Below are 57671 nucleotides of genomic sequence, written 5' to 3'. Positions count from 1 at the left end.
GGTGGTGACGGAGGGCAACTACCTGCTGCTGGACACGGGGGCGTGGGCGCGGGTGCGGTCCGCGCTCGACGAGGTGTGGTTCTGCGAGGTGGACGAGGACGAGCGGGTGCGCCGCCTCGTCGCGCGGCACGAGGAGTTCGGCAAGGGCCACGAGGAGGCGGTGGCCTGGGTGCGGGGCACGGACCAGCGCAACGCCGGCCTCGTCGCGTCGACCCGGGAACGGGCGGATCTGGTGGTGCGGGGCGTCGTGGGGTGGCCGCCCGGGTCCGGACAGCGCCGTGCGGTGCCTGGACCGGGGAGAGCCGGAGCGGACGCCGCCGGCTGAGCGGGAGGAGTCGCTGTACGAGCCGGCCGCCCGGACGACGCGGACGCCGACTCCGCGGAGGCCCACGCCGCCGGTGACGGTCAGTCGGTGAGTGGCCCCCGCAGGGTCAGTTCCGGGTCGCCGTGGACGTCGTCGGCGCCCAGGACGGCCGTGAAGGCGGGCGTGCGCACGGCCAGGCCGGCGTCGGTGTGCGCGACGGACACGGTGAACGGGTCGTGTGAGCCGTAGCGGACGGCGAAGACGTGCAGGTCGTCGGGGGCGTCCGGGACGGGGCCCGCCTCGAGGGCCGTGGAGCTGACCAGGTGGCGCCAGCCCTCGTCGGGGTTGCCGTAGCCGCGCGGGTCGGCGGCGAGGGCGAAGGCGGCCTGCTCCTGGGTGGTGTGCGCGCGGGCGTCGAAGTGGTCGGCGCCCCGCCCCTCGGGGTGCGTCAGGCGCAGGGTTCCGGCGGAGGCCACCGCTCCCTCGGCCGTGCGCCGCACCCGGTCGCCGTCATCCTCGGCGTAGGGCAGTCCGGCGAGCAGGTAGGGCGTTCCGTCGAGGCGTTCGACGGCCACCGTCGTCCACAGGCTCGTGCCGTCGGTGACGTACAGGGAGCGCACGGACCGCAGGACGTGGTCGCGGCCGACGACCGGCTTGGTGACCAGTTTGGCGGTGAGCCCGCCGGCGCGGACGTCGCGGACGCGGACCTCGCCCATGGGGCGGCACAGCAGGAAGCCGTCGGTGACGGGGCCGAAGCCGTGCTGGCGGCCCACGGCGGCGGGCAGGTAGTAGGTGCCGCCCGCCTCGACCAGGGAAGGCGTCATCCGGTCGTCGAAGGCCACCGAGACCGTGCCGGCGCGCAGTTGGTGCCGCGTGGAGGACGTGGACGGTGTGCGCTGCCAGCGCGTGGTGTCCTGGATCTGCCAGACCAGCATCCACGCGAAGTGGCCGTCGAGCCCGCCGTCCGCCTTCACCGCGTGCCGGCCCCAGCGGGTGTCGCCCCGGTAGCGGCCCAGGTCGGAGCCGATGCGGCGGCTGAAGTAGCGCAGGCCGAGGACCGACTCGAAGCCGGAGTGCTGTTCGCTGTAGCGGGGGCCGCCGTGGTCGAAGCCGCCGCCCGTCAGGCGGGCGTCGATGTAGCGGGCGAGCGCGTCTCCGTCCTCGGCGAACACCTCCTCGCGGCTGATCCGGTGCGCCTGGGCGAGGAAGGACAGGGAGATCGGGCCGTAGTTGTTGTCGTAGGCGCCGCCGTGCTCGGGCGGCAGCAGGGCACCGCGGTCGCGGACCCGGTGGGCGCGGATCTCGTCGCGGTACAGGGCGAGGGCCTTCGCCCGCACCGGCCGGCCCTCGGCGGGCGGCAGGTGGCGGGCCAGCATCAGGCCGCCGACCACACAGCCGATCGCCTGGTTGCCCGCCTCCTGCGGGTTGAAGAACGTCGCCTCGGTCAGCCAGCACCAGTAGCCGCGCGCCACCTCCAGCAGTTCCGCGCGCTGCTCGTCGGCGACCAGGCCGTCGGCCGCGTCGAGCAGGTTCACCGCCTGGAGCAGCGCCCACACCGTGCTCGGCCAGTCGCCGATGGGGTGGGCGCCGGCCTCCAGGACGTAGCGGGCGTACGGCAGGCCGGAGTTGCGGACCCTGAGGTTGGGGTAGCCGGGGTTGTCCTGCCGGTAGACCCGCTCGCGCAGATGGAAGCCGAGGCTGCGGCGCACGGCCCCCGGCAGGCGCGGGTCCTTGGTGCGCTGCCAGGCGAGGGCCAGCAGGGAGGTGACGCCGAGGGAGGTGTCGCCGATGTCGTCGACGCAGTCGGGGTGTTCGAGGCTGCCTTCGGGCGTCAGCCGGGCGAGGGCCTGTTCGACGACGTCGGCGAGGACGGCGTCGTAGGCCTCCGGGGTGTCCGGCAGGTCGTGCAGGGGGGCGCGCTGGTGGAGGAGGTGCACCGGGGATCAGCCCTTCATGCCGGAGGTCGCCAGGCCCTCGACCAGCCTCTTCTGGAAGATGAGGAAGCAGATGAGCGTCGGCAGGAGGGCGAGGGTCGACATGGCGAACATGGCGCCGTAGGAGGAGCCGCTGGTCTTGTCCAGGAACAGGGTGAGGCCGAGGGGCACGGTGAAGCGGTCGTTCTGCTGGAGGTAGACCAGCTGGCTGAGGAAGTCGTCGTAGGTCCAGATGAAGGAGAAGATCGTCGTGGTGATCAGGGCGGGCCGCATCAGCGGCAGGATGATCTTCCAGTAGATCTGCCACGGGTTGGCGCCGTCCATCATGGCCGCCTGGTCCAGCTCGCGCGGGATGGAGCGGATGAACTGGACCATCAGGAAGATGAAGAAGGCGTCCGTGGCCAGGAACTTCGGCACGATCAGCGGCAGGAACGTGTTGATCCAGGTCAGGTTGTAGAAGATCGTGTACTGCGGGATGAGGGTGGCCTGCATCGGCAGCATCAGCGTGCCGAGCATGATGCCGAACCAGATCTTCTTGCCTCGGAACTCGAAGCGCGCGAAGGCGTAGGCGGCCAGCGAGCAGGAGATGACGTTGCCGACGACCGCGCCGATCGAGACGATCAGCGAGTTGGTGATGTAGAGGGAGAAGGAGTTGCCGGAGCCGCTCCAGCCCTCGGAGTAGTTCTCCGGGCGCAGCGCGTTCGGGATGAGCCCGGGGTGGGTGAAGATCTCGGTGTCGGGCTTGACGGAGCTGCTGAGCATCCACAGCAGTGGGTAGAGCATGACGACCGCGACGCCGACGAGCAGCGTGTGGACGAGGATGCGCCGGGGGCCGGTGAGCGAGCGCAGCTTCCGCAGCGGCGACGGCGACGGGGTGATGGCGGACATGGTGAAGGACTCCTCGCTCAGTCGTCGTAGTGGACCCAGTAGCGGCTGGCGACGAAGTTGACCGCCGTGAAGCCCGCGATGACCAGGAACAGCACCCAGGCCAGCGCCGAGGCGTATCCCATCTGGAGGTCGGTGAAGCCCTTCTTGTACAGGTAGAGGGAGTAGAGCATGGTCGAGTTGAGCGGTCCGCCGGTGCCGTTGCTGACGACGAAGGCGGGAGTGAAGGTCTTGAACGCGTCGATGATCTGCAGGACGACGTTGAAGAAGACGATCGGGGTGAGCAGCGGCAGCGTGATCTTGAAGAACCGGGTGGCGGGGCCGGCGCCGTCGATGGAGGCCGCCTCGTAGACGTCCCTCGGCAGTTGCTTGAGGCCGGCGAGGAAGATGACCATCGGGGTGCCGAACTGCCAGACGGCCAGCAGCACGAGCGTGTAGATGGCGGTGTCGGGGCTGGAGATCCAGTCCTGGCCCTTGATGCCGAACCAGCTCAGGAAGTCGTTGAACAGGCCGTCGCCGCCGAAGACCTGCCGCCACACGATCGCCACGGCCACCGCGCCGCCGAGCAGCGAGGGCAGGTAGAAGGCGGCCCGGTACAGGCCGATGCCCTTCAGGTCGCGGTTGAGCAACATCGCCACGCCGAGCGCGAGCCCGAGCTTCAGCGGCACGGACACCAGGACATACAGGAGGGTGGCGTGCACCGAGTCCCAGAAGACCGGGTCGTCGGTGAACATCCGGTCGTAGTTGGCGCCGCCGACCCACTCCGGGGGTGTCAGCAGGTCGAACTTGGTGAACGACAGGTACAGCGAGTCGAGCATCGGATAGACCGTCAGCCCGAGGAGTCCGACGAACCAGGGGGCCAGGAAGACGTACGGCCACCACCCGCCGCCCCGCCGTCTGGCGAGGCGGCGGCGCATGCGATCGCGCTCCCGCTGGTCGGACGGGGTCGCCGGAGCCGGCGGCTCCTTCACGACCTCGTCGGTCTTGGCGGTGGTCATACTCATCTCCCTGGACCTCTCCCGGTGGTCGGACGGACGGTGCGTGTTACTCGGCGAGAGTCCCGGCGGCCTGGTCGAAGAACTTGCCGAGCTGCCCCTTGATCGTCGCCTTGCCGAAGGCGATGGCCAGGTTCGACTGGAACAGCAGGTCCCAGATCCGGTCGGCGCCCTGCGGCGGGGGCACGGGGGCGGGCAGGGCGTTGGTGGCCTTGCCGACCCGCTGGGAGATGTAGTCGGCGTTCGCCATGTTCAGCTTGTCCGTCTCGGTCAGGCTGGGGGCGATCAGGTTGCGGGCCTTCTCGGTCGGCGGGATGCCGCGGTAGAGCTGCATGTCCTTGATCGCCGTGTCGTTCTGCGCGAAGAACGACATGATCTTGACCGAGTCGGCGACCTTCTTGCTCGCCTTGGTGGCGCTCAGCAGCACACCGCCGTTGACGAAGTTGCCCTCACGGGCGCCGGACCAGTCGCCCTGCGGGGTGGGCAGGAAGTCCAGTTGCGCGGAGGTGATGTCGCCGCCCGCGCCGTAGACGCCGGAGTCGAAGGTGAACAGCGCCTTGCCGATGACGACCGCGTTCTTGGTGAGGTCGTTGTGGGCGGCGGAGGTGATGGCCGGCGGCGGGCAGGCGTTGGTCTTGCGCATCTCGGCCCAGTACTCCCACCACTCCTGGAGGGTGTCGGGGGTGAAGCCGAGCTTCTTGCCGTCGTCGGAGAAGAAGGTCTGGCCCTTCTCCCGGGCGAAGATCTCGAAGCACTGGAGGGTGGAGCCGCCGCCGTCGTCGACGCCGTGGGTCTTGCCGCCGCTCTTCTTGTAGACGTCCTGCGCGACCTTCTTCAGGTCGGTCCAGGTCCACTCGCGGTCCGGCAGCTTCAGACCGAGCTTCTCCAGGCCGCTGCGGTTGACGGTGAGCTGGTTGACGCCGATGCCGGACGGGACGCCGTAGAGCTTGCCGTCGACGGTGCCGGCGGCCAGGAGCGTCTTGGAGAAGCCGGTCAGGTCGAGGGTCTTGCCGACATAGGAGTCGAGCGGGGCGAGGACGCCCTTGCGGGCGTACTGGGCGACCAGCGCGGTGTCCATCTGGAGCAGGTCGGGGGCGCTGCCGCCGGCGACGTTGGTGTTGAACTTGTCGAAGTACCCGTCGTACCCGGAGTAGGTCTCCTGGATCTTGATCTTCGGGTTGTCCTTCTGGAAGGTGGCAAGCGCTTTCTTGTATGCCGCGTGGCGCTGGTCGCTGCCCCACCAGATCATCGTCAGCTTGTCGGTGGTGGTGCCGGCGCCGGTGCCGCCGGCACAGGCGCTGAGCGAGGTGCCGAGCGCGCCGGCGACGGCGAGACCGCTCGCGGTGCGGAAGAGGGTTCTGCGCGAGATCTGGTGACCCACCGGGTCCTCCCTGGAGGTGCGTGACGAATTTCCCGGCCGGTCGCTGGCGGCACGGGGTGATGTGATGCGGAAGGCGCCTTCCGGGGGCGCGGCCTCGCCCGGCCTCGCCCATCCTGACGGGTGCGGATCCCCGGCCGCCATGGCCGTCGTCACGCGAGCACGCCCTCGCGTGGCTGCCGTACCTCACGTACGGTCGGGACGCCCACCCCAAGCCGGTGTCCCGACCGACTTAGAAAGCGCTTGTCCGGACATTGGCAGACCGAGTCGGAGGCCGTCAATCCTTCGTCCGCGCCGCATCGGTCACGGTTTGGACTCCCCGGGCCACCGCCAGCCGGGCGGCGCCCACGACCGTGCCGAGATCGCCGACCGTACTGCTGACCACCTCGGTGGGCCAGCTCAGCCGCTCCAGCTCGGCCCGCACGCCCGCCAGCAGCCGCGGGTCCGCCCCCGTGCTGCCGCCCAGCACGATCAGCCCCGGATCCAGGACGGCGGTCACGGCGGCGGCGAGCCGCCCCACGTCCACGGCGTGACGGTCGACGACGGCGCGGGCCGCGGCCCGGCCCTCCCCGGCGAGGGCGAACAGCCGCTCGGTGGTGCGCGGGCACGGTCCGTCGGCGTCCTGCCAGGCCTGCGCGGCCCGCCGCAGCAGGGAGCGCGCGCCGATATACTCCTCCAGTGCCTCGTGGCGGGGAACCCGGCCGTCGGCCCAGGGGTAGGGCAGCCGGGCCAGCTCTCCGGCGGCGCCGTTGGCCCCGCGCAGCACCCGCCCGCCGACGACGATGCCGAGGCCGATGCCCACGCCGATCCGCAGATAGCCGAAGGTGTGCCGGCCCCGCGCCGCACCCTCGTGCAGTTCGGCGAGGGCGGCGCAGTTGACGTTGTTCTCGAGGTGGACGGGCACACCCGGGGGCAGTGCGACGGCCACGGCGTCGAAGACCGGCCCGGCCTTGGCGGTCGCCGGGCGCATACCGGTGTCCCCCGGCGCGGTGACGTCGCCGACCGCGACGACGATCGTGCGCAGCGGGGCGGGTGAGGGCAGTGCGTCGAGCGCCTCGCGCACGACGTCGGCGGCCTGCGCCCGGGAGCCGGTGGCCTCGGCGAGCAGGGTGCCGTCCAGGGCGCAGCCGCGCACCCGGGTGAGGGCGGGACCGAGGTCGACGGCGAGTACGGTCCCGGCGTCCGGCCCGAGCCGGTAGACGGCGGCGGAGCGGCCCGTGCCGCTGGAGGCGGTGCCGGAGTGGGCGGCGAGCCGGACGCCCTCCAGCTCCGCCACGGCGGAGGACACCGTCGGCTTGGACAGGCCCGCCAGGGTCGCGAGCTGCGGCCGGGTCGCCCGGCCCGCCTCGGCCAGCACGGCGAACACCGCACTCGCGCTCTCGGTCAGGCGGGGGGCTCTTGCCACGTCGGGTTCCACAGTTCCCCCACTCAGGTCACGGACCGCGCTTCCCAGGCGTTCGGCTCTGCGGAATGCGGCGACGGATGCACGGGCGTCACGCGTTCCCGCCCCGCGACGGCCCGGGCGGGCCGCCCCGGCGGCCGGGTGCGGGACTGAACTCTTGACGCACTGTACTTCGTTAGTTAACTTCCTAACGAACATCACGGTACTCGCCTGCCGTGCTCCGCCGGAAGCCCGTCCCGGGGCTTCCCCGACTCTCCGACCCGCTTCTCCGAAGGCACGGTTCGCCCACCGTCGCAGCCCAGCGCAACGACGAAAGAGGAGCCGTGCAGGACTCTCCCCCGTGCCCCCTCGTGGTCGGCATCGACGTGGGCGGCACCAAGACCCACCTCCGCGCGCTCGCGGGGGACGCCATCGTGGCCGACCTCGTCCGCGGCAGCGCCGGCTGGCGGCCGCACGACCCGGTCGACGCCGCCCACCGGCTGGCCGCGCTGGTCCGTGAGGCGCTGCCCCCGGGCGTCGGCCCGGCCGCGCTCGCCGTGGGGGCGCACGCGTGTGAGACCCCGCGCCAGTGCGAGCGGATCCGGACCGCGCTGCACGGCCTCCTCGACGTGCCCGCGCTGATCGTCGGCGACGCCGAACTCCTCGCGCCCGCCGCCGGACTGGACAAGGGCGTCGGCCTGGTCGCCGGCACCGGTTCGGTCGCGGTGGGCCGACGGCCCGACGGCACCGCCGTACAGGTGGGCGGCTGGGGCGCGGTCCTCGGCGACGAGGGCGGGGCCGCCGGACTGGTCCGCGAGGCGGCCCGGGCCGTGTGGGCCGCCCACGACCGCGGCGAGGAACCCGACGCGCTCGCGCGCGGGCTCGTCGCCGCGTTCGGCGTACCCGAGGTGCCGGCGCTCGGAGCGGCCCTGGAAGGGGCGGCGGACGTCTCCGCCGAGTGGGGCCGGCACGCCCCCGTCGTCTTCGCGGCCGCCGCCGACGGCTCGTCGCTCGCCCGCAATGTGATCGCCGAGGCCGGCGAGGCGCTCGCCGCGCTCGTCGTCCGGCTCGCCGGCCGCGGTGTACCGGTGGACGACGTCGTCGTCGCGGGCGGCACGGTGCTCGCCCAGCCGGCGCTGTACGAGGCGTTCGCCGCCGCGCTCGCCGAGGCCGCACCCGGGGCGCGCGCCCAGCCGTTGCGCGTCGCGCCCGTGCAGGGGGCGCTGGCCCTGGCGCGGACGCTGCTGTGAGGGCGCGCCCGCGCGAGGGCGCCGCACGGGGGCGCCGCACCGCGATCGACGCGGACCCCCGTTCACCCGCAGGACATGCCACGGCCGCCGCAGACGCCCCGACGGGTCACCGCCCGGCCGTAGATCTTCGCTCGTACGCACAGGTCCGGCTCACGGAACACCACGGTCCGTCACCGTCGCACCGGATCGCACGTCCCTCCCCCGGCCGCACGGCCGAAGAACTCGAGAGAGGCACATCCATGCCGTCACCCGCCGGGCAGCGCACCCCCTCGGCCGTGAACAGACGAGGCTTCCTGAAGGTCTCCCTGGGCGGTTCGGCCGCGCTGGTCGCCGCCCCGACCCTCGTCACCTGGCTCGGCGCCGCCGACGCCAAGGCCGCGACGGCCGCCGCCGCGTTCGTCGACGACTACAGGACCAACGTCCTGACGAACCTCACGCCCGAGACCAACGCCGTGGTGCGGATCCTCGGCGGCATGGCCGAGGTCTGGAAGACCGGCTCGGCCTGGAACACCGGCACGCCGCTGCGGCCCGAGGTGCTGCGCGCCAACATGCGCTACTGCGCCCGCGTCACCGGCGCCCGCACCGAGGCGCAGGCCAAGGAGGCCTTCCTCTACGACCGCCAGCACCAGAGCTACGCGATGATCGGCGGCCTCGGACCGCTCGCCGACCTGTACCGGGCGGGCGCGCGGGCGGTCACGTCGATCACCACCGCGCCGGACACCACGCCGCCGACCACGATCAGCGACACCCTGCCCGCCGACGCGCCGGCCGGCTCGGCGATCGGCGCCGGTTCGTACACCTCCGACCTCGGCCAGGTCGCCCGGCTCGTGGACACCGTGCGCGGCCCGTTCGCCTCCGGCAACCCGGGCAAGTACGCCTTCCAGTACCCGCGCCCGTGGCGCATGAACGAGCACAGCGAGGTCGTCGACACCGGGAGGACCGACGCGCTCGGCTATCCCGTCTACGACTCGAACGTGATCGTCGCCCCCCAGCTGCTGCGCCAGCGCAGCACCTCCCCCGCCGACGACGGCGGCTTCCCCAGCGGGCACACCAACGCCTTCCACCTGGCGGCCCTGGCCTTCGCGTACGCGGTGCCCGAGCGGTTCCAGGAGCTGGTGACCCGGGCGTTCGAGCTGAGCCACACCCGGATCGTCGCCGGCATGCACTCCACGGTCGACGTCATCGGCGGCCGCGTCATGGCCACCGCCCTCGCCGCGGCCGCTCTGGCCGACCCCGCCAACGCCTCCCTCAAGGCGGCCGCCCGCGCGCAGGCGCTCGCCTACTTCACCCAGCGGACGGGCACCACCCCCGACACCCTGTTCGCCCACGCCCACTCCGACACCGGCGACCGCTACGCCGACCGGCGGGCAAACCGGCGGGTGGTCGAGCCGAAGCTGACCTATGTGCTCACCCGGGAGGGCCGTGACCGGGACCTGACCGTGCCCAAGGGCGCCGAGGTGCTGCTGGAGACGCGGCTGCCGTACCTGGACGCCGCCCAGCGCCGCGAGGTGCTGCGCACGACCGCGCTGCGCGCCGGCTATGTGCTCCTCGACGGCTTCGAGCAGTGGGGCCGGCTCGACCTGTTCACCGCGGCGGACGGCTACGGCGCCTTCGACTCCGACGTGACGGTCACCCTGGACGCGGCCGCGGGCGGCTTCCACGCGGCGGACACCTGGCGCAACGACATCGACGGCCGGGGCGGTCTGACCAAGCGCGGTTCCGGCACGCTCACGCTGACCGGCGCCAACCACTACACGGGCGGCACGGTCGTGGAGGCGGGCGCCCTGGTCGCCGGTTCCGCGAAGGCTCTCGGGCACGGCGAGGTCCGCCTCGCGGGCGGCACGCTGCGGGCGGCCGGTCCGGTGCGGGTGCGGACGCTGTACGCCCAGGAGTCGGGCGCGGTGCTGGACCTCACCCTGCGCAGGAACCACGGCGCGGTCCTGGCCGTGGCCGGGCGGGTCCTTCTCGCCCGGGGCAGCGTGCTCGGGCTGCGGCTGGACGCCGAGCGCCCGCCGGTCGCCGGGGCGGTCGTCCCGGTGATCGACGCGAGGGCGCTGCGGGGGCGGTTCGACCGGGTCGAGCTGGACTCCGACACGCTGCGGGCCGTTCCCCTGTACACGGCGGACGGGCTGTCGGTGCGGATCGTGAAGCGGTAGGGGTCTCCGGGCGGGCCGTTCCCGGGACGGCGGCTGATCCGGGCGGGGGCCAAGGCGGGGGCCAAGGCGGGGGCCAAGGCGGGGGCCAAGGCGGGGGCCAAGGCGGGGGCCAAGGCGGGGGCCAAGGCGGGGGCCAAGGCGGGGGCGGGGCGCGCGGAGCGCCGCCCCCGCCTTTCGCTCCGCCGGCAGCCGGCCCTCCCACCGTCGGCGGCCTGCGGGCTCGACGGGGAGGGTCGGGCGCGCACTCCCCCGCGCCCCGAGCGGGTCAGCTCGGCCCCGACGACACGGCGAACCCCGGCCGGGGCTCCTCTCCGGCCCTCGGACGCCCGCGGGCTCGACGGGGAGGGTCGGGCGCGCACTCCCCCGCGCCCCCGAGCGGGTCACCTCGGCCCCGACGACACGGCGAACCCCGGCCGGAGGGGAGAGTCGTTCCCTCTCGCGGCCGTCCAGTTCTCGCCCCGTCCGCGGGGCTCCGCGGGCCGGGGTCCGCGCGGGCCCGTGAGCTATGTTGAGCTTCGTGGGAGACAAAGGAGGAGGACCGGTGCCATCGCCTCAGCAGGCACGCGCACAGGCGACCACGATCACCTCGGGCAAGACCGCTCCGGAGGCGGAGGTGTCCCCCACCTCCCGGCTGAGGGCCCTGTTCGACGGGCCCCATCTGTCACCGGGCCAGCGGCGCATCGCCCAGTACCTGATCGAGAACATCACCGAGGCGGCGTTCCTGTCGATCACCGACCTCGCCGAGCGGGTCGGGGTCAGCCAGCCCTCGGTGACCCGGTTCGCGGCCGCCGTGGGCTTCAGTGGTTACCCCGCGCTGCGGGAGAAACTCCAGTCGATCGCGCTCGGCGCCCTGGCCGGCGGGCCCGCCGCCGCCGAGGTGAACCGCAGCAACGAGCTCCAGGCGGCGGTCGACGCGGAGCTCGAGAACCTGGAGAACCTGCGCCGCGACTTCGCCGACCCGGACCGGGTCATCGACGTCGGCCGGCAGCTGTCGGCGTCGACGCCGCTGACCATCCTGGGCCTGCGCATCTCGGCCTCGCTCGCCGAGTACTTCGCCTACGCCGCCCGCCGCATCCACCCGGACGTACGGCTGGTGACACGCGGCGGGAGCGTGGCGTACGACGCGCTGCTGCAGTCACGGGAGGCGGGCGGCACCTGGGTGCTGGCGTTCTCCATGCCTCGGCACGCGCAGGAGACGCTCACCGCGGTGCGGGTCGCGCGCAGCGCCGGTCTGAAGGTCGCGCTCGTCACCGACCTGGCGCTGGGACCGGTGGCCGACGAGGCCGACGTCACCTTCGCCACCGGGACCGGATCCCGGCTGGTCTTCGACTCCTACGCCGCCCCCGGCGTCATGGCCGCCGCGCTCCTGCAGGCCATGACGGACGCGGGCCCGGAGCGCACCCAGGCGCGGCTGGAGGAGTACGAACAGATCGCGGAGCAGCACCAGTTCTTCCTGCGGGACTGACCGACGGACCCGCCCCCACCCACCCCCTCCACAAAAACGTCACAGAGGGATATTTCTGCGCATTTCGCGCATGAATGTTTTCATACTCCTTGCAAAGGCGACGGCATATATAAATACTGCTCACGGTCGCACCCAGCCCCCGAGGGCACCCGAACGAGCACCCGAAGCCGTCGTCCCCTACCCACGTCGGCGCCCACGGTGCTCGGGGTCTCGCTCACGCGAGCGCCCGTGGCGGCCCCGGTCATCCCCTGGACCGGGGCCGCCCCACAACGTCGGACCACCCGTCACGACGCCACACACCCGGAAGCGATGATCATGACCCTGACGACGACGCGCATCAGCCCGGACTGGCCGTGCCAGGTCAAGACGCCCGGAAGCTACGACTGGGAGCGCTCCGCGGCCAAGTGGCTGCGCGAGCTGGTACCCGCGCGCTACGCGAGCTACCCGGCGCTGCTGCGCCACCCGGTACTGCTCGCCCGCCATGCGCAGATCCAGGTCCAGCACGAGATCCGGGTCGCCCGCACCGCCCTGCAGACCGCCCGCGCCGACCTTCCGCGCCTGGGGATGCCCGAGTCGGTCATCGAGCACACGATCAAGCTGTACGCCGCCGAGGTCCTGCAACTGCAGCACATCGCCCGCAGCGTCCGCGCCGTCTCCGAGGCCCTCGTCGACAGCGGTTCCAGCCGCTGAGCGGCGGGCATCCTCGCTGGCCGGGGCGTTGACGCAAGACAGTGATCGAGGCCGCCACGGTGTGCCATGCTCGTGGCGTGACGAGCGAACCCGCCAGGCCTGCCGAGCCCGGCGCCGTGCCCGACATGGCCGCCCTGACCCGGGTCGTGGCCCGCCAGCGCGCGGAGATGGACCGGTTGCAGGACCGGGCGGCCACGTCTGCGGTGCTGGAGCGCGCCAAGGGCGCCGTGATGGCGCAGACGGGGTGCTCCCCGGAGGCCGCTCAGGACGAGCTCCAGCACCGGGCGGAGACCGGGCAGCGCACGCTGCTCGAGGAGTGCTGGCTCACCCTGGGTTCCCTCGCCCCGTCGGGCGGTGCGGCTGCCCGTGCGGTGTCGGCCGCCGCGGAGGCGGACCTCCCGCCGGACGCGCCCGGGAGGGCCGCGGACGCCGATGCCCTCGCCCGGCTCGCCGAGTCCCTCGTGCGCGTCGGCGGTCCGCAGGACCTCGCCCGATGCCTGCTGGAGCGTCTCGGTCCGGGTGTGGGCGCAGACGCCGTCATGATCTTCGCGCGGGTCCCGGCCGGCGGCCTCGAACTCGTCGGGCACGCCGGTGTCGACGACACGCTCGTCGGCCAGTGGCGCCGGGTGCCGCCGCTCGGCGGGCTGGCCGCGCTGGACGCCCTCGACGCCGGTGAGCCCCGGTGGCTGGAGGACCCGGCGCGGGACCGCAAGCGGGACCTGCTGATCGGGGACCCGCCCGACATGTGGCCGAGCCGTGCCTGGCTGCCGGTGACGACCGGCCAACCGGCCGATGTGGCCCTCGGGATACTGCGCCGCCGCGCAGGCCCGTTCACCGCGCGGGAACGCGCGCTCCTGCTGGCCGTCGCCCGGTTGTGCGCGGGCCCGTTGCGCACGTACGGCCCCCGGCAGGACCCCGTGGTCGGCGGGGCCACCGACGCCGTGCAGACGGTGTTCGACCGGCTCCCCGTCGCCGCCGTCCTGCTCACCCCGGTGCGCGGCGCGACCGGGCAGGTCGAGGACTTCGTCATCGACGCCGCGACCTCCGGCGCCTCCGACGCGGTCGGCCGCAGCGGTCGTGAACTGGTCGGCCTGCGCTATCTGGAGTGCTGGCCGGCCGTGGCGGACGAACCCCTGTGGCAGGGCTGTCTGGCCACCCTGGTCGGCGGACTCCCCTACGAGAGCGAGCCGTTCGCCCGCCGGCACACGGTGGCCGGGGTCAGCGAGCTGTGCACCTACTCGGCGCGGGCGGCGCGCCTCGGCGACGGACTCGTCGTCAGCTGGATCCGCCACGACCCCTCGGACCGGCAGGAACAGCGGCTGGCGGACGTACAGCGGCTCGGCAATCTCGGCTGGGCCAACTGGAACCTGGTCACGGGCGAGGTGAACTGGTCCTCCCAGGTCTTCACCATCCTGGACCGCGACCCCGCGCAGGGGGCCGTGCCCCTGCCCCGGCTGCCGGCGCTGGCGCTGCCCGACGACATGCCCGCCCTGGCCCGGGCCCTGGGCGAACTGGTGCGGCGCGGACAGCCCTGCGACGTGCCGTTCCGCATCGACACGCGGCAGGGCGTCCGGCATCTGCGGGCGGTCGCCGAGGCCGTGCCGGACGCCCAGGGCACCCCCACCGAGGTGCACGGCTTCGTGCAGGACCTCACCGCCCAGCGCAGCGCCGAACTCGCCCTCGTCGCCAGCGAACGGGCCATCCTCACCCAGCACGGCGTGCTCCAGGCCGAGCGGACCGTGGCCACCCGGCTCCAGGAGGCGCTGCTGCCCCTGCCAAGGCAACCGGTCAGGCTGGCCGGGCTGCGCGTCGACATCGCCTATCTGCCCGCCCAGTCGGGCCTCAACGTCGGCGGCGACTGGTTCAGCGCCATCGAACTGCCCGAGGGTGACGCCCTGTTCGTGGTGGGCGACGTGGCCGGGCACGGCATGGACGCCGTCGCCGCCATGGCCCTGCTGCGCTTCACCGCCAAGGGCATGGTCATCACCGGCTCGTCGCTGACCGGCGCGCTCGGCCGGCTCAACGCGCTGCTGCTGCACTCGCGCGACCCGCACGGCACCGCCACCCTGGTCCTCGCCCGCTACGACCCCGGCGAACGGCGGCTGTTGTGGGCGCAGGCGGGCCACCCCCCGCCGCTGCTGGTGCGCGGCGGGGAGGCCCGCTACCTCGCGCGGCCGCGCGGGATGCTGCTCGGCGCGAGCGACACCCCCCTCTACGAGGAGGCCGAGTGCCGCCTGGAGCCCGGCGACCGGCTGGTGCTGTACACCGACGGCCTGGTGGAGCGGCCCTCGGAGAGCATCGACCGGGGGCTGGAACGGCTCGCCCGGGCCGCCTCCCTGCCCGGCGCCCCCGGCACGACCCCGCTGGACCAGCTGCTCGGCGCGCTGCTGGACCCCGAGCGGCGGGACGACGTGTGCGTTCTGGACATCCGGGTGCCCGGCGACGACGGGGCGGGCGCGTAGCGGCGCACGGGTCAGCCCGTGCGGGACTCCAGGTCGCGGCGAGTGTCGTCGCCGTAGACGCCGGTCTCGTCGCCGCGGATGCCGTACCAGAGCTGGAAGCGGGCCACGGCCGCGGTGACGACGGGGTCGTAGCGGCCGTCGGTGGGGCCATCGTCGTAGATGTTCGGGACCCGGCGCAGCCGCTGCTGCAGGTCGGTGACCTCGGGGCCGGTGTCGCCCTCGCGGAGCGTGCCGGCGCCTGCGCCGTCGGGGTCGGCGTCGGGGCCGGGGCCGGGGCCGGCCGTGGTCTCCGGATGCGTCGCCCCGGGATTCGTCGCCTCCGGATTCGTCGCCTCCGGATTCGTCGCCTCGGGGGTCGCCGCCTCGGGGGTCGCCGCCGGGGCCGTGGCGGCCGGGGGTGTGCGGGCGGTCGCCGCGTCGCCGCGGCCCGGCAGCAGCAGCGCGCAGGCGAAGCCGGCGATGGCCGCCGTGAGGACGGCGATCGCCGCGACGGCGACCCGGTGCGGTCCGCCGGCCGGCTCGCGCGGCGGGCCCGTCGGCGGTTGGTGCCGTCCGGCCGACGGCAGCCGCTCGGTCCCGGCCTCCGCGCCGGGCCGGCGGGCCGGCACCCGGACGGCTTCACAGGAGCCGCTGTCCTCGGTCATCTCGCGGAACAGTTCCGCGAGGGCGTCGGTGTTGCGCGGCCTGAGGACCCGGATGGGTTCCAGGACCCGGCGGTCGTGCGGCTGCCCCGGTTCGGGCGGTGTCGGCACCGTGTTCTCCCTCTGTCCGTGGTTCCCGCCAAGAGATACGGGCTCGAGAGCGGTGGGGTTCAGTCGGCGAGGAAGCGGTGCAAGGAGCGGGTCAGGGCCGCGACGAAGGAGTCCCGTCCGGCGTCGTCGAGAGCGTCCAGGGACAGGTAGGGGTTGAGGTCCTCCAGCTCCACCAGCAGCAGTGCACCGTCCGGGGTGCGGCAGGCGTCGACGCGCTGGACGCCGTGCGCGAGGCCGTTCCACTGCACGAAACGGCGGGCGAACTCCAGGTCCGCCGCTGTGGCCTCGTACCGGTGGAGCTCCCAGCGGCGGTCGGGGTGCGGAGCGTACAGGGCGTACTGGAAGGCGTCGTCGACGAAGTAGAAGGAGACCTCGTAGGCGAAGTCGACGCACGGCTGGATCAGGGTGGTGCCGTCGGCGAGGGCGGGCAGGGCGTCGGGGGCGACGATCCGCAGGCCCAGCGAGTCGGCACCCAGCCGCGGCTTGACCACGTAGCGGTCGGCCGCGGGCAGGCGGTGCAGGTCCTCGACGCGGTCGACGGTGGGGATGACCGGCAGGCCCTCGGTGCTCAGGTCGAGCAGGTACTGCTTGCCGGCCATGTCGGCCCGGCCGGTGAGCGGGTTGTACACACGCGTTCCGGTGCGCAGCGCCCGCTCGCGGAAGACGTCGTACTCCTCGCGGTAGCCGAGGACGGGACCGCTGTTGCGGACGACGACGCCGTCGAAGGCGTCCATCAGGGCGGCCGCGTCCCGGGGGTGGCACAGCGCCAGGTCGAAGTCGGCGCGCAGCCGGGCGGTCAGCACGATGTCCTCGTCGCAGTAGCGGCGCCCGCGGGCCGGGTAGGCGAGATCGGTGACGTAGAGCAGTCGGGGGCGGGCAGCGCTCACGGGTGGCTCCTGGGACGGGCGGGCGGTGCGCGGAAGCGTACGTCGGGCAGGAGAGCGGCTCCCGCGCCGGGGCCTGCGAACGCTGTCGGGCGAGCAGCCGTCCCCGGCCGGAGCCCCCCGGCGGACAGGTGCCGCCGCAGCCCTGAGCCGCCGCCCGGGGGCAGGTGCCGTCCGGGCCCGGAGAACACCCCTGGCAGGCAGGTGCCGTCCCCGGGCCGGAGATCGCCCGCCGGCTGCCGGGACGTACCATGACAGGACCGTCTCTCTTCTCCCGAAGGGCTCGTGCACCCCCGTGACCACCGCGACACTCCTCGACGGCAAGGCCGCAGCGGCCGACATCAAGAACGAACTCGCCCTCCGCGTCAAGGCGCTGAAGGAGCGCGGCGTCACCCCCGGACTCGGCACGATCCTGGTCGGCGACGACCCCGGCAGCCGCTCGTACGTGGGCGGCAAGCACCGGGACTGTGCCCAGGTCGGCATCGCCTCGATCCGGGTGGAACTGCCCGCCGACGCCTCCCAGGCCGACGTGGAGGCCGCGGTGCTGCGGCTGAACGCCGACCCGGCGTGCACCGGCTTCATCGTGCAGCTGCCGCTGCCCGCCCACATCGACACGCACGCCGTGCTGGAGCTGATCGACCCGGTCAAGGACGCCGACGGCCTGCACCCCACGAATCTGGGCCGTCTGGTGCTCGGCATACCGGGGCCGCTGCCGTGCACCCCGCGCGGCATCATCGACCTGCTGCGCCGCCACCACGTGCCGATCACCGGCCAGCAGTTCTGCGTCATCGGCTGCGGGGTCACGGTGGGCCGTCCGCTGGGCCTGATCCTGACCCGCGCCACCGAACACGCCACGGTGACGCTGTGCCACGAGGCCACCCAGGACGTCGCCGCGCACGCCCGGGAGGCGGACGTGGTGGTGGCGGCGGCCGGTGTCGCGCACCTGGTGACCCCGGACTGGATCAAGCCGGGCGCGACCGTGCTGTCCGTCGGCCTGACCCGCACGGTGGAGGGCATCCTCGGGGACGTCCACCCGGACGTCAGCGATGTCGCCGGCTCCTTCGCGCCGCCGATCGGCGGGGTCGGCCCCATGACGCGGGCGATGCTGCTGACCAACGTGGTCGAGGCCGCCGAGCGGCTCTGACGCCGCCCGCCCCAAGACGCAGGGCACTCGGTTCCCCGCAGCGAGGGAACTGAGTGCCATCACCGGTGTCCCGGTGCTACGTTCCCTGCCATGAGCTCCAGCGATCACTCCGCGACCGCCAAGCCGCCCATGCGGGACGCCCTGGTCGCGGCGGCCTTCCGGTTGTTCCTGGAGCGGGGCTACGAGCAGACCACCGTCGACGACATCGTGGCGCTCGCGGGAGTGGGCCGGCGGTCCTTCTTCCGCTACTTCCCCTCCAAGGAGGACGTGGTCTTCCCCGACCACGAACGCTGCCTCGCCGACATGACCGCCTATCTCGCCGCGAGCGATCCGGCCCACGAGCCGGTGCGCCGGGTGTGCGACGCGGCCCGGCTGGTGCTGCGGATGTACGCCGAGAACCCCGCCTTCTCCGTGCAGCGCTACCGGCTCACCAAGCAGGTGCCCGGACTGCGCGCGTACGAGCTGTCCGTGGTGTGGCGCTACGAGCGCGCGCTCGCCGAGTACCTGCGGGGGCGCTTCGCCGGTCGGCCCGACGGGAGCCTGCGGGCCGACGTGATCGCCGCCGCCGTGGTCGCCGCCCACAACAACGCCCTGCGGTCCTGGCTGCGTTCGGACGGGCGGGGGGACGCGAGCGCGACGGTGGACCACGCACTGGGGTACGTGCAGTCGGCGTTCGGCGCACCGCCCCCGGTCGCCCCCGTCGCGTGGACCGAGGAGCGGCCCGACGACGTGGTCGTGGTGGTCGCGCGGCGCGAGACACCCCTGTGGCAGCTGGTGCGGGAGGTCGAGACCGCCCTCGGCCGCGGCTAGGAGGTGTTTCGAAACACCCCCCAGTCCGCACGGTTCCCCGAATGATCGGGGTACGCAGTGCCTTTACGCGTGGCACTGAGTGCCATACGCTGTCGGCGTGCACGGTGGCACGGTGAACCGCGCACCTGCGTGCCCGGGTGACCCGCGCACGCTCGATTCCGGCCGAGCGCAGGGAGTTGACCAGCGTGTACCACCACTCAGGAAACGCCGTTCAGCAGATGGCCGGCTCCTCGGCGGGCGTCCTCGACCGCCAGGGCCCGGAGACCGAGACGATCCTCTTCCAGCGCTGCACCTGGTGCGGCACCGCGATGTACCACCGGCTGCTGTGTCCGGTGTGCCAGGGCAGCGACCTGCGCACCGAGCGCAGCGCCGGCACGGGGACGGTCCGCCACTCCACGGTGGTGCATCGCAACTCGCCCTCGGCGCGCAACGTGTCGCTGATCGAGATGGCCGAGGGCTTCGTGGTGCGGGGCCGCGTCATGGGCCCGCCCATCGGCATCCACAGCGGCGACCGCGTGCGGCTGTCCACGGCCAAGGATCCGGTACGCGGCGAACCGGTCTTCCAGCTCGTCGACGAGCCGTACCGGGCCTGGCACTGACGACCGCGCTCAGGCGGTCGGCTCCCCCAGTGCGGGCACCACGTCCGTGATCCGCACGGGCGCCCCGGTCTCGAAGCACCGGTTGGCGGCGAGCCCGACGGCGAGGGCGAGCGCGCCGTCGCGTTCGGTCGCCGTGGGCCGGCCGTCCGGCCCCGCCGGGCCGAACAACGCGTCGAGCATCCGGGTGTCTCCCCCGCCGTGCGCCTCGTGCGCGACGGCGACGGGGATCTCCACCGGTGGCCGCCACAACGGCCGCAGCGTCAGCCGCACTTCACCTGCGTGCCCGGCGGCCGTGTCACCGTGCGGCGCGCCGCGGTCGGAGGCGGTCCGGGTCCGCGGCCGCTGCCAGCGGCTCTCCTCGACCTCCAGTTCCAGCCGGCCGGCACTGCCGTTGACCATCACCCGGTAGCCCTCCCACGGCGCGTACGCGGTGAGGTGGTACGTCATCGTCGCGCCGCGCGCGTAGCGGACCAGGACGGCCATGTCGTCCTCGATGGTGACCGGCCCGCCGAAGACGTTACGGTCGCGGTGGTAGCCGTCGTCGCCCTCGGCGTCCAGGTAGAGGGCGCGCAGGGTGTCGTCGGCCGCGAGGTCCAGGGCGAACGGGTCGTCGGCGGCCGCCTCGGCGCCGTGGGCGCGCTCGTACTCCCGGCGCAGACCGTGGCGGGTGCCCGCCTCCGGGCCGTAGAAGGCGAGCCTGCCGTAGCCGAAGACCTCCCGCGGTTCGTCGGCCAGCCACCAGTTGACCAGGTCGACGTGGTGGCTCGCCTTGTGCACCATCAGGCCGCCGCTGTGCCGCTTCTCCCGGTGCCAGCGGCGGAAGTAGTCGGCGCCGTGCCGGGTGTCGAGCAGCCACTCGAAGTGGACGGAGAGGATCTCGCCGACCGCGCCCTCGGCGAGCAGCGCGCGCACCTGCTCGTGGACCGGGTTGAAGCGGTAGTTGAAGGCGACGGTGAGGGAGTTGCCGGTCTCGCGGACGGCGTCCAGGATGCGGGCGCAGCGTGGCGCGTCGACGGTCATCGGCTTCTCCGTGACCACGCGGCAGCCGGCCCGCAGGGCGGGGACGACATAGCGGTCGTGGGCGGAGTCGACGGTCGTGACGACGACCTCGTCGATGCCCTCCGCGCTGAGCAGGTCGGTGAATTGCTCCGGGTCCCACACCGCGGCGGGCGGCTCGCCGGCCTCGGCCAGCAGCCGGTTGTGGAAGGCCATGCGGGTCGGGCTGGGGTCGCACAGGGCGGCGACGCGGTGGCCGGGGCGCGCGGCGAGGTCCCGGGTGAAGGTCTGGGCGCGGTGCCCGGTGCCGACGACCGCCGCGCGCAGAGGGGGAGTTCGGCTCATGGGGGTGGCCTTTCCCGCGGCCCGCGCGGCCAGTCGCTCTGACCGGATCTTTGCGCTGCGCCGACCGATTCCGTGAGCACAGGCAACCCACAGGCTCCGTTTCGCTTCCTCCGGGACGCGAGGGGCTCCCGGTGCCGAAGGGGGCTCCCGCGCTCCAAGTGGTGAGGAGTGGACCTTGATCCGTGCCCGGCGAACAGGTGTCACCGCCGTGGCCGCGCTCGCGGCCCTGGCGGGGACACCGGGACTGGCACAAGCCCAACTACCGTCCGAGACCAGACCGTCGAGCGCCTCCGCCGACGGCGCGCTGCCGCCCGGCTGGCGCGTCAGCGGGCCGGACGGCGCCCGCGAACTGGTCTGGCGGTCCGAGACGCCCGTGCCCATGGGCGACGCACGCGTGGAGTTCCACGCGGCGCACGGACTGCTCGGCATACCCAGACCGGCCGACGACGGCCGCACCTTCCGGCTGGCCCTCGACGACGCCCACGCCGCGTCCCTGACGGACCTTCAGGTCCTGGCGGGGGGACGGCGCCTGGACGCGCCCGCCGCCGACCCGGGGAGGTCCGCGCGCACGTCACGGCCCTCGGCGCGGCCGTCGGACCCGCTGCCGGCCAACCCCGTCGACCCCGGCAAGCCGGGGGCGTACCGCACGGTCACCGGTGAGTACGACCTCCCCCCGGTGAAACTGCCCGGGTTCGCCGCGCCGGTCGAGATGAAGGCCGTCGTGGTCTCACCCCGCGCGGCCCTCGGCAAGCGCCCCGTCGCGCTGTTCCTGCACGGCCGGCACTCGACCTGCTACACGCCCGGCGACGAGGACGACGCCAGCGGCGCGTGGCCCTGCCCCGCCGGCACCAAGCCGATCCCCAGCCACAAGGGCTATCTGCAGGACCAGAAGCTGCTCGCCTCGCAAGGCTATGTGACGGTGTCGATCTCCGCGAACGGCATCAACGGCCAGGACTTCGCGGCCCCCGACGGCGGCGCCCAGGCCCGCTCCTCGCTGGTGCGCCTGCACCTCGCCCGCTGGGCCGACTGGGCGGCCCGTCCGGCCACCGCGCCCGCCGTGGTGCGCACCACGCCCAAGGCCGACCTCTCCCGCGTCCTGCTCGTCGGCCACTCGCGCGGCGGCGAGGGCGTCAACCGGGCCGCCATGGACAGCCTCTACCCGGCGCCCGCCGCCCAGGACGGCTACAAGGGACCGGTGCGCTGGAAGATCCGCGGCACCGTCCTCATCGGACCGACGATCTTCGGCCAGAATCCGGTCGCCGATGTGCCGTCGACGACGATCCTGCCGGGCTGCGACGGCGACGTCTCCGACCTCCAGGGCGAGGTGTACGTCGACGGGACGCGCGGCATCAGCAAGGGCACCGCCCTGCACAGCGCCGTCTACATGGTCGGCGCCAACCACAACTTCTTCAACAGCGAGTGGACGCCCGGCCGGTCCGAGGCCCCCTCCTGGGACGACTTCTGGGAGGACGAGGAGCAGCGCGACCCGGTGTGCTCGACCGGGACCGCGACCCGCCTCACCCCCGACCAGCAGCACCGGGCGGGCGCGAGCTACATCGCCGCGGCGGCCAGGCTGTTCGTCGCCGGCGACGACCGGGTGCGTCCGCTGCTGGACGGCTCCGGCAGGCGCGCCCCGTCCGCCGACCCCGCCCGGGTGCTGACCCACGCCGTGGGCGCGCGCCGCACCGGCGGTCTGCTGCCCGACGGCCCGGTGAAGGTGACCGGGGCGCGGCTGTGCTCGGCGGTCGACCCGGATCCGGCCGCGTCCTGCCTCGACCGCGAATCCGGCGGATCGTCCCCGCACTTCGCCTGGTGGGAGACCGAACGGGAGAGCGGCCGCCGCGCGGTCGCCCTGAAGTGGTCGGCGCCCGGTACGGCGGCGCGTGTGACGCCCGCCGCCCCCCTGTCCCTCGCCGGCGCCCAGGAGCTGGCGCTGCGGGTGATCGTGCCGCCGAACACCACCGGCACCCAGCTCGACGTCACCGTCACCGACACCGCCGGACGCCGCGCGAAGCTCGGCGGGGTCCGGGTGGACGGCCTGCCCGGCAGTGAGCGCACCGCCTCCCACTGGGCCCGCGAGGTCCGTGTGCCGCTGACCTTGGCCACCCGCGCCCGGCTCGACCTGAAGCACGTCAAGTCCCTGGAGCTGACCCCGCGTTCGCGGTCCGGGCAGGCCTGGCTGATGGACGCCTGGGGCTGGGCGCCCGGCACGCCCGCCGTGCAGGCGGCCGTGCTGCCGCGCGTGGACGTCGGCCGCACCGTCGTCAAGGAGGGTGACTCCGGCACCCGCACCTACCGGATCCCGGTCGGCGTCACCGGGCGGGGCACCGGCCAGGTCCGGGTCTACGTCCTGGACGAGCTGACCGGCCGGGGCACGGACAGACTGGTCACCGTGCGGCCCGGCGGCAACACCATCGACGTACCGGTCCGGGTGACGGGCGACACGCGGTTCGGCTACGACGTGAGCCACGACATCGCCGTGAAGGCGGTGCGGGGCGCCGTCGTCGGCGCGCACCGGGGCGGGGTGACCGCGGAGAACGACGACCCCATGCCGACGGTCACGGTGACGCCGGTCGCGGACCGGGTGACGGAGGGGCAGTCGCTGACCTGGCGGGTGTCGCTGTCCGAGGCGGCCGGAGTGGACCTGTGGTTCCCCACGGCGATCCGGGCCGTCACCGAGGGCGCTGAGCTGTCCACCAAGGACGTCGACCCGCGCTGGCTGGAGGAGGTCTCCGGGCACGAACCCGACCCGGAGCGGACGCTGTCCTCGCTCGACGCCTGGCTGTCGGTGGACATCCCGGCCGGCAGCACCGGCTTCGATCTGACGGTGCCGACGGTCACGGACCGGGTGGCCGAGCCGGTCGAGTCGCTCCGGTTGCAGCTGGTCGACCCCGAGGGGCGGCCGGAGCCCGGCATGCCGATCATGACGGGCACGGTGCTGGACGCGTCGTGACCTCGCGGTGAGGACGGGGCAGGGCCGGTCGGTCCGTGCCCCGTTCTCGTGCCCCCGGTCCCCGGTCACAGGGTGACGCGGATACCGACCGTCCCGTCCGTGCCGCGGCGCAGCCGACTGCCCAGGAGGGAGAGCCGCCCGGTGATGCCGTACTTGCGGGCGATCAGCGTGCGGTAACGGGCGGACGTGGCGGCGTCGCAGATCTCCGCGGTGGCCGGGACCTGCTTGCCCGTCGGCCTGCCCCGCAGGTCGCAGGGGCCGACGAGGACGTCCGCGCGGGCACGGATCCGCCTCACCTTCCAGGAGTCGGCGGCCGTCCACACGCCGAGTGCCTGCCCGTCGCGCACCACCCACACCGGGGTGGCGACCGGGGTGCCGTCCTTGCGGTAGCTGGTGATCAGCAGGTACTTGCCCGCCGCCAGCGCGTCCAGTGCCGTGTCGTCCATGTCCGGAAGTCTAGGCAGGGGCGTGTCTCACCACCTCGGCAGCCGCCGCGTGCAGTCCGGCTGGACGCGCCGCGTGGCCGGTGCCGTCGCGGCGGCGCATCCCGGAGTCGAGGCAGCGGCGGTGCAGCCGCTCGAGGGCGTCCGTGTCGAGCTCCACGCCGAGGCCCGGTCCGGTCGGGCCTTCACCTCCCCGTCCTTCGGGTCGCGGCGTCCGGTGCGTGCGATCGCAAGGCGCCGGACGCTCGTAGCGGAGCTACCAGGGGCTTCCGGCAACGCGGCGAGCGTGGGTGCCGGGTGGCGCGAGCCGGGCCCCCTTCTGTTCGGAGCTCCCAGAGCTCCGTGCCGCTGTCATCGGCCATGGCCGCCGCCGTCCCGGCGCACGGCCCCAGGATTCTCCGGCGGCCTCGCGGGATCAGGTTCACCGGGCGTTCCGTGCGGGATCCTGGTCGTGGGCACGAGATTGGGGGCTGTGGTGTGACCTGGGAGCATGTGAACGGGACATCCGTCGCGGACGCGGCCGGCATCCTTGACGTGGCCTGCGACGAGTCGGGGTCGGACGGGGAGAACCTCACCGGCGGGAACACGGATGTGTTCGCCCACGCCAGTGTGCGGCTGCCCGTGGAGACGGCCGCCGCGCACGTCCAGGAGATCCGCGACCGGATCCGTTCGCCCGCCGAGGAGTACAAGGCGAACCACTTGCTGCGGGAGAAGCACCGGGCGGTTCTGGAATGGCTGCTCTCGCCCGCCGGGCCGCTGTACGGCCGGGCACATGTGCATCTCGTCGACAAGGCCTTCTTCGTCGTGGACCGGGCCGTCGACCTGCTGCTCGACGATCCCGCGCCGGCGGTCGGGCTCTTCCGCGACGCACGCGGACGCTTCCGGGAGACGGACTGGCGGGAGTTCCTGGAGGCCGCCAACCACCTGCTGCGCGTGCGGACGAACGACCCCTCCGAAACACCGGTCGGGGAGTTCTTCCGCACGGTCGACCGGCTGCGGCGGACGTATTCCGGCACCGAGGCGGCACACGTGCTGGCGCGACTCGCCCCCACCCGGACGCGGGCCCTCGCCTATCGGGCGGACATCCGGGAGGGGCCTTTCGTGCTGACTCCGTTGCTCAACCCGCTGCTGCCGTCCGTGCTGTCCACGGCCGCGCACTGGAGCACCGGCGGCCGTCCGGTGCTGCTCACCCACGACCGGCAGAACATGCTCACCCCCGACCGCATCGCCTGGATCGAGGCCACCGCGCACCGGCGGGGCATCGCGCTCGCGGGGCTGCGGCTCGTGCAGGCGCGGTGCGACGCCCGGGTGCAGCTCGCCGACTTCCTCGCGGGGATCGCCCGGAAGATCGCCTCCGACGAGCTGAACGGTCGCGGCGATCCGGCCCTGACCGCGCTGCTGCGCCCGTACACCGGTGAGCGGGCGGTCTGGGCCGACGAGCGCAGCTGGGCGCGGCTCGGTCCGGCGGGGGAAAGCGGGGGACCTCGCACGGCGGTCAACTCGGCCGTCTAGATTGCTCCTTGACGAACGCTCGAACACGTTCGACGAGCGTGTTCGGCTGCCTCGGTCCCGCGTCCGAGGCCTCCCCCACCAGGCAGCACAGGAGCTGATCCGTGACCGAGAACCCGCCGGCCGTGGACGCCGCGGCGCAGTCGCTGCGCGACCGCATCAACACCGCCCAGCCGCACACCGCCCGCATCTGGAACTACTGGCTGGGCGGCAAGGACAACTACGAGGTCGACCGCGCGGCCGGCGACCAGATCCGCCAACTGCACCCGGGCATAGGCGAGTACGCGCGCGCCGACCGGCTCTTCCTCGGGCGGGCCGTGCGCCACCTGGTGGCGGACGCCGGGATACGCCAGTTCCTCGACATCGGCACCGGCCTGCCGACCGCCGACAACACGCACGAGGTCGCCCAGCGCGAGGCCCCGGACGCGCGGATCGTCTACGTCGACAACGACCCGCTGGTCCTCGCCCACGCCCGCGCCCTGCTCACCAGCACGCCCGAGGGCCGCACCGACTACCTGGACGAGGACCTGCGCAACGTCGACGCGATCCTCGAACACGCCGCGAAGACCCTGGACTTCAGCAAGCCGGTCGCGCTGATCCTGCTCGGCGTGGTCATCTTCATCGGTGACGACGAGGACCCGTACGCCCTGGTGCGGCGGCTGGTCGACGAACTGCCGCCGGGCAGCCACCTGGTGCTGTCGCACACCGTCACCTCCCCGTCGATGCCGGACGTGGACGAGGCGGTGAAGTTCTGGAACGAGCACGGCACGCCGAAGCTCACCCAGCGCACGCCGGAGGCGGTCGCCCGGTTCTTCGACGGTCTGGAGCTGCTGGAGCCCGGCGTGGTGTCGTGCTCGCGCTGGCGGCCGGAGCCGACCGGGGGCGAACAGCCGGAGGAGGTCGCCATGTTCGGCGGGGTGGCCCGCAAGCTCTGAGACGATCACGCGCGGCTGAACACCGACGGCTTTCCGCACGTATGGAGATGAGGGCGCTCAAGGACCGGAGGGCCCCGCGGTGTCGTACCGCGCGTTCGGGGTTTCGGGAGCCATGCATGAGGCACGTACGACGACGGACCGTCCGGCGAGTGACGCGGCTGGCGGCAGTCGGCGGACTCCTCCTGGGAGGGGCCATGGTCGCGCGGGCGGCCGTGGCGAGCGAGACGCCCGCCCCGCCGACGGTGGCGGGCGCTCCGGCGAAGTCCGTGGCGAGCACAGGGACGGCCCTGGTCGCGCAGCTCGGCGCCTCCCGCACGGCGGGCACCTGGATCGGCGGCGACGGCCGTCCGGTCGTCGCGGTCACCGACGAGGACTCGGCGGCGACGGTCCGCAAGGCGGGCGCCGAGGCGAAGGTCGTCGGGCACAGCATGAACGAGCTGAAGGCGGCGACGGCGGCGCTGCGTTCGGCGCCCCGGGTCGCCGGGACCGCGTGGGTGATGGACTACAAGTCCAACCAGGTCGTGGTGCGGGGCGACTCCACCGTGTCGGCGTCCGACTGGGCCGACCTGACGAAGGTCGCGTCGGGCATCGGCAGTCACGTCCGCATGGAGCGCACCTCCGGCACCTTCACCACCCGCCTCAACGGCGCCCAGCCCATCATCTCGGCGGGCGGGCGCTGTTCGGCGGGGTTCAACGTGACCAACGGCAGCAACGACTTCATCCTGACCGCCGGGCACTGCGGCCCCACGGGATCCACCTGGTTCGCCGACAGCCAGGGCACCCGGCAGGTGGGCCGCACGGTCAACTCCAACTTCCCGGGCGGTGACTTCGCCCTCGTGCAGTACGCGGGCGGGGACGCCGGCGAGGGCGCCGACATCGTGGCCATCGGCGACGGCAACGGGGTGCGGATCACGGGCGTCGGCGACGCCGCCGTCGGGCAGCGGGTGTTCCGCAGCGGCAGCACGACCGGGCTGCGCGACGGCGAGGTCACCGGCCTGGACGCGACGGTCAACTACCCGGAGGGCACGGTCTCCGGGCTGATCGAGACGGACGTGTGCGCGGAGTCCGGCGACAGCGGCGGCCCGATGTTCTCCGAGGGCATCGCGCTCGGCATCACCTCGGGCGGCAGCGGCGACTGCACGGCGGGCGGGACGACCTTCTTCCAGCCGGTGACGAAGGCCCTGGCCCAGCTCGGCGTACAGCTGATCGTGGCCGCGCCGTCGGACGTCGCGGCCGGCGGCGGCTCGCCCGCACCGACGCAGGGCGAACCGGAGCCGTCCGCCTCCTCGACGGCGGCGGCGGTCGACCCGGGCGCGGCCTCGCCGGGTTCGGCGGCCCCGGCGACGGCCGGTTCGGTCGGCACCTCGCTGGCCGCCCGGCTCACCGACCCGCGCAACATCGGACCCGGCCTGCTGGTGATCGCCGGGAGCCTGGTCGCGCTCGTCGCCACCCGCTACATCCGCGCCGAACAGGACCGCAAGGCCTACCAGCGGTACTACTCGACGACGTGGGGATGAGCGGGCGTCGGGCCGGGGCGGCGGCCGACCGCGATGAGCGCGGTGGCCGCCCGGGCAAGAAGAAGGCCGCCGGTCTGCCCGAGGAGGGTGACGGCGGCTGAGTGGATGCGGCGGGACGGCAGTCCGCCGAAGAAGACGACGAGGGGGGTGGAACGGCCCCGCGGTCGGGCGGCTGTCAGGCCGCCTCGTCCGGCTGCGGGGCCGCGGCGGCCCACTCCAGGACGAGCCGCCGGTACTCCTCGCGCTGCTCGACGCTCAGTGTCCCGCCCGACCGGAGCCACAGGGCCCGGATCTCCTCGTTGACCTCTTCGGCCGATCGCTCGGAGAGGGGTTCAACAGTGGTGGACATGGTGTGAATCTTACGGTGTCGGAGGTGAAGGCGCCGTGAGTAATACCTAGTTAAACGGACAAAACGGACGTGTTGCTGATCACGTCCGTCTGCCCGCCCCCGCCGTCCGTCAGGTGCCCGGCTTGCGGCCGTACACGAAGACGTCGTCGCCCTTCTTCAGCAGCGACCAGTACTTCTTCGCGGCGGTCGGGGTCATGTTGACGCAGCCGTGCGAGCCCGGCGGGTTCCACATGCTCACCCCGACGGAGTGGAAGGCCTGGCCGCCGTCGAAGAACTGGCTGTAGGGCATCGGCACGTGGTAGATGCTCGACACGTGGTCGATGTTGCGCCAGTAGACCTTCTTCAGGCCGGTGCGGGTCTCGTACCCGTTGCGGCCGGTGCGCACCGGGACGGGCCCGTAGACGAGCTTGCCGCCGTCCTGGATCCAGCTGAGCTGGAGGCTGAGGTTGACGCAGGCGATGCGGCCCTTGTTGGTCGGGCACTTGCCGTCCTTGTTCGGCTTGTTGCCCACGGCCTTCTGCTTGTTCATGAGGTCCATCACACCCCAGGTGACGGGCCCCGCGTAGCCGATGTTCGGCGTGATGCCGTGCTTGTTCTGGAAGGCCCGGATGGCCTTGCAGTCGGCGGTCGACTGCTTGCCGTCGACGGGCCGTCCGAGGAACTTCTCCACCTGCTTCTGGTACGGCCCGGCCTGCGTGGTACAGCTCGCGGCCTGCGCCGGCGCCGCGCCCAGCACGAGCGTCAACGGCGCCACCAGTGCGGTGACCCCGAGCGCTACGGCTCCTCGTCTGCGTATGTCCCCCATGGCTGCTCTCTCCCTGGCGTGGTGTGCGGCGGTCTCGTTCGCCTGCACCACTAGACCCGTGGGTGGGAGCGTTGGTTGTGGTCACGCCCGAGCTGTGACGAAACGGTGAACTTGCCCCGGGCGGGCGGTGCGCACCGGGCTGCGCCGAGGCGTCGTGGAGGAGTCGGTCACGCCGGAGTGTCGGCTCCCCCGCCGCAGGGCCGAGGCGGGAGGCGTCCCCACCCGGGGTGAGGGGACCGCCGCTGGAGGCGTCCGCACCCCGCGTGCGGACGCCGGCCGGCCCCTCACGGGATACCGGTGAGGGGCCGGCCGCCCCTCACCGGTATCCCGTGGTGTCCGCCGGCTTGCCCGCGTCCGCTACCTCGACCAGGTAGCGCCAGGCGTCGGGGCGACTGCCGTCGAGGTCGGTGAAGCCGTACACCGGGGCCAGGCCGCCGCTGGAGAGGGACTGTCCGTTGAAGCGGGCCACCTCGGGGTCGGCGGCGAGGGCGGCGACCGCGCGGCCGACGTACCGGGGCGTCTCGGAGATGGCGAAGTGGGGCACGCGGTCGAGGGCGTCGCGCCAGTTGTCCTCGCCCACACCGAACTCTTCGAGCATGATCTCCGAGCGCAGCCAGCCGGGGGTGAGCGCGAGGGCGGTGGCGCCGCGCGGGCCGAGTTCGTGGGCGAGGGCGAAGGCCATGCGCAGCACGGACGCCTTGGCGAGGTCGTAGAAGAGGTTCACCCGGTAGGTGTCACGGTTGTACTCGGCGGTGCCGTCGGTGACCTCGACGACCAGGCCCCCGGGGTGGCGCAGCAGCAGCGGCAGCGCGTGGTGGCTGGTGATGGCGTGCGTCTCGACGGCGAGCCGCAGCAGCCTCAGGCCGTTGTCGAGGTCGTGCTCCCAGACGGGGGTGTCCGGCTGGAAGAGGTTCTCGCCGCCCCAGATGTCGTTGACCAGGACGTCGAGGCGGCCCTGTTCGTCCGCGATCCGCCCGACGAGCGTGCGGACCTGGGCGGGGTCGAGGTGGTCGGTGGGGACGGCGATCCCCCGGCCGCCGGCCTCGGTGACGAGGTCGGCGGTGTCCTCGAGAGTCTCGGGACGGTCGTACTCGGAGCGGCGTGCGCGGGTGGAGCGCCCGGTGACGTAGACGGTCGCCCCGGCCGCCCCGAGTTCCACGGCGATGCCGCGCCCCGCACCTCGGGTCGCCCCCGCGACCAGCGCGACCTTGCCTTCCAGCGGACCGGACATGTCCGACCTCCTGAGTGTGTTCCGTCGATGGCGTCATCGAGGATCGCGCGGAACCCGGACATCTCCTGTCGCCTTTTCAAAAGGAGTCACCCGACCGGCGGCGGTCGGTGTCACCCGGCGGCTCAGAGCTGCGAACAAGAGGGGAGGCCGTTCAGCTCGCGGCATCCGGTACGTGCCATCACAAGGCGCCGGAAGCTCCTCGCAGCGGAGCTGCCAGGGGCTTTCGGCAACGCGGCGAGCGTGCGTGCCGGGCATCGCGAGCCGGGCTCCCTTTTGTTCGGAGCTCTCAGGGGTCCTTGCACTACGAGCGCCCGATCAGGCCGCGTGGCTCAGGCGGGCACAGCGCACCTCAATGGCCCCGGACGATCCACTCCTGAAGGTGGGGTGCCTCCTCGCCGATCGTGGTGGGATCACCGTGGCCGGTGAGGACCTTCGTGGCGGGCGGGAGGGTCAGGAGCCGGTCGCGGATGGAGTCGATGATCGTCGGGAAGTGGGAGTAGGAGCGGCCGGTGGCGCCGGGGCCGCCCTGGAAGAGGGTGTCGCCGGTGAAGAGGACGCCGAGCCCGGGGTCGTACAGGCAGACCGCGCCGGGCGCGTGCCCGGGGGTGTGCAGGACCGTGAGGTCGGCGCCGGCGGCCTCGATGACCTGGCCGTCGGCGAGGTGGGCGTCGGGTTCGCGGTGGGGGTGGGTCAGCTTCCACAGCGGCAGGTCGTCGGGGTGCAGCCAGATCGTCGCGCCCGTGCGGTCCGCGAGGGCGGGCGCGGCGCCGATGTGGTCGTTGTGGGCGTGGGTGCAGACGATCGCCGTGAGGCGGCGGTCGCCGACGGCGGCGAGGATGGCGTCGGCGTCGTGGGCGGCGTCGATGACGACGGCCTCGTGGTCGTCGCCCACGATCCAGACGTTGTTGTCGACGTCCCAGGTGCCGCCGTCGAGGGTGAACTGCCCGGAGGTGACGAGGCGTTCGATGCGCGCGGCCATCACAGCACCACCACCGAGCGCAGCACGTCGCCGTGGTGCATCCGCTCGAACGCCTTCTCCACCTCGTCGAGCCGGATCGTCTCGGTCACGAAGGCCTCCAGGTCCAGGCGGCCCTGCAGGTGCAGGTCGATCAGCATCGGGAAGTCCCGGGAGGGCAGACAGTCGCCGTACCAGGAGGACTTCAGCGCGCCGCCCCGCCCGAACACGTCGAGGAGGGGCAGTTCCAGCTTCATCTCCGGGGTGGGCACACCCACCAGGACCACCGTTCCGGCGAGGTCGCGGGCGTAGAACGCCTGCCGGTAGGTCTCCGGGCGGCCGACGGCCTCGATGACCACGTCCGCGCCGAAGCCGCCGGTGAGTTCGCGGATCGCCTCGACCGGGTCCGTCTCGCGGGAGTTGACCGTGTGGGTGGCGCCCATCGTGCGGGCGGTGGCGAGCTTGCGGTCATCGATGTCCACGGCGATGATCCTCGCCGCGCCGGCCAGGCCGGCCCCGGCGATCGCCGCGTCACCGACCCCGCCGCAGCCGATCACGGCCACGCTGTCGCCCCGGGTGACGCCCCCGGTGTTGATCGCCGCTCCGATGCCGGCCATCACCCCGCAGCCCAGCAGCCCGGCCACCGCCGGTGACACCGAGGGGTCCACCTTGGTGCACTGCCCGGCCGCCACCAGCGTCTTCTCCGCGAACGCCCCGATGCCCAGCGCCGGTGACAGCTCGGTGCCGTCCGTGAGGGTCATCTTCTGCCGCGCGTTGTGGGTGTCGAAGCAGTACCAGGGCCGGCCCCGCAGACACGCGCGGCACCGGCCGCACACGGCGCGCCAGTTGAGGATCACGAAATCCCCCGGCGCCACGTCGGTGACGCCCTCGCCCACGGACTCCACGACGCCGGCGGCCTCGTGGCCGAGCAGGAAGGGGAACTCGTCGTTGATGCCGCCCTGCCTGTAGTGCAGGTCGGTGTGGCACACCCCGCAGGCCTGGATCCGTACCACGGCTTCGCCGGGACCGGGGTCCGGCACCACGATCGTCTCCACCCTCACCGGCTCGTCCTTGCCCGGTGCGATCACACCGCGCACTTCCTGCGCCATGGCACTGTCCCTTTCGTCGGCGGCCAACCGTTGCCCCGACCCTACGCGTGACCGATCGGTGCGGGCACGGCCAACAGGGCCGGTCATCGGCCGGAGGACCTGGTTCCGGCCAGCTGCCGGGGCTCGCCCCGTAGCCTGAACGGCGCCACCCGAACACCCGTCCCGAGGAGCCCCGTGAGCACTGAACGACCAGCCGCCGTCCCGCCTCCGTGGCGCCTGCTGCTCGGCTACGTACGGCCGCACCGCTGGGCCCTGCTGGTGGGGGCCCTGCTCTCGCTGGTCACCGGGGCGACCGGGCTGCTGCTGCCGTTGGTGGCGCGGGGGCTGATCGACGACCTGGGGCACGACCGGGCGATCACCGGTGCGTTGCTCGCGCTGTCGGCACTGGTCCTGGCCAACGCGGTGGTGGGCGCCCTGGGTTCGTACGTGCTGCGGCGGACGGCCGAGTCGGTGGTGCTGGAGGCGCGGCGCGCGCTGTCGTCGTACCTGCTGCGGCTGCGGATCACGGCGGTGGACCGCAGCGAGCCGGGTGACCTGATGGCGCGCATCACCTCCGACACGACCCTGCTGCGGGAGGTCACCTCCGACTCGCTGGTCGGTCTGGGCACCGGCGGGCTGACCCTCGTGGCGACCGTGGTGCTGATGGGCGTGGTGGATCCGGTGCTGCTCGGGGTCACGCTCGCGGTGATCGTGGTCGCGGGCGCGCTGCTCGGTGTGATCGTGCCGCTCATCAACCGGGCGAGCCGGCGGGCGCAGGACGCCGTCGGCGTGATGGGCGCCTCGCTGGAGCGGGTGCTCGGCGCGCTGCGCACGGTCAAGGCGTCCGGCGCCGAGGGCCGCGAGGAGCGGGCGCTGCACGCGGCGGCGGAGGAGTCGTGGCGGCAGAGCGTGCGCGCCGCCAAGTGGACGGCGGCGGCGGGCAACACGGCCGGTCTGGCGATGCAGACGGCCTTCATCACGGTGCTGGCGGTCGGCGGGGCGCGGGTCGCGACGGGCGCGATCGACGTCGGGACGCTGGTGGCGTTCCTGCTGTACGTCTTCTATCTGATGTCGCCGATCCAGCAGGTCGTCGGCGCGATCACCCAGTACCAGACCGGCGCGGCGGCGCTCGGGCGCATCCAGGAGGCGCTGCGGCTGCCGGCCGAGCCCGCCGCCGGGTCCGCGCCGCTGCCGTCACCGGCCGCCGAGCCGGCCTCGCTCGCCTTCGACGACGTCCGTTTCCGCTACGCCGAGGATCTGCCGTACGTCCACCACGGGGTGAGCTTCGAGGTTCCGGCGCGGGGCATGACGGCGTTCGTCGGGCCGTCGGGGGCGGGCAAGACGACGGTGTTCTCCCTGATCGAGCGGTTCTACGACCCCGAGTCCGGCACGATCACCGTCGACGGCCGTGCCCTGCCCGACTGGGAGCTGGCGCGTCTGCGGTCCGCCATCGGGTACGTGGAGCAGGACGCGCCCGTGCTGTCGGGCACCCTGCGCGACAACCTGCTGCTGGGCAATCCGGACGCCGACGAGGAGGCGGTGCGGCGGGTGCTGAAGACGACCCGGCTCGACGATCTGGTGGCGCGGCTGCCGCAGGGGCTGGAGACGCTGGTCGGCCACCGGGGGACGAAGCTGTCCGGCGGGGAGCGGCAGCGGGTGTCGATCGCCCGCGCGCTGCTGCGCGGCCCGCGGCTGCTGCTGCTCGACGAGGCGACCTCGCAGCTGGACGCGGTGAACGAGGCGGCCCTGCGCGACACGGTCGCCGACGTGGCCCGGACGACGACCGTGCTCGTCGTCGCGCACCGGCTGTCGACGGTGACGACGGCCGACCGGATCGTCGTCATGGACGCCGGCCGGGTGCGTGCGGTAGGCACGCACCGGGAGCTGGTGGCGGCCGATCCGCTGTACGCGGAGCTGGCGGCGACGCAGTTCCTGGCGACCGCCGAGTGACGCGGCAGGGGGCCGCCCGGAGTGTCCGGACGGCCCCCTGCGCCGGGCTGGGCGACGGCTCAGGTCTCGACGGCGGGCAGCAGGCCGGTGACGGGGGCGACGAGGTCGGTGAGCTGGTGCAGTTCCCTCAGCTGGTTCGGGTTGATCTTGTTCAGCTCCCCGAGCTGGCGCGAGACCGGCGGGAGCGCCTCGCGCTGCTCGGCGGGGATGCCGCTCGCGGCGAGCGAGTCCAGCGTGGTCATCGGGTTGATCGGGCCGGAGGCCGGGGCGTCGGCCGCGTTCGCCAGGGGCGCGGCGAGGCCCACGGCCCCGGCGGCGATCGCGGCGGCGGCGACGATGCGTCGAGTGGAGATCATGCCCCCAGCAACGCGCCGCGCCGCCTCGCGGACACGGGTGGACGGGACTGCTCACCCGACAGGCGCAGCCCGCCGTCCGCGCTTGCCGACCGGGGTGGGGCGGAGGAGCCTCGGAGGTGGGGCACGGCGGCCCGTCCTCCCCTCGGTCGCGGCCCTCGCAGGAGGTCACCATGAGTACGTCGGCAGGCTCCGCGTTCGACACCGAGGCTCTGCGCAGGGGCATAGAAGGACGTACGGCGACGACGTTGCTGTCGCTGTACGCGGACGACGCGGAGCTGCGCGTCGTCGACCACAACAGCCGGCCCAGCCGGCCCACCGTGCTGCACGGCCGCGACGAGATCGCCCGGATGCTCGACGACGTCTACAGCCGCGAGATGACGCACAGGCTGGAGGACTGCGTCGTCCAGGGCGACCGGGCCGCGTTCAGCGAGTCCTGCGAGTACCCCGACGGTGTGCGCGTCCTCGCCGAGTCGATGATCTCGCTGCGGGACGGGAAGATCGTCGAGCAGACGATGATCCAGGCGTGGGACGAGTAGGCGGCGGAGCCCGCCCGGTCGGCCCCGCGCACGCGGGGGGCCGGCCGGGCGGTGTCGGGAACGCTGGCCGTCAGGTCAGGGTCCACTTCTGGTTGGCGCCGGTGCCGCAGGTCCACAGCACCATCGGGGTGCGGTTGGCCGTGCCCGCGCCGTAGGCGTCGAGGCAGAGGCCGGAGTGGACGTTGGTGAGGGTGCCGTCGGCGTTGACGTTCCACTTCTGGTTGTTCTGACCGTTGCAGTCCCAGATGACGACCTTGGTGCCGTTGGTGGTGCCGAGGTTGTAGGCGTCCAGGCATTTGTTGCCGTACACCACGAGTTCCTTGCGGGAGGTGTACGTCCAGGCCTGGTTGGAACCGCCGTTGCAGTCCCACAGCTCGGCCTGGGTGCCGTTGGTGATGGTGTTGTTGTAGAGGTCCAGGCAGCGGGCGGACTGCCTGCCGACGACGAGGGCGCCGTCGGTGCCGGGCAGGGGGCGGACGGTGATGTCGGCGAGGGCGGGGGCGCCGGTGAAGGCGAGCGTGTTCGTCGAGCCCTTCGAGAGGGAGACCTGGAGGGTGATCGTCCCCTGCGCGGAGCCGGTGGGCGGGAAGGACACCGTCGTCGCCGTCTGGCCGTTGACCTTCAGGGTCGCGGTGCGGGCGGTGGTGGAGGTGTTGGTGTAGGCGACGTCGACGACCTTCAGGCCGGTGGTGCCGGCGACGACTCCGGAGAAGCTCGCGGTGCCGGGGTAGGTGCTGCCGGACGCCTCGGTGCCGCCGGTGACGGTGAGCATCACCGAGCCGCCCGCCGGGACGTTCGCGGTGTAGCTCGTGGCGTAGGTGCCGACGTCGGCGCGGGCCCACAGGTCGCGGACGGTCGCGGAGGCGTTCGTCAGGCCCAGGTCGGACCAGCGCACGGTGATGTTCCGTGCCGTGGAGGTGCGGTTGAGCAGGACCACGGCGCGCTTGCCGGTTCCGGCGAGGACCTTGCCGTACACCTGCGCCCCGCTGGTGTCCTCGGCGACCTTGACGCCCTGGAGGCCGCGCGGGTCCTGGTCGACGGCGATGACCTCGGGGTTCTTGAGGACGGCGGCGGTCTCGGCGGTCATCGTCGCGAGGTTGTTGCCGGCGAGGAGCGGGGCGCCGGAGACGGCCCACAGGTTCATGTGGGTGCGGTTCTGGGCGGCGGTGAAGCCGTCCATGCCGACCATCAGCATGTCCGGGTCGTTGTAGTAGCCGGTGTGCTGGGCGGTGGGGTGCAGGCCCTGGTCGAAGTTGGACAACATGCTCGTCGTGGAGGGCTTGTTGCCCCAGTAGACGATGTCGGTGCTGGTGCGGAACATGGGGGCGAGGCCCGGGGCCCAGTTCCAGGTGTTCTGGTAGCCCCAGTTGCAGATCGACAGGGTCAGCGGGCGGCCGGTGGTGGCGGTGGCCTTGCCGACGGCGTCGCTGATCGCCCGGTACGTCGTCGCCGCGTCGAGGCCCTCGGCGTCACCGCCGCACCAGTCGACCTTCACGAAGTCGAAGCCCCACCGGGAGAACTGGAGCATGTCCTGCTCGTAGTGGCCCTCGCTGCCGCTGCCCGGGGCGGCGGGGCGGCCGGTCGGGAAGTAGTAGCCGCAGCCGTCCTTTCCGGCGTCGGTGTAGATGCCGGCCTTGAGACCCTTGCTGTGGATGTAGTCGGCGATGGCGGCCATGCCGCCGGGCCACTCCGTCTCGTCGACGGTGATGTTGCCCGCGCCGTCACGGGTGCCCTGCCACCAGCCCTCGTCGATGTTGACGTACTGGTAGCCGGCCGCGGGCAGGCCCGCCGCGACGAACGCGTCGACCTGCTGCTTGATGACGTTGTAGTCGATCTTGGCGGCGAAGCTGTTCCAGGACGCCCACCCCATGGGGGCGGTCGGCACGGCGATCTGCCGGGTGGTGGCGGCACCGGCCGGCCCGGGCTGGACGAACACGACGGCGGCTGCTGCGGTCAGCAGCAGGGCGAGGACCCGGACCGCGGCGTTCCTGCAGCGCCGGACCAGGCCGGGGTGGCGCGGGGAGGGGGGATGCATACGACTCCTTCGACCGGGACGGGCCCGGCCACCATTCGTCGGCGAGGGAGGGGCGGCGACGTCGGTCGGTCCGACCTGCCCGCCTCGAGGGCGAAGTATCGAACCAGGGTCGGCAATCCGAACATGCCGCGCCGAAACTAGAGGCGCGCGAGGGTGAAGTCAACGGCTGCGGCAGGAGTGAAGTGGCCGTTTCTGCACCGCCCTTTCGCCCGCGTCGGCCCGGCGCCGCCATACTGTCCGTCGTGCGAGTGGCGATCATGACGGCGGGCTCCCGGGGTGACGTGGCCCCCTTCACCGGACTCGGCCACGGGCTGGTGCGCGCGGGCCACGAGGTCACGCTGGTCACCCATGAACGGTTCGCGCCCCTGGTCACGGGCTCGGGGGTGGGGTTCCACCCACTGCCGGTCGACCCGCGGGCCGAGCTTGAGTCCGAGCGGGGCCGGGGCCTGCACCGCAGCACCACCGGACCGGGCAAGCTGCTGCGACTGGCGCGCATGGCCCGGGAGCTGGTCGGCCGCATGAGCGACGATCTGCTGGCCGCCGCCCGCACCAGCGACGTCCTGCTGCTGTCCGCCTCCCTCGCGCCGCTGGGCCACACCATCGCCGAGGGGCTGTCCCTGCCGAGCATCGGCCTCCACCTCCAACCCACCGCCCCCACCCGGGAGTTCGCACCGCCCCTGCTCGGCGGCGGTTCCTGGGGCGCGCTCGGCAACCGGCTCGCCGGGCACGGCGTGGAACTCGCCGTCGAACAGGTCTTCGCTCCGGCTCTCCCGGCGCTCCGCGCCCGCCTCGGGCTGCCCGCGGCGAGCCCGCGCACCGGGCGGCTGGCGCGCGAACACCGGGCCCGGCCCGTCCTGCACGGCTTCAGCGCCGAGATGGTCCCCCGGCCCCGCGACTGGCGGCCGGGACTGGACCTCGTCGGCTACTGGTGGCCCTACGACCGCGACACCGGCCTTCCGGTGGCGCTGCGCGACTTCCTCGACGCCGGGCCGCCGCCGGTCTTCGTCGGGCTGGGCAGCGCGACCGTGCCCGACGCCGAGCGGCTCAGCGCCGACATCGTGCGGGGTCTGCGGCGGGCGGGGCTGCGCGGGGTGATCCAGCGGGGCTGGGCCGGTCTGGCGGCGGACGGCGACGACATGTTCACCGTCGACGAGGTCCCGCACGCGCTGCTCTTCCCGGAGACGGCCGCCGTCGTCCACCACTGCGGGGCGGGCACGACGGCGGCCGGGGTCCGCGCCGGTGTCCCCGCGGTACCGGTGCCGGTCCAGTTCGACGAGGGCTTCTGGGCGGGCCGCCTGGTGCGCCTCGGCACGGCCCCCCGAGCGCTCCCGCTGCGCCGCCTCACCGCCGACGGCCTCGCCGAAGCACTCGTCCGCGCCACCAGCGAGCCCTCCTACCGGCGGCGGGCCGCGGAGCTGGGGGCACTGGTGCGGGCGGAGGACGGGGTGGGGCGGGTCGTGGAGGCGGTCGCACGGTTGGGGTAGCCGAGCCGGGCGTGGCGCTGCGGGGCGGGGTGCCGGGCGGTCGCCGAAGCCGCGGGGTCGACGGGTCGCCGACGCCCCTCGAGCGCTACGGGGCCGTGGGCGACCAGCCCGGTGGACGCAGGATGCCCAGCAGTTGCCGGACCAGCTCGTCGACGACCTCGTCGAGGGTCGCGTCCACCCAGCCGGCGCTCCAGTCGTGCAGGAGGCCGTTGACGCTGCCGATGAACGCCGTCGCCGCGAGACGGTAGTCGCAGGGCGCCGCCTCGCCGCGGGCGGCGGCCTCCGTCGCCTCGGAGCAGATCAGGTCGACCCAGCGGGCCCGGCGGGCCAGGCGCTGTTCCTCCAGGCGCGGGCTGACGCCGACGATCTCGACGAATGTGATGCGGATGCGGCGCGGGTCGCCGGTGACGTCGCCCGCGTAGGCGCGGAAGATCGCGGTGACCCGGGCGGCGAGCGGCAGGTCCCGGGCGGTGGCGAAGGCGGCGACCACCGCCTCCTCGGCCCAGTCGTTGACCTGGAGGTGCAGCGCCGCGAGGACGTCCTCCAGGGTGCGGAACTCCTCGTAGAACTGGCGCGTCGAGAGCCCGGCCGCCTCGCTGAGCGCCGCGACCGTCGTGCCCCGGTAGCCGGGGGTGTCCCCGAACAGTTGCAGGGCGGCGTCCAGGAATCGCCGGCGCCGCTCGGCCTGCCGCTCGGCGGCGGTCTTGCCGGCGTACCGGCCGGTCGGCGCCCTCAGCCTGCCCGCCACGGATCCTCCCTCGTCACTGTCTCGCTCGATTTTGTCGCGCCCGCGGTCTTGTGGCGAAGGCCACCCCTTCCTTACTTTCCAGTAAGTCAACTCTGAACGCACCGGTGTTCAGATTCGGGCGAGCCTCACGCGCGCCCGCGCACCCGCCCCCACCCAGAGGAGAGAGCACTCATGCCTGCCTTCAGAACCAGGCACCTATGCTCCGTGGCCGCCGCCCTCGTCCTGACCGTCACCGCCCCCGCGACCGCCGCCACCGCCGCTCCCGCCGCTCCCGGCACGGCCGCGCTGCGCGAGGTGATGTTCGTCGGCAACAACTGGGACGGCACCGCCGACGTCATCCGGTCCACCGGCGACTTCGCGAGGATCGGCCGGATCGACGTCATCCCCGACAAGGACGAGCGGATGGCGGAGATCAACGCCGACCCCGTCCGCTGGATCGCCTTCATGACCATCCGCAACAGCGTCGGCGAGGGCCACGACCAGTTCGTCGACGACATGTACTCCACGCCGGACGGCTCCTCCGTGGTCGTCTCGCGGCCCAGTTTCGCCGACGTCGTCTCGATCGACCTCGCCACGGGGGACATCAACTGGCGCTTCCCCGTGTCCGGTTACCGCTCCGACCACATGGCGGTCTCCCCCGACGGCACGCGGGTCGCGGTCTCCGCCTCGACGTCGAACACCGTGCACGTGCTGGACATCGAGACGGGCCGGCAGCTCGGTTCGTACGCCACGGGCGCCAAGCCGCACGAGAACATCTTCACCAAGGACGGCAGGCACATCTGGACCATGTCGATCGGCGAGGTGAACACCGCGCTGGACGCCCCGTGGCTGGACTGGACGAAGGGCGACCGGCGCATCACCGTCGTCGACGCGACGACGTTCCAGCAGGTCAAGGTCATCGACATGCGCCAGCGGCTCGACGCGATCGGTCTGTCGGACCACTCCGACGCCGTCCGGCCGGCCGTGTTCTCGCCGGACGAGTCCAAGCTGTACTTCCAGGTCTCCTTCTTCAACGGCTTCTTCGAGTACGACATCGCCACCGACAAGATCACCCGGACGAAGACCCTGCCGAAGAACCCGGCGACCAGCGACGACCGCACCACCTTCGTCAACGACTCGCGCCACCACGGCCTGTCCGTGAAGCCGGACGGCAGCAAGCTGTGCGTGGCGGGCACGATGGACGACTACGCGACCGTCGTCGACCGCGCCACCCTCCAGGAAGGTCCGCTGATCACCGCCTCCAAGCCCTACTGGGCCACCGTCAGCGGGGACGGCAGGAGCTGCGTCGTCTCCGAGAGCGGTACCGACCAGGTCACGGCGATCGACTTCGCCACCGGCCGGAAGGTCGTGTCGGTCGCGGTGGGCGACCACCCGCAGCGCGTCCGGCTCGGGCACGTCGCCGCCGACTGGACGAGCCCGGGGAACTGACCGGGCGGCGTGGCGCGCGGCCGGGACGGCGCCCCCGGGACCACCCCGGGGGCGCCGTCGTCTACCCCACCTTCTGCGCGGCCCAGGCCGACAGTTCCGACCGGGCCGCCGCGAGCAGGGACGCGGACGGCGAGGCCGCCCCGTTGGTCACCAGGGCGTAGTGGACGGTGCCCTTGTCCGGTGCGGTGAGCAGCAGGCGGCGGCTGCCCGTGCCGCCCGGTTCGGGCGCGGCGGCGATCGGGGTGGTGCTCGTGTACGCCGGCGGGCCGTGGACCGCGCCCAGATCGGAGACGACGGTGGTGGCGGCGGTCCCGAAGGAGGCCGGCAGGTGCAGTTCGGTCGGGGCCGCGGTGCCGTTCGAGCGCCACACCAGCAGGCCGTACTGGCCCGAGCCGACCAGTTGCGCCACACCGGGCAGCGAACTCGGCACCGGGTTCCAGGTCAGCGTCGTCGAGCCGTCGCGGGAGCGGTCCTCGTAGGTGAAGGCGAGGGTGGTGCCGCCGGTGGCGCTCGGGTAGACCCGGTCGAGCAGCCGGGAGTCCTGACGGAGCGTCGCCCTGCCGGCGTCGTCGAGGCGCACGGCGGAGAGGTTCTCGTCGTTCCAAGCGTCGCCGGCGGTGAGGACCTTGTCGGGGTTGCCGTTCATCAGCTCGCGGTGGCGGCCGTGGTAGATGTCCCACTGCCACTGCTGGCCGGAGAGGACGGGACCCGAGGCGGCCGGGTTCGTCCACCAGTTCGCGCCCTTCACCCGCGAGTCGAGGCCCTGGTACATGGCTTTCAGGACGGTCGGCGCCTTGTCCGCGACCGTGCCGGCGAGGGGGTGGCCGAACTCGCTGACCACGGCCGTCGTCCCGGCCGCAGCCGCCCGGTCGCGGACCGTGCCGAAGTCGCCGGCGTACTGGCCGTCGGCCGCCTTGCCCCACATGAAGAGCCCGGAGATGGCCTTCTGGTCGTAGAAGTGGGTGTTGAAGACGAAGCGGGAACCGAGGGTGCCGGCGTCGAGGAGACCGCCCTCGTGCTTCTGGAAGTCGATGTTGGCGTTCCAGAAGAGGTTCGGCTCGACGAGGGCGGGCTTGTCCTGCCAGCCGGCGGCGTCCATCCGGGCCCGGAACTTCACGTAGAACGGCCACAGCAGGTCCCGTTCCCAGGTGCGGCTGTTCTGGCCGGGGTCGTAGGCGCCGGCGAACGGCTCGTTGTAGGGGTCGAAGCCGACGACACCCGCGAACTGCTCGGCGGTCAGGTGCTGTCGGACGTACGCCATGGTCTGCTGGGCCATGGACAGGAAGGAGTCCTGGAGGCCGTGGGCGTTGTGCCAGAAGTCGTGCTGGGCGGCCTTCACCGCGCCGTTCTGGGTGATGTTCTGGCCCCAGAAGAGGCAGATGCCGCAGGACTCGTCGGGGTAGCCGCCGAGCTCCACCGCCCACCGGGGGGCGCCGTCGCCGGTGTACCAGCTGTCGGGGTCGAAGAGGTACCGGGAGTAGAGGTCCTGGTGGAAGTCGGGGTAGACGCGGATGCCCGCGTCGAGGAAGGCACGCATCTGGTCGGTGGCGGCCGCCAGGTAGGAGGCGTCGACCTGGCCGCGCACCGGTTCGGCGTACGCCCAGGAGAGCAGGAAGCGCACGGAGTTGCCGCCGCCGAGGGTCCGCAGGGCGGCCGCCGACTTCTTCGCGTCGGCGGCCGAGGCGAAGGGCAGACCCTTGTTCTCCGCGAGCTTGGTCTCGCCGGAGACGTTGTAGCCGCGCAGCACGACCTCGCGGCCGTGGGCGTCGACGAAGCGGCCGCCCGACACGGTGAGGGCGCTGCCGTCGAAGGGAAGGGAGTCGGGGAGGGGGGCGGCGGCGGACGGGGTACCGGCCACCGTCAGGAATCCGCAGAGGACGACCAGAACAGCGAGCAGACGTGCCCGAATATTCGGCATGTCCACTACAGTCCGGCCATTTTCGGACACCGTCAATACCACCTGACCCTCGAGTAAGTTGACTGTCAGTCACCCCGGCTGTCCCGCGACGGCCCGGGCGGGGTCCCGGGGCGGCCCTCCCTGGGCGGGACGGCGGCCCGGTGCGGGCGGGCGGCCCGGTGCGGGGGGGGGCGGCCCGACGAGGGCGGACGGTGGTCCGGTGGCGGTCCGGTCGCCCCGGGGGCGGGTACCCGGACGGGTGTGGTGGGGGATGTGAGGTCGGCGGTGGGCGGGAAGGAGTCGGGTGTGCGGGATCTTCTTCCGGTGCTGGCGGGGTGGTACGCGGACGGGGAGCCGTTCGGGCTCGCCACCGTGGTCGCCGTCAGCCGCAGCGCGCCGCGCGAGCCCGGCGCGGCGATGGCGGTCGGGCCCGGTGGCGAGGTCGTCGGCAGCGTGTCCGGGGGCTGTGTGGAGGGGGCGGTGTTCGAGCTGGCCCGGGAGGTCGTGGCGAGCGGTGCGGCTCGGCTGGAGACCTTCGGGTACGGCGACGACGACGCGTTCGCGGTCGGTCTGACCTGCGGCGGCGAGATCACGCTCCTGGTGCGGCCGGTGACGCCCGCGCTCGACCCGTCGTTCGGGGCGGTCGCACGGTCGGTGGCGGCGGGCGAGCCGGTGACCGTGGCGACCGTGACCGACGGGCCCGCCCCGCGCGGCGCCGTCCTCTCCGTCTGGCCGGAGCGGGCCTCCGGCACGCTCGGCGCCGAGGCGCTGGACACGGTGGTCGCCGCCGACGTCCGCGGCGAGCCGGCCCCGGGGGTGACGGGCGTGCGGCGCTACGGGCCGCGCGAGGACGCCGTCGCGGTGTTCCTGCACTCCTTCGCGCCGCCGCCGCGGATGCTGGTGTTCGGCGCGGTCGACCACGCGGCGGCCGTGGCCCGCGTCGGGGGCTTCCTCGGCTACCGGGTCACGGTGTGCGACGCGCGGCCCGTGTTCGCCACGGCCGCGCGGTTCCCGCCGGGCGTGGAGGTCGTCGTCGAGTGGCCGCACCGCTATCTGCGCGGGACCGGCACCGACGGGCGCACGGTGATCTGCGTGCTGACCCACGACCCGAAGTTCGACGTACCGCTGCTGGAGGAGGCGCTGCGCCGGCCGGCCGCGTACATCGGGGCGATGGGCAGCCGCCGCACCCACGACGAGCGCCGGCGCCGGCTGGTCGAGGCCGGGCTCACGGACCGGGAGCTGTCCCGGCTGCGCTCGCCCGTCGGACTCGACCTCGGGGCGCGTACGCCCGAGGAGGTGGCGGTGTCCGTGGCCGCCGAGATCGTCGCGCTGCGCCGGGGCGGCAGCGGTGCCCCGCTGACCGTCACGGAAGGGGCCGTCCACCGCCCGGGCACCGGGTGACACCGGGGTTCAACGAGGGGGCAGCCGGTGCAGGACCACGTCCGTCAGGCGCCCGCCGTCCACCGCCGCCGTCAGGTACGTGCAGTGGGGCTGGCGGCGGCGGTCGGTCGGGGAACCCGGGTTGAGCAGGCGCAGACCGCCGGGGGCGGTGGTGTCCCACGGGATGTGGCTGTGCCCGAAGACCAGGACGTCGAGGTCGGGATACCGGGTGGCGCAGCGCTCCTCGCGGCCCCGGGCGGGGCCGGTCTCGTGGACGACGCCGAAGCGCAGGCCGCCGAGGTCGGCGAAGGCGGTCTCGGGAAGCCGGGCGCGCAGCTCGGGGCCGTCGTTGTTGCCGTACACGCCGATCAGCCGGCGGCTGCGGCTTTCGAGCAGATCGAGGGTGGCGGTGTCGACCCAGTCCCCCGCGTGGATCACCACGTCGGCGTGCGCGAGTTCGTCGAGCAGCGGCGCGGGGAGGGCCTTCGCCCGTCGGGGGAGGTGCGTGTCGGAGGTCAGCAGGAGGCGCACGCCGTCAGCGTACGGCGTGCGCCCCTCGTCCGCCGCGGGAGCCGCTCCGGCCCCGGGTCAGTCCTCACCCCGGACGATGTGGCCCTCCGGCGCGGACCGCGTCCCGGCGGTCAGGCCGGCGATGTCCACGGCCGGGATGCAGGTGCGCAGGGCGGGGCTCTCCCGCAGGCGGCGGGCCCTGGCCCAGCCCGTCTCGGGCCGGCGCGGGGCGGGTTCGTCCTCGAACGACGAGGTCACGGCGGTTCATCACCCTTCATGTGTGGCGGTCAGCGGGCACCGGGGCCGCCGCTGCCGAACGAACCGCTGGAGCCGGGGTCCCAGCGCGGACGCGACTGGTCGTCGCCGGCGCGGCCGCCGGTGGGCCGCAGTTCGTGCGGGGTGAGGCGGTCGCCGTCCGCGGACTGCGGCATCTCGTTCGGTTCGCGCCTCTCGTGGCTCTCGCGGACGGGCCCGGAAGCGGGCATCCGGGGCTGTTCCTCGGGCCGGGGCGGGGCGGGCTCGCCCCGGCGAACCCGGTAGCCCAGGCGGAAGGCCCAGATGATGCCGGCGACGAGAGCGATGCCGACGACGACGAACGCTACGGAGGCCAGCACGGACCTCCCCGAAGCCGCCAGGTGGGCGGTGGCGATGGTGTCCATGGACCGCGGGTACCCCGCGGTCGGCGCGGGACACGTGGGGCCGCGCCGGTTCACCCCGTCAGCGCCACCTCGCCCCACACCTGCTTGCCGCCGCTGACCGGCACCGCGCCCCACGCCTCGGACACCCCCTCGACCAGCAGGATGCCGCGACCGCCGGTCGCCTCCCAGCCGGGGTCGGTGGGCTGGACGGGGGTGCGGGGCGAGGAGTCGGTGACGGCGACGCGCAGCCGCCGGCCGACCAGGGAGAGGTCGAGGCGGACCCGGCCGTCGGTGTGCACGAGGGCGTTGGTGACGAGTTCCGACACGACGAGCAGGGCGGCGTCCGTCGCGTCGTCGCGGACGCCCCAGGAACGCAGGGTGCGGCGGCTGAAGCGGCGGGCCTGCCGGGCCGCCTCGGGCACCCGCCACACCGTCCAGCCCTCGCGCAGCGGCCTGACGGCCATGCCGTCGTAGCGCATGAGGAGCAGTGCGACGTCGTCGCCGCGGTGGGCGTGGCCGAGCAGGGCGTCGGCGACCAGGCCGAGGTGGGCGGGGTCGGAGCCGGCCAGCCCCCTGGCGAGGCGGTCCATGCCCGCGTCGATGTCGGAGTCGGCGGACTCCACGAGCCCGTCGGTGGTGAGGGCGACGACGGTGCCGGGGACGAGCCGCAGCGGGGTCATGGGGAAGTCGGCCTGGGTGACGACGCCGAGCGGGGGGCCGCCGTCGGACTCGACGATGTCGGTGGAGCCGTCCGGGTGACGCAGGACGGGCGGCGGGTGTCCGGCCCGGACGCACCAGGCGGTGCCGCCCTCCATGTCGACGTCGACGTAGCAGCACGTCACGAAGAGGTCGGTCTCCAGCTCCATGAGGAGCCGGTTGGCGTGCGAGACGACCACGTCCGGCGGGTGTCCTTCGGCGGCGTAGGCGCGCAGGGCGGTCCGCATCTGGCCCATGAGGGTGGCGGCGCCCGTGCTGTGGCCCTGCACGTCGCCGATGACGAGGGCGACATGGTGGTCGGGCAGCGGGATCACGTCGTACCAGTCGCCGCCCACCTCCAGGCCGGCGGTCGCGGGCAGGTAGCGGGCGACGGCGACCGCGCCGGGGAGTTTCGGCAGGCGGCGCGGGAGCAGCTGGCGCTGGAGCATGGCGACCAGTTCGTGCTCGGCGTCCAAGGCGTGGGCGCGCGTCAGGGCCTGACCGACGAGGCCGGCGGAGGCGGTGAGCAGGGCGCGTTCGTCGGGGCCGAAGTCGTGGGGGGCGTCCCAGCCGATGAGGCAGGCGCCGGCCATGCGGCCCGCGGCGGGCAGCGGCAGCACGGCCAGTCCGCCGGGTCCGACCTCGGCGAGGGCCGGCTCCAGAGGGGTGCCGGCGGGCCAGATCTGGGCGCGGCCCCCGCGCAGGGCGGCGGCGAGGGTGGGCATGGCGCGCACGGGCGCGTCGGGCCACTCGGTGCGCCACTCCAGCCGCCACAGCTCGGGCCAGGCCTCCGGTTCGGGCGGGTCCAGGACGGTGACGACGAGCCGCTCGTTCTCCAGCTCGGCGAGCGCGATCCGGTCGGCCCGCAGGGGCGCCCGCAGCGCGGCGACGACGGCCTTGCTGACGTCGCGGACGGTGCCGGCGGTGGCGAGCGCGGCGGCCAGGCGCTGGACGCGGGCCACGTCGGTGACGTCGGAGCGCAGCGTGGAGGCGTCGGCGACGGTGCCGACGAGGCGGGCGGGGTGCCCCTCGCCACCGGGCAGCAGACGGCCGCGCAGCCGCAGCCAGCGCGGCGGGCCGGCGGGCCGCAGCACCCGGAACTCCAGCTCCCGCTCGCCGATCGACATGTGGTCGGCCTCGACCACGGACATCAGCGAGGGCAGGTCCTCGGGGACGGTGAGGCCGAGCAGGGTCTCCACCCGGCCGTCGAACGCGGCCCGGCTCACGCCGAACAGGTCCAGGATCTCGTCGCCGACCTCGACGCGTCCGGTGTCCATGGCGAGGGTGAAGGCGTCGGCCGGCAGTTCCTCGCCCTCGACGGGCGGGCCGGGGACGGGCAGCGCGACGGCGTCGGCGACGAGCCGCAGGCCGGCGCGGTCGTCGGGGTCGAAGCCGCCCGGGTGCTCGCTGACGGCGAGGAGGCAGCCCCCGGCGCCGTCGGTCACCGGCAGGGCCGCCAGATGGACGTCCTGGGCGGCGGCCCGCCGCGACTCGGCCCGGTCGGCGAGGTCGTCGGGGCCGAGCCACAGGGGCCGCCGGGAGCGGTGAGCGTCGGCGGCCGGTGAGCTCCCGTCGACGGGATAGGTCTCGCGCAGCCCGTACAGGGTGCGCGGGACGCCGGCCGAGTCGACGAGGCAGAGCAGCTCGCCGTCGTCGCCGGGCGTGTACACGGCGGCGAGGGAGGCGCCGGTGAAGACGAGCGCCTGTTCGAGGACGCGTCGGGTCCGTTCGGGTGAGGCGGGATCGGCTGTGATCGTCGCGAGAGCGACCTGGACGCGCAGCGTTCTCGTTCTGCGCTCCGCAGCACCCTCAGTGACCACGTCCGTATTACAGCGCTTATGAGACGTGCGCGCAGCCCCTGTGGCCGATTCACAGCGGCCGGGCGGGGCTCGGGCGCGCGGCGGGCGGGGATCGCGATCGAAACCGGCCGAACATGTCTTTACCCATGCGTTCCGCACACCGATGTCGTGACAGGCGTGACTGTCGGCGCCCCGCTGCCCACTGCGAGTCTCGTGGCCGGGCCGACGGAGGGGGACGCATGGACAAGCGGTACGAGGTGTACGCGCTGGCGGACGCCTGCTTCTACGAGACGCCCGACCGGCTGGACACGGGCGGCGGGGCCGCGCCGCTGTTCGAGACGGCGCGGCGGGCCGTGCCCGAGGGCTGGGAGGCGGCACGGATCGGCGACTGGCTGACACTGACGCCGCTCGGGACCGACGGGGCACCGGCGCCCGGCCCGGCCCAGGGCTGGAAGATCCACGCCTCGGCCACCCGGGCGAACGCGGAGGAGATCGCGGGAATCGTGTGGGACTACTGCGTCCCGCGCCGCATCCCGTTCAAGTTCGTACCGGGTCCGCACCTGCTGCACCTGCGCAACACCAAGTACGCCGGCCGCGACACGAGCGGCAAGTTCGTCACCGTCTACCCGGCCGACGAGGAGCAGCTGCACACGGTCCTGCGCGAGCTGGGCACCCAGCTCAAGGGCTTCGAGGGCCCCTACATCCTCACCGACCTGCGCTGGCACGACGGCCCGCTCTACGTCCGCTACGGCGCCTTCGCGCGCATGTTCACCGTCGACGAGCGGGGCTCGCTGGTGCCGGCGGTGCGCGACGGCGCGGGAACACTGGTGCCGGACCGGCGGGCGCCGTCCTTCCAGGTGCCCGACTGGGTGACGCTGCCGGCGTTCCTCGAGCCGCATCTGGCGGCGCGCGGTGCCACGACGGTGGGCGAGCTGCCGTACCGGATCGAGAAGGCGCTGCACTTCTCCAACGGCGGCGGGGTGTACGCCGGCACCGACCTGCGGGACGGGCGCAAGGTGGTGCTGAAGGAGGGGCGCCCGCACGCGGGGCTGGCCTCCGACGGGGCGGACGCCATCACCCGGCTGGAGCGCGAGAAGCACGCGCTGGAGGCGGTGGCGGGCACGGGGGTGGTGCCCGAGGTGCGGGACTGGTTCACCCTCGGCGACCACCGGTTCCTGGTGATGGACTTCGTGGAGGGGCGGCCCCTCAACTCGTTCTTCGCCGAACGGCACCCGCTGCTCGACCCCGACCCCGACCCGCGGGCCGTCGCCGCGTACACCGCGTGGGCGGTGCGCATCCACGGCGCGGTGGAGCGGGCGGTGGAGAAGGTGCACGCGCGCGGGATCGTCTTCAACGACCTGCACGTCTTCAACATCATGGTCGCGCCGGACGAGGAGTCGGTGTTCCTGATCGACTTCGAGGCGGCGGCCCCGGCCGCGCAGAGCGGCCGGCAGGTGGTGGCGCACCCCGGGTTCTTCGCCCCGCCGGACCGCCGGGGCGTCGACGTCGACCGGTACGCGCTGGCCTGTCTGCGGCTCGCCCTGTTCCTGCCGGTCACCACGCTGTTCGTGGTCGACCGGGGCAAGGCGGCCCATCTGGCGGAGGTGATCGCCGAGCAGTTCCCGGACGTGCCGCGCGCCTTCCTGGACGAGGCGGTCGAGGAGATCACCCGCACCCCGGACGCGGAGACGGCCGGTACCGCGGACGGCCGGTCCGCCCGCCCCCCGGCCGGCGGGTCCGCGGCGTCGGCGCCCGCCGAGCGGGTGGAGCCCGGCGACTGGCCGCGCAGCCGCGACGCGATGGTCGGGGCGATCCTCGCCTCGGCGACCCCGGACCGCGACGACCGGCTCTACCCCGGTGACGTCGCCCAGTTCTCCGACGGCGGCGGGCTCGGCCTCGCGCACGGCGCGGCCGGTGTGCTGTACGCGCTGGCGGCCGTCGGCGCCGAACGCCACGAGGAGGGCGAGCGCTGGCTGCTGGAGCACACCGCGCCGCCGCCCACGGGCACCCCCCTCGGCCTGTACGACGGTCTCGCGGGCGTCGCCCACGTCCTGAACCTGCTCGGCCACCGGCAGCGGGCCCTGGACCTGGTCGACGGCATCCTGCGCGAGCGCTGGCAGAAGCTGTCCTGGGACCTCCAGGGCGGTCTGGCCGGCCTCGGCCTGGTCCTCGGCCACCTGGCACGCGAGACGGGCGAGCCGGAGCTGCGCGCGCGGACCGCGGAGACCGCCGACCTGCTCGTCGCACGCCTGGCCGAACCGGCCGCCCCCGCACCCCGCCGGCGGGCCGGGCTGCTGCGGGGCGCGAGCGGACCCGCGCTGTTCCTGCTGCGGCAGTACGAGGCGACGGGCGAGCGCGCGCTGCTGGAGGCGGCGGCGACCGCGCTGCGCCGGGACCTGGAGTGCTGCGTGGAACGCGCCGGGGGCGCCCTGGAGGTCGACGAGGGATGGCGGACGCTGCCCTACCTCGGCGACGGCAGCGTGGGCGTGGGGGCGGTGCTCGACGAGTACCTGGCCCTCGCCGGGGACCCCGACGGCTCCTTCGAGAAGGCCCGGGCCGGCGTCCTCACCGCGGCCACCTCGCGCTTCTACGCGCAACCCGGACTCTTCCAGGGCCGCGCCGGGATGATCCTGCACCTGGCCCGCACCGGCACGCCCGGGGCGACGCGGGCCAGGCTGGAGCAGCAGATCGCCGGGCTCGGCTGGTTCGCGATGCCCTACCGGGGCCGGCTCGCCTTCCCCGGCCACCAGATGATGCGGCTGTCCATGGACCTGGCCACCGGGACCGCGGGCTGTCTGCTCGCGCTCGCCGCGGCCCTCGACGCGGACACCGACGCCCACCTGCCCTTCCTCCCGCCGCCGCACCGGCGGCCCACCGACGCGGTTCCGTCCTCGACGGAGTCGTGACACAACCCCGTCCCCACGGGACGAATCTTCATCCGACCGGACGAAAGGACACCACCATGGCCCTGCTCGACCTGCAGACGATGGAATCCGACGAGCTCACCGGCGGCGGCGGCGCCAGCACCGTCAGCCTGCTGTCCTGCGTCAGCGCCGCGAGCGTCATGCTCTGTCTGTGACGGGCACCGCGCACTGACCGCCCCGGGCGGCCGTCTCCCGCGAGGGAGGGGCCGCCCGGGGTCCGTCCCGTGACCCCGAGGAGGACGCCCCGGTGGAACGGACCACCCGCGAACTGCTCGGCGCGGCGGCCCGGCACAGCGGCGCCCGCTGCGCGGCCCTGGGCCTGGTGAGCGTGGCGACGACCGGCGCCGGACTGCTGCTGCCCGCCGCTCTGGGCCGCGCCCTGGACCTGCTGCTCGCCGGGGCGCCGGCCGGCCGCTGGGTCCTGGCCTGCGCGGCCCTGGTCCTGCTGCTGACCCTGCTGGACACCTGCGAGACGGTTCTCACCGGCACCGTCGACGCCCGCGCCACCGCCTTCCTGCGCCGCCGGGTGAACGGCCACGTCCTGGCCGTGGGCCCGCGGCTCGCACCGCGCTTCGGTCCCGGCGACCTCGTCGCCCGGCTCGTCGGCAACGCCGCCCAGGCCGGTACCGCGCCCGCCGCGCGGGCCGCCCTGCTCGCCGCGCTCGCCGGACCCGTCGGAGGAGTGGTGGCGCTGGCCCTGATCGACCCGTGGCTCGCGGTCGTGTTCCTGACCGGCGCGCCCGCCCTGACGCTGCTGCTGCGCACCTTGGCCCGGGACACCTCCGCCTGCGTCGCCGAGTACCAGCGGGCCCAGGGACGGATCGCGGCCGCTCTCGCCGAGGCGGTCGCCGGAGCCCGCACCATCCGCGCGGCCGGGACGGCGGACCGGGACACGGCGCGAATCCTGCGGCCGCTGCCCGAACTGGCCCGGGCCGGCCGGCGCATGTGGCACGTCCAGGGCCGGGCCGCCGCGCAGGCCGTCGCCGTCGCCCCGCTGCTGCACCTGGGGGTCCTCGCCGTGGCCGGCCTGCTCCTCGCCCGGCACCGCGTGTCCGCCGGTGACGTCCTCGCCGCCTCCCGCTACGCGGTCCTCGCCACCGGCGTCGGCGTCCTGGTCGGCCGGCTGTCCGGACTGGTCCGCTCCCGGACGGCGGCCGAACGCCTGGGCGAGGTCCTCGCCGAGACGGCCCCGGCCCACGGCGACCGCCGTCTCCCGCCCGACGGGCCGGGCCGGCTGGAGCTGCGCGGGGTGACCGCCCGGCGCGGCGGACGCACCGTCCTCGACGGTGTCGACCTCGTCGTGCCCGGGGGGACGACCCTCGCGCTGGTGGGCCGCTCCGGGTCGGGCAAGTCGCTGCTGGCCGCGCTCGCCGGCCGGCTGGCCGACCCGGACGGCGGGCAGATCCTGCTGGACGGGGTCCCGCTGCCCGAGCTGTCCCGGGCCGAGCTGCGCGCGGCGATCGCCCACGCCTTCGACCGCCCCGCCCTCCTCGGCACCACCGTCGAGGACACGATCGGGCTCGGCCTGTCCCGCCCCTGCCCCGCCCGGGTCCGGGAGGCGGCCCGCACGGCCCACGCCGACGACTTCGTCCGCCGTCTGCCCGCCGGGTACGCCACCCGCTGCGCGGACGCACCCCACTCCGGCGGCGAGGCCCAGCGGCTCGGCCTCGCCCGCGCCTTCGCCCACGGCGGTCGTCTCCTCGTCCTCGACGACGCCCTCTCCAGCCTCGACACCGTCACCGAGCACCAGGTCACCGAGGCGCTCCTGCGCGCCGACGCGGGTGGCACCCGCCTCGTCGTCACCCACCGGGCCGGCACGGCGGCCCGCGCCGACGCCGTGGCCTGGCTGGACGGAGGGCGGGTGCGGGCGGTGGGACACCACGCCGAGCTGTGGCGGTTGGCGGGCTACCGGGCGGTGTTCGGCGCGGACGAGGAGGGGGCGGTGGCGTGAGCGAGCGGGACGGGACATGCGATGGACCGCGACAGCACGGCCGTTACGGACAGCACGGACAGGACGGACAGGACGACACCACCGGCGGACCGCGACAGCACGGCCGGCACGGACAGGACGACACCACCGAGGGGCTGCGACGGCGCGGCGTGCGCTTCCTGCGGGCGCGTCCGCGGGTCCTGCTGCGGCTGGCCGGCTGGTCCGTCCTCGAGACCGGCCAGACCTTCCTGCTCGGCTTCGCGCTGGCGCGGGCCCTGGACGACGGCTTCCTGAGCGGGCGGGTCCGGGTGGGGCTCGGATGGCTGGCGGTGGCCGCCGTCGGTGTGCTCGTCGGGGCGTACGGGACCGGGCGCGTGTACCGGGCGGTCGCGGCCCTGGTCGAGCCGCTGCGAGACCGGCTCGTGACACGGGTGGTGGAGCGGGGGGTGCGGGAGGCGGATCGCGGGGCGCTGTCGGGCCTCACCCAGCAGGTGGAGATCGCCCGGGACACCTTCGCGGGCCTGGTGATGGTCTCCCGTTCGTTCGTGTTCACGTCCGCCGGCGCACTGGCCGGCCTGTTCTCGCTCGCTCCCGCCCTGCTGCTGGTCGTGGTGCCGCCGCTCGCCGCGGCGGTGGCCCTCTTCGCCGTGACCCTGCGTCCGCTGGCCCGGCGGCAGGAGGCGTTCCTGGCCGCCGACGAGGCGCTGGCGGGCCACCTCGGCGCGGTCTGCGCGGGGCTGCGCGACGTCACGGCCGCGGGTGCGGAGGAGCGGCTCGCCGCGGACACCGACGTCCTCGTCCGCGCCGAACTGCGGGCGGCGCGCTCCCTCGCCCGCTGGGGGGTGGCCCGGGTGGCGTGCCTGGCACTCGGCGGCCACCTGCCGGTCGTCCTGCTCCTCGCCGGCGCCCCGTGGCTGTTGGCGCACGACGTCACCCCCGGCGCGCTGGTCGGTGCCCTCACCTACGTGACCCAGTCCCTCCTGCCGGCCCTCGCCGCTCTCATCCACGGTCTGGGCACGAGTGGCTCCCGCCTGACGGTGGTCCTGCGCCGCCTGACCCTGACGACGGCCCCCGACGACGACGGCCCGGCGGTCCCGGACACCGGCCCCGAAGCCCGACGACCGCCCGCCGACCCCGCCCCGGACGGCGGGACCGGCCCGGACGGCGGGACCGGCCCGGACGGCGGGACCGGCCCGGACGGCGGGACCGGCCCGGACGGCACGGCCGCCCCGGACGGCGGGACCGGCCCGGGCGTACGCGGGGCCGCGAACAGCGCCGACCGGACATGCCCGTCCCACCCGGACCGGGAAGCCACCCCACCGACACACGGGGACGCGAACGGCACCCCCACCGTGTCGGGCGGGGGGCCGCTCGCCGAACCCGCCCTCCACCTCGCCTCCGTCACCTTCGCCTACGGGCCCGCCTCCGCCCCCGTCCTGGACGGCCTCGATCTCACCCTGCCGACCGGGGGGCATCTGGCCGTCGTGGGCACCAGCGGGAGCGGCAAGTCGACGCTCGTGGGGCTGGTCGCCGGCGTGCTGGCGGCGGGACGCGGGGTGGTGCGGGTGGGCGGGCGGCCCGCGGCGCGGGCCGGGGCGCTGCGGGTGCTCATTCCGCAGGAGGCGTACGTGTTCGGCGGGACGCTCGCCGAGAACCTGGGGTACCTGCGGCCCGACCCGGTTGCGGAGGGCGAGATGCTGGCCGCCGCCGAGGCGGTCGGGCTGGGCCCGCTGCTCGGCCGGCTCGGCGGGATCGCGGCCCCGGTGGACCCGGCGGCGCTGTCGGCCGGGGAGCGCCAGCTGGTCGCCCTCACCCGCGCCTATCTGTCGTCCGCGCCGCTCGCCCTGCTGGACGAGGCGACCTGCCATCTGGACCCCGAGGCCGAGGAGCGGGCGGAGCGGGCCTTCGCCCGGCGGCCGGGCGGCACGCTGGTGGTCGTGGCCCACCGGATCAGTTCGGCCCGCCGGGCCGGCCGGGTGCTGGTCATGGACGGCCCGCGCACCGCGTACGGGACGCACGAGGACGTCCTGCGCCGGTCGGCGCTGTACCGCGATCTCGTCGGCCGGTGGGAGCCGGACGGACCGTCACAGCCACCCCTGCCCCTGCGAGATGCGGATGGCGTCGATGCGGTTGCGGGCCCCGGTCTTGCGGGTGATGGCGGCCATGTAGTTGCGCACGGTCCCGTGGGACAGGTGCAGGCTTCCGGCTATCTCCGCCACCGAGGCGCCCTCGGCCGCGAGGGTTAACACGCTCAGCTCCCGGCGGGTGAGCGGCATCTCGGCGGCCTTGAGGAAACCGAAGCCCAGCGACTCGTCGACGAAACGTTCCCCCAGCGCGACCCTGCGGATCCCGTGCAGCAGACGCTCCGGTGAGCCCGCCTTGTCCACGTAGCCGAGCGCCCCCGCCTCCCAGGCTCTCTTCAGCAGGCCCGGTCTGTTCGCGCTGGCAAGGACCAGCAGCCGGGCCGGTGCCCCCGTGCCGCGGGGGGTGAGCTCCCCCAGGGGCGGGATGCCGTAGGTGTCCTCGCACTCGAGGTCGGCGGCGCAGACGTCGGGCCGCACGGACCTGATCCGGGCCGGGGCGTTGCGCCACGGTGTGTCGTCCACGCGCAGGTCGGGCTGTCCCGACAGCCACTGCGCGAGAACCGCTCGCACCAGACACTCGTCGTGCACCAGAAGTACCCGGATCACTGCCGCCCCTTCGGTCCTGCCGCCCCTGGTTTCGCGATGATGAACGCGTGCCCCATTGTTGGGCCCCGCGGACCCCTTCCGGGCGCGAAGATCCGGCCATCGGGATGCGCGGGGGCGCACGTCCGGCGCCCGCACGCCGCCGCGCGCATCGACTGGGGTGGCATGCCCGGGGGCCGACGGGGTATGCCCTCGCGCCGGAGGGAACGCCGCTCGCCGTGCGCTCCGGGCCGTCAGGGGGCAGATTTGGTTCCCTGGACCCCGCGGGACCGGGCGAGGAGGTGGTCGCCGTGTCCGACGGACCCAGGTCCGGCCGGCCGCCGCCGGCCGTCAGGGACCCGGTGGGCCATCCGCTGCTGACGCTGGCGCTGACGGGGATGATGGACGCCGTCGGCGCGCACTCCGGTGCCGTCTACCTGCGGGTGGGCGACGCGCCGGTCCTGGACATGGCGGTGATGGCCGGACTGCCCCGGCCGTTCGCGGCGCCCTGGGAGCGGGTCGGGCTGAGCGCGCCGATCCCGGTCTCCGAGGCGGTCCGCGAGCGGTCCCTGGTGTGGGTGGGCGGCGAGGAGGACATGGCCCGCCGCTATCCGAGGATCGCCGTCGTCCTGCCGTACCCCTTCGCCCTGGCGGCACTGCCGCTGGCGACCGAGTCGAAGGTGTACGGCGCCGTCTTCGTGACCTGGCCGGGCTCGCACCCGCCGGAGCTGTCCCAGCGCGAGCGGCGGGAGCTGGAGTCGGCCTGCGAGCGGCTCGCGCTGCGGCTGGAGCGGGCGGCGGCGCAGAACCGTCCGGTGCGCGCCGAGACCGACCCGCTGGCGACGGCGCCGATCGGCGCCGTCGCCGACACGCTCGGCACGGTGGAGGCGGCGCGGATGGTGGCCCGGCTGCCCTACGGCCTGTGCTCCCTGGACCTGAGCGGGCGGGTGACCTTCGCCAACGCCGCCGCGTCGGCCCTGCTCGGCGTGCCGGTGGGCGGGCTGCTGGGCACCCAGTTGTGGGCGTCGGTGCCCTGGCTGAACGACCCGATGTACGAGGAGCGCTACCGGGCGGCGCTGATAAGCCAGGAGTCCACCTCGTTCGTGGCGCTCCGCCCGCCCTCGCACTGGCTGTCGTTCCGGCTGTATCCGAGCACCAACGGGATCAGTGTGCGGGTCAGCCGGGCCCGGTCGGTGTCGCGGACGCGTCCGGCCGGCTCGCAGGAGGGGGACGCGCCGGCCCGGCTGGTGTCGATGTCGCAGGCGCTGAGCCTGGCGGGGGCGCTCACCGAGACGGTGAGTGTGCAGGACGTGGTGCGGCTGGTGGCGGACGAGATCGCCCCGGCCGTCGGCAGCCAGGCGCTGGCCCTGCTGGGGGCCCGGGTGGGCCGGCTGCACGTGCTGGGGCACCACGGCTATCCCGACGCCGGGGTGGTCGAGCGGTTCGACGGGATGCCGCTGACCGCGCCGACGCCGGGCGCGCACGCCGTCGCGCACGGTGTGCCGGCGTTCTTCGACTCCCGTCAGCGGCTGGAACACCTCTATCCGGCCCGGCACGCCACCCCCGACGGGTTCGCCGCCTGGGCCTATCTGCCGTTGATCGTCTCCGGCCGTCCGGTGGGCGCGTGCGTGCTGGCCTATGCAGAGCCGCACGCGTTCTCCACGCACGAGCGCGCGGTGCTGACGAGCCTGGCGGGGCTGATCGCCCAGGCCCTGGACCGGGCGCTGCTGTACGACGTCAAGCACAAGCTCGCGCACGGCCTCCAGGAGGCGCTGCTGCCGCACTCGCTGCCGGCGCTGCCCGGTGTCGAGGCCACCGCCCGTTATCTGCCGGCCACCCGGGGGATGGAGATCGGCGGCGACTTCTACGACCTGGTGCCCTCGCGGCCGCTGCCGGCGGCGGTGATCGGGGACGTGCAGGGCCACAACGTGACCGCGGCGGGTCTGATGGGGCAGATCCGGACCGCCGTGCGCGCGTACACGACGGTGGGTCAGGAGCCGTCGGAGGTCATGCGCAGCACCAACCGGCTGCTGATCGACCTCGGGGCGGAGCTGTTCGCGAGCTGTCTGTACCTGCGGCTGGATCCGGGCCGCGGGCGCGCGGTGATGGCGCGGGCCGGGCATCCGCCGCCGTTGGTGCGCCGGCCGGACGGCCGGGTGCGCGTCCTGGACCTCGCCGGCGGGCCGCTGCTGGGCATCGACGGCGACGCGACGTACGCGACGACGGAGGTGGACCTCTCCCCCGGTTGTGTCCTCGCCCTGTACACCGACGGGTTGATCGAGGCGCCCGGTGTGGACATCGAGGACGCGGTCGCGGCGCTGGGGCGGCGGCTGGGCGCGGCCGGGGACCGGCCGCTGGAGGAGGTGGCCGACTCTCTCGTGGGGTACCACGCTGCGGCGGAGGAGCGCATCGACGACGTGGCGCTGCTGTTGCTGCGGGCGCGCGGGGACGCCTGACGTATCGTCAGGCGTCCCCGCGT

Annotated in this window: 46 protein-coding genes and 1 pseudogene (1 of these 47 only partly in view); 23 read left to right on the top strand and 24 right to left on the bottom strand. The window is 73.9% G+C overall.

Annotated features, from left to right (window positions below):
- On the top strand, positions 1–325 hold the end of the coding sequence (locus tag ACZ4YY_RS12340; RefSeq protein WP_468287555.1) for a nucleoside/nucleotide kinase family protein. 386 nt of this gene lie to the left of the window's left edge; 325 of the gene's 711 nt are visible here — the last part of the coding sequence; its start codon lies off the left edge, out of view; the stop codon is at positions 323–325.
- Between the two features lie 80 nt (positions 326–405).
- Here ACZ4YY_RS12340 and ACZ4YY_RS12335 read toward each other — a convergent pair whose 3' ends face one another.
- From ACZ4YY_RS12335 to ACZ4YY_RS12315, 5 genes are all read right to left on the bottom strand, one after another.
- Complete coding sequence (locus ACZ4YY_RS12335) at positions 406–2241, bottom strand: hypothetical protein (RefSeq protein ID WP_468287552.1); 1836 nt, start codon at positions 2239–2241, stop codon at positions 406–408.
- A gap of 6 nt (positions 2242–2247) precedes the next feature.
- Positions 2248–3126: a carbohydrate ABC transporter permease gene (locus ACZ4YY_RS12330; RefSeq protein WP_468287549.1), complete on the bottom strand. Its 879-nt coding sequence runs from the start codon at positions 3124–3126 to the stop codon at positions 2248–2250.
- A 17-nt stretch (positions 3127–3143) separates the two neighbouring features.
- Complete coding sequence (locus tag ACZ4YY_RS12325) at positions 3144–4121, bottom strand: carbohydrate ABC transporter permease (protein WP_468287545.1); 978 nt, start codon at positions 4119–4121, stop codon at positions 3144–3146.
- Between the two features lie 46 nt (positions 4122–4167).
- Positions 4168–5499: an ABC transporter substrate-binding protein gene (locus tag ACZ4YY_RS12320; RefSeq protein WP_468287542.1), complete on the bottom strand. Its 1332-nt coding sequence runs from the start codon at positions 5497–5499 to the stop codon at positions 4168–4170.
- A gap of 274 nt (positions 5500–5773) precedes the next feature.
- A complete protein-coding gene (locus tag ACZ4YY_RS12315) occupies positions 5774–6901 on the bottom strand; it encodes an ROK family protein (RefSeq protein WP_468287539.1) in 1128 nt (375 codons plus the stop codon).
- Between the two features lie 320 nt (positions 6902–7221).
- Between ACZ4YY_RS12315 and ACZ4YY_RS12310 the strand changes: the two genes are divergently transcribed.
- The 5 genes from ACZ4YY_RS12310 to ACZ4YY_RS12290 all read left to right on the top strand — a co-directional run bounded on the left by ACZ4YY_RS12310 (position 7222) and on the right by ACZ4YY_RS12290 (position 14900).
- Positions 7222–8127 (top strand): N-acetylglucosamine kinase, encoded by a 906-nt coding sequence (locus ACZ4YY_RS12310; RefSeq protein ID WP_468287536.1) that lies wholly within the window; start codon positions 7222–7224, stop codon positions 8125–8127.
- A gap of 239 nt (positions 8128–8366) precedes the next feature.
- Positions 8367–10283, top strand: a complete 1917-nt coding sequence (locus ACZ4YY_RS12305; protein WP_468287534.1) for a phosphatase PAP2 family protein — start codon at positions 8367–8369, stop codon at positions 10281–10283.
- A gap of 541 nt (positions 10284–10824) precedes the next feature.
- Positions 10825–11748: a MurR/RpiR family transcriptional regulator gene (locus tag ACZ4YY_RS12300; protein WP_468287531.1), complete on the top strand. Its 924-nt coding sequence runs from the start codon at positions 10825–10827 to the stop codon at positions 11746–11748.
- A gap of 309 nt (positions 11749–12057) precedes the next feature.
- Positions 12058–12438 (top strand): hypothetical protein, encoded by a 381-nt coding sequence (locus ACZ4YY_RS12295; RefSeq protein WP_468287529.1) that lies wholly within the window; start codon positions 12058–12060, stop codon positions 12436–12438.
- 125 nt (positions 12439–12563) lie between these two features.
- The gene (locus tag ACZ4YY_RS12290) at positions 12564–14900 is read left to right on the top strand and encodes a SpoIIE family protein phosphatase (protein WP_468287727.1); all 2337 of its coding nucleotides are present in this window, start codon (positions 12564–12566) and stop codon (positions 14898–14900) included.
- Between the two features lie 11 nt (positions 14901–14911).
- Here the strand turns inward: ACZ4YY_RS12290 and ACZ4YY_RS12285 are convergent, their stop codons facing one another.
- Positions 14912–15652: a peptidoglycan-binding domain-containing protein gene (locus ACZ4YY_RS12285; protein ID WP_468287527.1), complete on the bottom strand. Its 741-nt coding sequence runs from the start codon at positions 15650–15652 to the stop codon at positions 14912–14914.
- Between the two features lie 59 nt (positions 15653–15711).
- Entirely contained in the window at positions 15712–16539 is an 828-nt protein-coding gene (locus ACZ4YY_RS12280) for an ATP-grasp domain-containing protein (RefSeq protein WP_468287525.1), read from the bottom strand.
- 292 nt (positions 16540–16831) lie between these two features.
- Between ACZ4YY_RS12280 and ACZ4YY_RS12275 the strand changes: the two genes are divergently transcribed.
- The 3 genes from ACZ4YY_RS12275 to ACZ4YY_RS12265 all read left to right on the top strand — a co-directional run bounded on the left by ACZ4YY_RS12275 (position 16832) and on the right by ACZ4YY_RS12265 (position 19089).
- Positions 16832–17680 (top strand): bifunctional methylenetetrahydrofolate dehydrogenase/methenyltetrahydrofolate cyclohydrolase, encoded by an 849-nt coding sequence (locus tag ACZ4YY_RS12275; protein ID WP_468287523.1) that lies wholly within the window; start codon positions 16832–16834, stop codon positions 17678–17680.
- Between the two features lie 129 nt (positions 17681–17809).
- Positions 17810–18490, top strand: a complete 681-nt coding sequence (locus tag ACZ4YY_RS12270) for a TetR family transcriptional regulator (protein ID WP_468287724.1) — start codon at positions 17810–17812, stop codon at positions 18488–18490.
- Between the two features lie 185 nt (positions 18491–18675).
- Positions 18676–19089 (top strand): Zn-ribbon domain-containing OB-fold protein, encoded by a 414-nt coding sequence (locus tag ACZ4YY_RS12265; protein ID WP_468287521.1) that lies wholly within the window; start codon positions 18676–18678, stop codon positions 19087–19089.
- A 9-nt stretch (positions 19090–19098) separates the two neighbouring features.
- Here ACZ4YY_RS12265 and ACZ4YY_RS12260 read toward each other — a convergent pair whose 3' ends face one another.
- A complete protein-coding gene (locus tag ACZ4YY_RS12260) occupies positions 19099–20430 on the bottom strand; it encodes a Gfo/Idh/MocA family protein (RefSeq protein WP_468287519.1) in 1332 nt (443 codons plus the stop codon).
- Between the two features lie 175 nt (positions 20431–20605).
- On the opposite strand from ACZ4YY_RS12260, the gene ACZ4YY_RS12255 reads away from it, so the two are divergent.
- A complete protein-coding gene (locus ACZ4YY_RS12255; RefSeq protein WP_468287516.1) occupies positions 20606–23383 on the top strand; it encodes a hypothetical protein in 2778 nt (925 codons plus the stop codon).
- Positions 23384–23448: 65 nt separating this feature from the next.
- Here the strand turns inward: ACZ4YY_RS12255 and ACZ4YY_RS12250 are convergent, their stop codons facing one another.
- On the bottom strand, positions 23449–23829 hold the full coding sequence (locus ACZ4YY_RS12250) for a PPOX class F420-dependent oxidoreductase (protein WP_468287513.1): 381 nt from the start codon (positions 23827–23829) through the stop codon (positions 23449–23451).
- Positions 23830–23839: 10 nt separating this feature from the next.
- On the bottom strand, positions 23840–23986 hold the full coding sequence (locus ACZ4YY_RS12245; RefSeq protein WP_468287510.1) for a hypothetical protein: 147 nt from the start codon (positions 23984–23986) through the stop codon (positions 23840–23842).
- Between the two features lie 332 nt (positions 23987–24318).
- On the opposite strand from ACZ4YY_RS12245, the gene ACZ4YY_RS12240 reads away from it, so the two are divergent.
- The 3 genes from ACZ4YY_RS12240 (at position 24319) to ACZ4YY_RS12230 (ending at position 27787) form a co-directional block, all read left to right on the top strand.
- Positions 24319–25338, top strand: a complete 1020-nt coding sequence (locus ACZ4YY_RS12240) for a hypothetical protein (RefSeq protein ID WP_468287507.1) — start codon at positions 24319–24321, stop codon at positions 25336–25338.
- A 101-nt stretch (positions 25339–25439) separates the two neighbouring features.
- Entirely contained in the window at positions 25440–26270 is an 831-nt protein-coding gene (locus ACZ4YY_RS12235) for an SAM-dependent methyltransferase (RefSeq protein WP_468287504.1), read from the top strand.
- Between the two features lie 116 nt (positions 26271–26386).
- Positions 26387–27787 carry a S1 family peptidase gene (locus ACZ4YY_RS12230; protein ID WP_468287501.1) on the top strand — a complete coding sequence of 467 codons (1401 nt, stop codon included), beginning with the start codon at positions 26387–26389 and terminating at the stop codon, positions 27785–27787.
- A 175-nt stretch (positions 27788–27962) separates the two neighbouring features.
- Here ACZ4YY_RS12230 and ACZ4YY_RS12225 read toward each other — a convergent pair whose 3' ends face one another.
- The 5 genes from ACZ4YY_RS12225 to ACZ4YY_RS12205 all read right to left on the bottom strand — a co-directional run bounded on the left by ACZ4YY_RS12225 (position 27963) and on the right by ACZ4YY_RS12205 (position 32236).
- Entirely contained in the window at positions 27963–28136 is a 174-nt protein-coding gene (locus ACZ4YY_RS12225) for a hypothetical protein (protein WP_468287498.1), read from the bottom strand.
- Between the two features lie 109 nt (positions 28137–28245).
- A complete protein-coding gene (locus ACZ4YY_RS12220; protein WP_468287495.1) occupies positions 28246–28941 on the bottom strand; it encodes a L,D-transpeptidase family protein in 696 nt (231 codons plus the stop codon).
- Between the two features lie 316 nt (positions 28942–29257).
- Positions 29258–30172, bottom strand: a complete 915-nt coding sequence (locus ACZ4YY_RS12215) for an SDR family oxidoreductase (RefSeq protein WP_468287492.1) — start codon at positions 30170–30172, stop codon at positions 29258–29260.
- Positions 30173–30521: 349 nt separating this feature from the next.
- Positions 30522–31151 (bottom strand): MBL fold metallo-hydrolase, encoded by a 630-nt coding sequence (locus ACZ4YY_RS12210; protein WP_468287489.1) that lies wholly within the window; start codon positions 31149–31151, stop codon positions 30522–30524.
- Positions 31151–32236 (bottom strand): S-(hydroxymethyl)mycothiol dehydrogenase, encoded by a 1086-nt coding sequence (locus tag ACZ4YY_RS12205; protein WP_468287486.1) that lies wholly within the window; start codon positions 32234–32236, stop codon positions 31151–31153. The genes ACZ4YY_RS12210 and ACZ4YY_RS12205 overlap by 1 nt, the downstream gene beginning before the upstream one ends.
- 174 nt (positions 32237–32410) lie before the next feature.
- On the opposite strand from ACZ4YY_RS12205, the gene ACZ4YY_RS12200 reads away from it, so the two are divergent.
- Positions 32411–34165, top strand: a complete 1755-nt coding sequence (locus ACZ4YY_RS12200; RefSeq protein ID WP_468287483.1) for an ABC transporter ATP-binding protein — start codon at positions 32411–32413, stop codon at positions 34163–34165.
- A 59-nt stretch (positions 34166–34224) separates the two neighbouring features.
- Here the strand turns inward: ACZ4YY_RS12200 and ACZ4YY_RS12195 are convergent, their stop codons facing one another.
- On the bottom strand, positions 34225–34521 hold the full coding sequence (locus tag ACZ4YY_RS12195; RefSeq protein WP_468287479.1) for a hypothetical protein: 297 nt from the start codon (positions 34519–34521) through the stop codon (positions 34225–34227).
- A gap of 170 nt (positions 34522–34691) precedes the next feature.
- Here ACZ4YY_RS12195 and ACZ4YY_RS12190 point away from each other — a divergent pair, with 170 nt between their 5' ends.
- Entirely contained in the window at positions 34692–35057 is a 366-nt protein-coding gene (locus ACZ4YY_RS12190) for a nuclear transport factor 2 family protein (protein WP_468287476.1), read from the top strand.
- 70 nt (positions 35058–35127) lie between these two features.
- On the opposite strand, the gene ACZ4YY_RS12185 is transcribed toward ACZ4YY_RS12190, so the two are convergent.
- On the bottom strand, positions 35128–37092 hold the full coding sequence (locus ACZ4YY_RS12185; RefSeq protein WP_468287473.1) for an RICIN domain-containing protein: 1965 nt from the start codon (positions 37090–37092) through the stop codon (positions 35128–35130).
- Positions 37093–37349: 257 nt separating this feature from the next.
- On the opposite strand from ACZ4YY_RS12185, the gene ACZ4YY_RS12180 reads away from it, so the two are divergent.
- A complete protein-coding gene (locus tag ACZ4YY_RS12180) occupies positions 37350–38576 on the top strand; it encodes a glycosyltransferase (protein ID WP_468287722.1) in 1227 nt (408 codons plus the stop codon).
- A gap of 85 nt (positions 38577–38661) precedes the next feature.
- On the opposite strand, the gene ACZ4YY_RS12175 is transcribed toward ACZ4YY_RS12180, so the two are convergent.
- A complete protein-coding gene (locus ACZ4YY_RS12175; protein WP_468287470.1) occupies positions 38662–39324 on the bottom strand; it encodes a TetR/AcrR family transcriptional regulator in 663 nt (220 codons plus the stop codon).
- A gap of 171 nt (positions 39325–39495) precedes the next feature.
- Here ACZ4YY_RS12175 and ACZ4YY_RS12170 point away from each other — a divergent pair, with 171 nt between their 5' ends.
- Positions 39496–40752, top strand: coding sequence for a YncE family protein (locus tag ACZ4YY_RS12170; protein WP_468287467.1), 1257 nt, complete (start codon positions 39496–39498; stop codon positions 40750–40752).
- A gap of 61 nt (positions 40753–40813) precedes the next feature.
- On the opposite strand, the gene ACZ4YY_RS12165 is transcribed toward ACZ4YY_RS12170, so the two are convergent.
- Positions 40814–42670, bottom strand: a complete 1857-nt coding sequence (locus ACZ4YY_RS12165) for a cellulase family glycosylhydrolase (protein ID WP_468287464.1) — start codon at positions 42668–42670, stop codon at positions 40814–40816.
- Between the two features lie 285 nt (positions 42671–42955).
- Here ACZ4YY_RS12165 and ACZ4YY_RS12160 point away from each other — a divergent pair, with 285 nt between their 5' ends.
- Positions 42956–44050, top strand: coding sequence for an XdhC family protein (locus tag ACZ4YY_RS12160; RefSeq protein ID WP_468287460.1), 1095 nt, complete (start codon positions 42956–42958; stop codon positions 44048–44050).
- Positions 44051–44059: 9 nt separating this feature from the next.
- Here the strand turns inward: ACZ4YY_RS12160 and ACZ4YY_RS12155 are convergent, their stop codons facing one another.
- The 4 genes from ACZ4YY_RS12155 to ACZ4YY_RS12140 are packed head-to-tail and all read right to left on the bottom strand — an operon-like array spanning position 44060 to position 47693.
- The gene (locus tag ACZ4YY_RS12155) at positions 44060–44560 is read right to left on the bottom strand and encodes a metallophosphoesterase family protein (protein ID WP_468287457.1); all 501 of its coding nucleotides are present in this window, start codon (positions 44558–44560) and stop codon (positions 44060–44062) included.
- A gap of 57 nt (positions 44561–44617) precedes the next feature.
- Positions 44618–44797: a hypothetical protein gene (locus tag ACZ4YY_RS12150; protein WP_468287454.1), complete on the bottom strand. Its 180-nt coding sequence runs from the start codon at positions 44795–44797 to the stop codon at positions 44618–44620.
- Between the two features lie 29 nt (positions 44798–44826).
- A complete protein-coding gene (locus ACZ4YY_RS12145; protein WP_468287451.1) occupies positions 44827–45198 on the bottom strand; it encodes a DUF6479 family protein in 372 nt (123 codons plus the stop codon).
- Between the two features lie 50 nt (positions 45199–45248).
- On the bottom strand, positions 45249–47693 hold the full coding sequence (locus ACZ4YY_RS12140; RefSeq protein ID WP_468287448.1) for a SpoIIE family protein phosphatase: 2445 nt from the start codon (positions 47691–47693) through the stop codon (positions 45249–45251).
- Between the two features lie 218 nt (positions 47694–47911).
- Between ACZ4YY_RS12140 and lanKC the strand changes: the two genes are divergently transcribed.
- The 4 genes and pseudogenes from lanKC to ACZ4YY_RS12120 form a co-directional block, all read left to right on the top strand.
- Entirely contained in the window at positions 47912–50578 is a 2667-nt protein-coding gene (lanKC, locus tag ACZ4YY_RS12135) for a class III lanthionine synthetase LanKC (protein ID WP_468287445.1), read from the top strand.
- Positions 50579–50634: 56 nt separating this feature from the next.
- Positions 50635–50751 carry a SapB/AmfS family lanthipeptide gene (locus ACZ4YY_RS12130; protein WP_468287441.1) on the top strand — a complete coding sequence of 39 codons (117 nt, stop codon included), beginning with the start codon at positions 50635–50637 and terminating at the stop codon, positions 50749–50751.
- Between the two features lie 92 nt (positions 50752–50843).
- A complete protein-coding gene (locus ACZ4YY_RS12125) occupies positions 50844–52547 on the top strand; it encodes an ATP-binding cassette domain-containing protein (protein WP_468287438.1) in 1704 nt (567 codons plus the stop codon).
- Between the two features lie 506 nt (positions 52548–53053).
- Positions 53054–54328: pseudogene (locus tag ACZ4YY_RS12120) on the top strand (ATP-binding cassette domain-containing protein); the annotation flags it as partial.
- A gap of 282 nt (positions 54329–54610) precedes the next feature.
- Here the strand turns inward: ACZ4YY_RS12120 and ACZ4YY_RS12115 are convergent.
- Positions 54611–55216: a LuxR C-terminal-related transcriptional regulator gene (locus ACZ4YY_RS12115; protein WP_468287435.1), complete on the bottom strand. Its 606-nt coding sequence runs from the start codon at positions 55214–55216 to the stop codon at positions 54611–54613.
- Positions 55217–55494: 278 nt separating this feature from the next.
- Here ACZ4YY_RS12115 and ACZ4YY_RS12110 point away from each other — a divergent pair, with 278 nt between their 5' ends.
- A complete protein-coding gene (locus ACZ4YY_RS12110) occupies positions 55495–57648 on the top strand; it encodes a SpoIIE family protein phosphatase (protein ID WP_468287432.1) in 2154 nt (717 codons plus the stop codon).
- The last annotated feature ends 23 nt before the right edge of the window (positions 57649–57671 follow it).

This window comes from Streptomyces sp. NPDC030143, assembly GCF_055573695.1.
This window is presented reverse-complemented; position numbering and strand designations above follow the sequence as displayed.

Bases quoted from the DNA above. Each gene is read 5' to 3' on its own strand.
- ACZ4YY_RS12270 (WP_468287724.1), top strand. From the start codon at position 17,810: ATGCGGGACGCCCTGGTCGCGGCGGCCTTCCGGTTGTTCCTGGAGCGG.
- lanKC (WP_468287445.1), top strand. From the start codon at position 47,912: ATGGACAAGCGGTACGAGGTGTACGCGCTGGCGGACGCCTGCTTCTAC.
- ACZ4YY_RS12260 (WP_468287519.1), bottom strand. From the start codon at position 20,430: ATGAGCCGAACTCCCCCTCTGCGCGCGGCGGTCGTCGGCACCGGGCAC.
- ACZ4YY_RS12330 (WP_468287549.1), bottom strand. From the start codon at position 3,126: ATGTCCGCCATCACCCCGTCGCCGTCGCCGCTGCGGAAGCTGCGCTCG.
- ACZ4YY_RS12185 (WP_468287473.1), bottom strand. From the start codon at position 37,092: ATGCATCCCCCCTCCCCGCGCCACCCCGGCCTGGTCCGGCGCTGCAGG.
- ACZ4YY_RS12130 (WP_468287441.1), top strand. From the start codon at position 50,635: ATGGCCCTGCTCGACCTGCAGACGATGGAATCCGACGAGCTCACCGGC.
- ACZ4YY_RS12180 (WP_468287722.1), top strand. From the start codon at position 37,350: ATGACGGCGGGCTCCCGGGGTGACGTGGCCCCCTTCACCGGACTCGGC.
- ACZ4YY_RS12290 (WP_468287727.1), top strand. From the start codon at position 12,564: ATGGCCGCCCTGACCCGGGTCGTGGCCCGCCAGCGCGCGGAGATGGAC.
- ACZ4YY_RS12195 (WP_468287479.1), bottom strand. From the start codon at position 34,521: ATGATCTCCACTCGACGCATCGTCGCCGCCGCCGCGATCGCCGCCGGG.
- ACZ4YY_RS12230 (WP_468287501.1), top strand. From the start codon at position 26,387: ATGAGGCACGTACGACGACGGACCGTCCGGCGAGTGACGCGGCTGGCG.
- ACZ4YY_RS12170 (WP_468287467.1), top strand. From the start codon at position 39,496: ATGCCTGCCTTCAGAACCAGGCACCTATGCTCCGTGGCCGCCGCCCTC.
- ACZ4YY_RS12210 (WP_468287489.1), bottom strand. From the start codon at position 31,151: ATGGCCGCGCGCATCGAACGCCTCGTCACCTCCGGGCAGTTCACCCTC.
- ACZ4YY_RS12225 (WP_468287498.1), bottom strand. From the start codon at position 28,136: ATGTCCACCACTGTTGAACCCCTCTCCGAGCGATCGGCCGAAGAGGTC.
- ACZ4YY_RS12205 (WP_468287486.1), bottom strand. From the start codon at position 32,236: ATGGCGCAGGAAGTGCGCGGTGTGATCGCACCGGGCAAGGACGAGCCG.
- ACZ4YY_RS12220 (WP_468287495.1), bottom strand. From the start codon at position 28,941: ATGGGGGACATACGCAGACGAGGAGCCGTAGCGCTCGGGGTCACCGCA.
- ACZ4YY_RS12305 (WP_468287534.1), top strand. From the start codon at position 8,367: ATGCCGTCACCCGCCGGGCAGCGCACCCCCTCGGCCGTGAACAGACGA.
- ACZ4YY_RS12295 (WP_468287529.1), top strand. From the start codon at position 12,058: ATGATCATGACCCTGACGACGACGCGCATCAGCCCGGACTGGCCGTGC.
- ACZ4YY_RS12165 (WP_468287464.1), bottom strand. From the start codon at position 42,670: ATGCCGAATATTCGGGCACGTCTGCTCGCTGTTCTGGTCGTCCTCTGC.
- ACZ4YY_RS12325 (WP_468287545.1), bottom strand. From the start codon at position 4,121: ATGACCACCGCCAAGACCGACGAGGTCGTGAAGGAGCCGCCGGCTCCG.
- ACZ4YY_RS12145 (WP_468287451.1), bottom strand. From the start codon at position 45,198: ATGGACACCATCGCCACCGCCCACCTGGCGGCTTCGGGGAGGTCCGTG.
- ACZ4YY_RS12250 (WP_468287513.1), bottom strand. From the start codon at position 23,829: ATGGACGACACGGCACTGGACGCGCTGGCGGCGGGCAAGTACCTGCTG.
- ACZ4YY_RS12190 (WP_468287476.1), top strand. From the start codon at position 34,692: ATGAGTACGTCGGCAGGCTCCGCGTTCGACACCGAGGCTCTGCGCAGG.
- ACZ4YY_RS12215 (WP_468287492.1), bottom strand. From the start codon at position 30,172: ATGTCCGGTCCGCTGGAAGGCAAGGTCGCGCTGGTCGCGGGGGCGACC.